General features: G+C 65.8%; 57 protein-coding genes (2 of these 57 only partly in view). 21 read left to right on the forward strand and 36 right to left on the reverse strand.

Annotated features, from left to right (window positions below; translation table 11 throughout):
• The 5 genes in view from K883_RS17120 to K883_RS17140 are tightly spaced (at most 21 nt apart) and all read right to left on the reverse strand, a layout consistent with a single transcriptional unit that may run on beyond the window.
• Nucleotides 1-46, reverse strand: partial view of an acyl-CoA dehydrogenase family protein gene (locus K883_RS17120; RefSeq protein WP_008255394.1) — the start only. The gene continues 1064 nt to the left of window position 1, outside the view; only the first 46 of its 1110 coding nucleotides appear in the window; its start codon is at nt 44-46; its stop codon lies beyond the left edge, outside the window.
• Nucleotides 47-67: 21 nt separating this feature from the next.
• A complete protein-coding gene (locus K883_RS17125) occupies nt 68-481 on the reverse strand; it encodes a Zn-ribbon domain-containing OB-fold protein (protein WP_036455041.1) in 414 nt (137 codons plus the stop codon).
• Nucleotides 481-1056 (reverse strand): FAS1-like dehydratase domain-containing protein, encoded by a 576-nt coding sequence (locus tag K883_RS17130; protein WP_008255397.1) that lies wholly within the window; start codon nt 1054-1056, stop codon nt 481-483. The genes K883_RS17125 and K883_RS17130 overlap by 1 nt, the downstream gene beginning before the upstream one ends.
• On the reverse strand, nt 1053-2252 hold the full coding sequence (locus K883_RS17135) for an acyl-CoA dehydrogenase family protein (protein ID WP_020822130.1): 1200 nt from the start codon (nt 2250-2252) through the stop codon (nt 1053-1055). Before K883_RS17135 ends, K883_RS17130 begins: the two co-directional genes overlap by 4 nt.
• A complete protein-coding gene (locus tag K883_RS17140; protein ID WP_020822131.1) occupies nt 2252-3424 on the reverse strand; it encodes a cytochrome P450 in 1173 nt (390 codons plus the stop codon). The genes K883_RS17135 and K883_RS17140 overlap by 1 nt, the downstream gene beginning before the upstream one ends.
• A gap of 256 nt (nt 3425-3680) precedes the next feature.
• On the opposite strand from K883_RS17140, the gene K883_RS17145 reads away from it, so the two are divergent.
• Both K883_RS17145 and K883_RS17150 read left to right on the forward strand, forming a co-directional pair.
• A complete protein-coding gene (locus tag K883_RS17145; protein ID WP_020822132.1) occupies nt 3681-5141 on the forward strand; it encodes an aldehyde dehydrogenase family protein in 1461 nt (486 codons plus the stop codon).
• Nucleotides 5138-7537 carry a CaiB/BaiF CoA transferase family protein gene (locus tag K883_RS17150; protein ID WP_036455042.1) on the forward strand — a complete coding sequence of 800 codons (2400 nt, stop codon included), beginning with the start codon at nt 5138-5140 and terminating at the stop codon, nt 7535-7537. The genes K883_RS17145 and K883_RS17150 overlap by 4 nt, the downstream gene beginning before the upstream one ends.
• A gap of 22 nt (nt 7538-7559) precedes the next feature.
• On the opposite strand, the gene K883_RS17155 is transcribed toward K883_RS17150, so the two are convergent.
• The 3 genes from K883_RS17155 to K883_RS17165 form a co-directional block, all read right to left on the reverse strand.
• Complete coding sequence (locus tag K883_RS17155) at nt 7560-8036, reverse strand: MaoC family dehydratase (protein ID WP_020822134.1); 477 nt, start codon at nt 8034-8036, stop codon at nt 7560-7562.
• On the reverse strand, nt 8033-9226 hold the full coding sequence (locus tag K883_RS17160; protein WP_008255403.1) for an amidohydrolase family protein: 1194 nt from the start codon (nt 9224-9226) through the stop codon (nt 8033-8035). Before K883_RS17160 ends, K883_RS17155 begins: the two co-directional genes overlap by 4 nt.
• A gap of 90 nt (nt 9227-9316) precedes the next feature.
• Nucleotides 9317-9928, reverse strand: coding sequence for an isochorismatase family protein (locus K883_RS17165; protein WP_020822135.1), 612 nt, complete (start codon nt 9926-9928; stop codon nt 9317-9319).
• Nucleotides 9929-10002: 74 nt separating this feature from the next.
• Here K883_RS17165 and K883_RS17170 point away from each other — a divergent pair, with 74 nt between their 5' ends.
• The gene (locus K883_RS17170) at nt 10003-10449 is read left to right on the forward strand and encodes a nuclear transport factor 2 family protein (RefSeq protein WP_023879877.1); all 447 of its coding nucleotides are present in this window, start codon (nt 10003-10005) and stop codon (nt 10447-10449) included.
• Nucleotides 10450-10452: 3 nt separating this feature from the next.
• Here the strand turns inward: K883_RS17170 and K883_RS17175 are convergent, their stop codons facing one another.
• Together K883_RS17175 and K883_RS17180 are read right to left on the reverse strand one after the other, a co-directional pair.
• Nucleotides 10453-11355, reverse strand: a complete 903-nt coding sequence (locus K883_RS17175; RefSeq protein WP_020822136.1) for a TIGR03619 family F420-dependent LLM class oxidoreductase — start codon at nt 11353-11355, stop codon at nt 10453-10455.
• Between the two features lie 10 nt (nt 11356-11365).
• Nucleotides 11366-12466, reverse strand: coding sequence for an acyl-CoA dehydrogenase family protein (locus tag K883_RS17180; protein ID WP_020822137.1), 1101 nt, complete (start codon nt 12464-12466; stop codon nt 11366-11368).
• Nucleotides 12467-12734: 268 nt separating this feature from the next.
• Between K883_RS17180 and K883_RS17185 the strand changes: the two genes are divergently transcribed.
• From K883_RS17185 to K883_RS17200, 4 genes are read left to right on the forward strand one after another with little or no spacing between them, the layout of a single operon-like run.
• A complete protein-coding gene (locus K883_RS17185) occupies nt 12735-13931 on the forward strand; it encodes an amidohydrolase family protein (protein WP_020822139.1) in 1197 nt (398 codons plus the stop codon).
• A 7-nt stretch (nt 13932-13938) separates the two neighbouring features.
• Nucleotides 13939-14898: an acyl-CoA dehydrogenase family protein gene (locus K883_RS17190; RefSeq protein WP_020822140.1), complete on the forward strand. Its 960-nt coding sequence runs from the start codon at nt 13939-13941 to the stop codon at nt 14896-14898.
• Nucleotides 14895-16097: an acyl-CoA dehydrogenase family protein gene (locus K883_RS17195; protein WP_008255413.1), complete on the forward strand. Its 1203-nt coding sequence runs from the start codon at nt 14895-14897 to the stop codon at nt 16095-16097. The genes K883_RS17190 and K883_RS17195 overlap by 4 nt, the downstream gene beginning before the upstream one ends.
• On the forward strand, nt 16094-17656 hold the full coding sequence (locus K883_RS17200; protein ID WP_020822141.1) for a class I adenylate-forming enzyme family protein: 1563 nt from the start codon (nt 16094-16096) through the stop codon (nt 17654-17656). The genes K883_RS17195 and K883_RS17200 overlap by 4 nt, the downstream gene beginning before the upstream one ends.
• Before the next feature lie 18 nt (nt 17657-17674).
• On the opposite strand, the gene K883_RS17205 is transcribed toward K883_RS17200, so the two are convergent.
• The 11 genes from K883_RS17205 to K883_RS17260 form a co-directional block, all read right to left on the reverse strand.
• The gene (locus K883_RS17205; RefSeq protein WP_008255418.1) at nt 17675-18859 is read right to left on the reverse strand and encodes an amidohydrolase family protein; all 1185 of its coding nucleotides are present in this window, start codon (nt 18857-18859) and stop codon (nt 17675-17677) included.
• A gap of 65 nt (nt 18860-18924) precedes the next feature.
• A complete protein-coding gene (locus K883_RS17210) occupies nt 18925-19683 on the reverse strand; it encodes an SDR family NAD(P)-dependent oxidoreductase (protein ID WP_020822142.1) in 759 nt (252 codons plus the stop codon).
• Nucleotides 19680-20285: an SDR family oxidoreductase gene (locus tag K883_RS17215; protein WP_020822143.1), complete on the reverse strand. Its 606-nt coding sequence runs from the start codon at nt 20283-20285 to the stop codon at nt 19680-19682. Before K883_RS17215 ends, K883_RS17210 begins: the two co-directional genes overlap by 4 nt.
• A 1-nt stretch (nt 20286) precedes the next feature.
• A complete protein-coding gene (locus K883_RS17220) occupies nt 20287-20691 on the reverse strand; it encodes a hypothetical protein (protein ID WP_020822144.1) in 405 nt (134 codons plus the stop codon).
• Between the two features lie 34 nt (nt 20692-20725).
• Nucleotides 20726-21355, reverse strand: a complete 630-nt coding sequence (locus tag K883_RS17225) for a hypothetical protein (protein WP_036455046.1) — start codon at nt 21353-21355, stop codon at nt 20726-20728.
• Nucleotides 21356-21751: 396 nt separating this feature from the next.
• On the reverse strand, nt 21752-23215 hold the full coding sequence (locus tag K883_RS17235; protein ID WP_020822146.1) for a class I adenylate-forming enzyme family protein: 1464 nt from the start codon (nt 23213-23215) through the stop codon (nt 21752-21754).
• Nucleotides 23212-24012, reverse strand: coding sequence for an enoyl-CoA hydratase/isomerase family protein (locus K883_RS17240; RefSeq protein ID WP_020822147.1), 801 nt, complete (start codon nt 24010-24012; stop codon nt 23212-23214). Before K883_RS17240 ends, K883_RS17235 begins: the two co-directional genes overlap by 4 nt.
• Entirely contained in the window at nt 24009-24824 is an 816-nt protein-coding gene (locus K883_RS17245; protein WP_020822148.1) for an enoyl-CoA hydratase/isomerase family protein, read from the reverse strand. Before K883_RS17245 ends, K883_RS17240 begins: the two co-directional genes overlap by 4 nt.
• Nucleotides 24821-26068, reverse strand: coding sequence for an acyl-CoA dehydrogenase family protein (locus tag K883_RS17250; RefSeq protein ID WP_036455048.1), 1248 nt, complete (start codon nt 26066-26068; stop codon nt 24821-24823). The genes K883_RS17245 and K883_RS17250 overlap by 4 nt, the downstream gene beginning before the upstream one ends.
• 13 nt (nt 26069-26081) lie before the next feature.
• The gene (locus K883_RS17255; protein ID WP_020822150.1) at nt 26082-26888 is read right to left on the reverse strand and encodes an enoyl-CoA hydratase/isomerase family protein; all 807 of its coding nucleotides are present in this window, start codon (nt 26886-26888) and stop codon (nt 26082-26084) included.
• A 4-nt stretch (nt 26889-26892) separates the two neighbouring features.
• Entirely contained in the window at nt 26893-28143 is a 1251-nt protein-coding gene (locus K883_RS17260) for a hotdog family protein (protein WP_020822151.1), read from the reverse strand.
• 92 nt (nt 28144-28235) lie between these two features.
• On the opposite strand from K883_RS17260, the gene K883_RS17265 reads away from it, so the two are divergent.
• Nucleotides 28236-29069, forward strand: coding sequence for an enoyl-CoA hydratase/isomerase family protein (locus K883_RS17265; protein ID WP_020822152.1), 834 nt, complete (start codon nt 28236-28238; stop codon nt 29067-29069).
• Nucleotides 29070-29078: 9 nt separating this feature from the next.
• On the opposite strand, the gene K883_RS17270 is transcribed toward K883_RS17265, so the two are convergent.
• On the reverse strand, nt 29079-29945 hold the full coding sequence (locus K883_RS17270; RefSeq protein ID WP_020822153.1) for an SDR family NAD(P)-dependent oxidoreductase: 867 nt from the start codon (nt 29943-29945) through the stop codon (nt 29079-29081).
• A gap of 116 nt (nt 29946-30061) precedes the next feature.
• On the opposite strand from K883_RS17270, the gene K883_RS17275 reads away from it, so the two are divergent.
• Complete coding sequence (locus K883_RS17275) at nt 30062-31585, forward strand: class I adenylate-forming enzyme family protein (RefSeq protein WP_008255440.1); 1524 nt, start codon at nt 30062-30064, stop codon at nt 31583-31585.
• 18 nt (nt 31586-31603) lie between these two features.
• On the opposite strand, the gene K883_RS17280 is transcribed toward K883_RS17275, so the two are convergent.
• Both K883_RS17280 and K883_RS17285 read right to left on the reverse strand, forming a co-directional pair.
• A complete protein-coding gene (locus K883_RS17280; protein WP_014711344.1) occupies nt 31604-32008 on the reverse strand; it encodes a Zn-ribbon domain-containing OB-fold protein in 405 nt (134 codons plus the stop codon).
• 2 nt (nt 32009-32010) lie between these two features.
• The gene (locus tag K883_RS17285) at nt 32011-33153 is read right to left on the reverse strand and encodes an acetyl-CoA acetyltransferase (protein ID WP_008255442.1); all 1143 of its coding nucleotides are present in this window, start codon (nt 33151-33153) and stop codon (nt 32011-32013) included.
• A gap of 35 nt (nt 33154-33188) precedes the next feature.
• On the opposite strand from K883_RS17285, the gene K883_RS17290 reads away from it, so the two are divergent.
• The 4 genes from K883_RS17290 to K883_RS17305 are packed head-to-tail and all read left to right on the forward strand — an operon-like array spanning nt 33189 to nt 37154.
• A complete protein-coding gene (locus tag K883_RS17290; RefSeq protein ID WP_020822155.1) occupies nt 33189-34031 on the forward strand; it encodes an HpcH/HpaI aldolase family protein in 843 nt (280 codons plus the stop codon).
• A gap of 42 nt (nt 34032-34073) precedes the next feature.
• Nucleotides 34074-35189 (forward strand): TauD/TfdA family dioxygenase, encoded by a 1116-nt coding sequence (locus K883_RS17295; RefSeq protein ID WP_008255444.1) that lies wholly within the window; start codon nt 34074-34076, stop codon nt 35187-35189.
• Between the two features lie 16 nt (nt 35190-35205).
• Nucleotides 35206-36285, forward strand: a complete 1080-nt coding sequence (locus tag K883_RS17300) for a hydroxyacid dehydrogenase (RefSeq protein WP_008255445.1) — start codon at nt 35206-35208, stop codon at nt 36283-36285.
• A gap of 41 nt (nt 36286-36326) precedes the next feature.
• The gene (locus K883_RS17305; RefSeq protein WP_020822156.1) at nt 36327-37154 is read left to right on the forward strand and encodes an enoyl-CoA hydratase/isomerase family protein; all 828 of its coding nucleotides are present in this window, start codon (nt 36327-36329) and stop codon (nt 37152-37154) included.
• Nucleotides 37155-37170: 16 nt separating this feature from the next.
• Here the strand turns inward: K883_RS17305 and K883_RS17310 are convergent, their stop codons facing one another.
• A complete protein-coding gene (locus K883_RS17310; protein ID WP_020822157.1) occupies nt 37171-38358 on the reverse strand; it encodes an amidohydrolase family protein in 1188 nt (395 codons plus the stop codon).
• A 300-nt stretch (nt 38359-38658) separates the two neighbouring features.
• Here K883_RS17310 and K883_RS17315 point away from each other — a divergent pair, with 300 nt between their 5' ends.
• A complete protein-coding gene (locus tag K883_RS17315; RefSeq protein WP_008255452.1) occupies nt 38659-39453 on the forward strand; it encodes a TetR/AcrR family transcriptional regulator in 795 nt (264 codons plus the stop codon).
• Here the strand turns inward: K883_RS17315 and K883_RS17320 are convergent.
• The gene (locus tag K883_RS17320) at nt 39442-40602 is read right to left on the reverse strand and encodes an acyl-CoA dehydrogenase family protein (protein WP_020822159.1); all 1161 of its coding nucleotides are present in this window, start codon (nt 40600-40602) and stop codon (nt 39442-39444) included. The two genes, K883_RS17315 and K883_RS17320, sit on opposite strands and share 12 nt — an antisense overlap.
• A gap of 104 nt (nt 40603-40706) precedes the next feature.
• Here K883_RS17320 and K883_RS17325 point away from each other — a divergent pair, with 104 nt between their 5' ends.
• Nucleotides 40707-41726, forward strand: coding sequence for an acyl-CoA dehydrogenase family protein (locus tag K883_RS17325; RefSeq protein ID WP_020822160.1), 1020 nt, complete (start codon nt 40707-40709; stop codon nt 41724-41726).
• Here K883_RS17325 and K883_RS17330 read toward each other — a convergent pair.
• Nucleotides 41705-42121, reverse strand: a complete 417-nt coding sequence (locus tag K883_RS17330; RefSeq protein WP_008255458.1) for a PaaI family thioesterase — start codon at nt 42119-42121, stop codon at nt 41705-41707. The two genes, K883_RS17325 and K883_RS17330, sit on opposite strands and share 22 nt — an antisense overlap.
• Nucleotides 42122-42164: 43 nt before the next feature.
• Entirely contained in the window at nt 42165-43073 is a 909-nt protein-coding gene (locus K883_RS17335; protein WP_009956460.1) for an enoyl-CoA hydratase, read from the reverse strand.
• Between the two features lie 123 nt (nt 43074-43196).
• Between K883_RS17335 and K883_RS17340 the strand changes: the two genes are divergently transcribed.
• From K883_RS17340 to K883_RS17350, 3 genes are all read left to right on the forward strand, one after another.
• A complete protein-coding gene (locus K883_RS17340) occupies nt 43197-44282 on the forward strand; it encodes an NAD(P)H-dependent amine dehydrogenase family protein (RefSeq protein ID WP_014379760.1) in 1086 nt (361 codons plus the stop codon).
• Between the two features lie 44 nt (nt 44283-44326).
• Entirely contained in the window at nt 44327-44938 is a 612-nt protein-coding gene (locus K883_RS17345; RefSeq protein WP_020822161.1) for a nitroreductase family protein, read from the forward strand.
• Nucleotides 44939-45330: 392 nt separating this feature from the next.
• Entirely contained in the window at nt 45331-46527 is a 1197-nt protein-coding gene (locus K883_RS17350; protein ID WP_020822162.1) for a cytochrome P450, read from the forward strand.
• A 10-nt stretch (nt 46528-46537) separates the two neighbouring features.
• On the opposite strand, the gene K883_RS17355 is transcribed toward K883_RS17350, so the two are convergent.
• The gene (locus tag K883_RS17355; RefSeq protein WP_020822163.1) at nt 46538-47563 is read right to left on the reverse strand and encodes an Acg family FMN-binding oxidoreductase; all 1026 of its coding nucleotides are present in this window, start codon (nt 47561-47563) and stop codon (nt 46538-46540) included.
• Between the two features lie 313 nt (nt 47564-47876).
• On the opposite strand from K883_RS17355, the gene K883_RS17360 reads away from it, so the two are divergent.
• On the forward strand, nt 47877-49286 hold the full coding sequence (locus K883_RS17360) for a WS/DGAT/MGAT family O-acyltransferase (RefSeq protein WP_008255467.1): 1410 nt from the start codon (nt 47877-47879) through the stop codon (nt 49284-49286).
• A 26-nt stretch (nt 49287-49312) separates the two neighbouring features.
• Here the strand turns inward: K883_RS17360 and K883_RS17365 are convergent, their stop codons facing one another.
• Nucleotides 49313-50011 carry a helix-turn-helix transcriptional regulator gene (locus K883_RS17365; RefSeq protein ID WP_020822165.1) on the reverse strand — a complete coding sequence of 233 codons (699 nt, stop codon included), beginning with the start codon at nt 50009-50011 and terminating at the stop codon, nt 49313-49315.
• Between the two features lie 83 nt (nt 50012-50094).
• On the opposite strand from K883_RS17365, the gene K883_RS17370 reads away from it, so the two are divergent.
• Complete coding sequence (locus K883_RS17370; RefSeq protein WP_008255476.1) at nt 50095-50862, forward strand: DUF2249 domain-containing protein; 768 nt, start codon at nt 50095-50097, stop codon at nt 50860-50862.
• Nucleotides 50863-50924: 62 nt separating this feature from the next.
• Here K883_RS17370 and K883_RS17375 read toward each other — a convergent pair whose 3' ends face one another.
• From K883_RS17375 to K883_RS17400, 6 genes are all read right to left on the reverse strand, one after another.
• Nucleotides 50925-51116 carry a ferredoxin gene (locus K883_RS17375; protein WP_036455051.1) on the reverse strand — a complete coding sequence of 64 codons (192 nt, stop codon included), beginning with the start codon at nt 51114-51116 and terminating at the stop codon, nt 50925-50927.
• 57 nt (nt 51117-51173) lie between these two features.
• Nucleotides 51174-51647, reverse strand: coding sequence for a hemerythrin domain-containing protein (locus K883_RS17380; protein ID WP_036455052.1), 474 nt, complete (start codon nt 51645-51647; stop codon nt 51174-51176).
• Nucleotides 51648-51681: 34 nt separating this feature from the next.
• Complete coding sequence (locus K883_RS17385) at nt 51682-52122, reverse strand: OsmC family peroxiredoxin (protein ID WP_020822168.1); 441 nt, start codon at nt 52120-52122, stop codon at nt 51682-51684.
• Nucleotides 52123-52223: 101 nt separating this feature from the next.
• A complete protein-coding gene (locus K883_RS17390) occupies nt 52224-53357 on the reverse strand; it encodes a mandelate racemase/muconate lactonizing enzyme family protein (protein WP_020822169.1) in 1134 nt (377 codons plus the stop codon).
• An 84-nt stretch (nt 53358-53441) separates the two neighbouring features.
• Nucleotides 53442-56237 (reverse strand): aconitate hydratase, encoded by a 2796-nt coding sequence (locus tag K883_RS17395; RefSeq protein ID WP_036455570.1) that lies wholly within the window; start codon nt 56235-56237, stop codon nt 53442-53444.
• Nucleotides 56238-56323: 86 nt separating this feature from the next.
• The gene (locus tag K883_RS17400) at nt 56324-57304 is read right to left on the reverse strand and encodes an Acg family FMN-binding oxidoreductase (RefSeq protein WP_020822171.1); all 981 of its coding nucleotides are present in this window, start codon (nt 57302-57304) and stop codon (nt 56324-56326) included.
• A 130-nt stretch (nt 57305-57434) separates the two neighbouring features.
• On the opposite strand from K883_RS17400, the gene K883_RS17405 reads away from it, so the two are divergent.
• Nucleotides 57435-57671, forward strand: partial view of a helix-turn-helix transcriptional regulator gene (locus tag K883_RS17405; RefSeq protein ID WP_008255493.1) — the 5' end (the start) only. The gene runs 498 nt beyond the window's last position; only the first 237 of its 735 coding nucleotides appear in the window; the start codon lies at nt 57435-57437; the stop codon falls past the right edge of the window.

Below are 57671 nucleotides of genomic sequence, written 5' to 3' on the forward strand. Positions count from 1 at the left end.
CCACCTTGCCGACCGTCTCTTGTTCTTCGGTGAAGGAAAAATCCATGGTCGTCTGATGCCTCGTTTGTCAGCGTGCCGGCCGGAACTGGTGCAACACCAGTTCGTCGCCGCTCGGGATTGCTTCGAACTTCTCGTAGAAGACCTCGACGGGCATACCGACCTCGATGGCCGCCGGTTCGATATCGCACAGGTTCGACACGATGCGCACGCCTTCGTCGAGCTCGATCAGTGCCACGACATAGGGGTATAGGAGGAAGGGGAGCGGCGGGTATTGCGGCATCACGAAGCTGTAAACCGCTCCGCGCCCGGTCGATTCGATGGAATCCCAGTTGAGCGACTGGCAATTTCCGCACATCGGACGGGGCGGCACCCGCAACGTCTTGCAGTCGGCGCAACGCTGGATCAACAGCTTGTGGTCCGCCAGCCCCGACCAAAAGAATTCGGTGTCCGGGCTGATCGACGGAGCAAGTCTGGTCGCCATCAGTCCCCAGCCGTTCCGGCGGGGGCCCCGCCCGTCTTGAATCGCAGCGTGCGGAACCATTGGCGGCCGATGACTTCGCCGTTCTGATCGCGGTACGTGGTCACCCACGTGACGAAGAATCCTTTGCCCATCGCGGTCGTCTTCTCGTCGGAGATCGAGTCGAACACCGTCTCACCGCTGATCTCGTCACCGACGCGGGGATAGCGTTCGATCTCAAACTCAGAGTTCGTCGCGATGATGCCCGTGTAACCCGCGTCGGAGAGGAATTGCAGCGGGTTCGTCTTGATCTCGATCGGCACGCCGCCGCGCTCATGGATGCCGGCGAGCTTGGGCGGCGGCATCGTCCAACTCTGCAGCATCACCGGCGGGGAAACCAGGCCACCGTAGCGGGAGTTCTCCGCGAACTCGGGATCAAGGTAGGCGGGATTCATGTCGTCCAACGCGTACGCCCAGTGCCGGATCATCGCGGCGTTCACCGGATCAGGGGCGCGGGAGGGTCTGCCGACTCCGTCGGTGGGCGTCCCGATCAACGCGTCGAGGCGCTCGCGCAGGTCGTCTTTGGCTAGCTCTGTCACGTGGATTTCCCCTTTCCGGAGGCCCGCACGTCTCGGGGTGCGCGGGGCATCCCAAGGCCGGCCATAGCGATGATGTCGCGTTGAAGTTCGTTGGCTCCGCCACCGAATGTGTTGATGACCGCCAGCCTGTAGGCGCTCTCCAGCTCGCCCTTGAGCGGAGCCGCCGAGTCCTTGCGGACACCCGCCTGCCCGACGACTTCGAGCAGCTCGCGGGCGACCTGTTGAGTGAGCTCGGTGCCGAAAACCTTTGCCGCCGAGGCCTCGCCCATCCCGAGGGCACCCGAGCTCATCGTCGCGTTCACGCGCAGGTTCAGCAGCCGGTAGGCGGCGACCTGCGCTTCCACCCGGGCCAGGGCCTGCTGCACCCAGGGCTGATCGATGACCATGCCGTCGTCGAGCGGTGTCGTCGACGCCCACTTGAGCGTCTTGGCGAAGAGCGGCTCCAGGGCACCGAGGTTGCCCAGGGCAGCGCGTTCGAGGTTGAGCTGGTTCGTCACCAGTGTCCACCCCTGGTTTTCGCCGAGCACGATGGCGCTCTCGGGTACCCGGACGTCATCGTAGAACGTGTAATACGTGGACACCCCCGGCATCGTGTGCAGCGGCTTCCACGAGAACCCGGGCGAGTCCGTCGGCACGATGAACAGGGTGATTCCCTTGTGTTTCTTGACGGTTGGGTCGGTGCGTGCCGCCAGCCAGATGTAGTCGGCGAACTCCGCGCCGCTGGTGAACATCTTTGAACCATTGATGACGAACTCGTCGCCGTCCCTGACCGCGGTGGTCCGCAGCGAGGCGAGGTCGCTCCCGGCGCCGGGCTCCGAGTAACCGATCGCGAAATCAACGGTTCCCTTGAGGATCGCGGGGAGGAACTTGGCCTTCTGCTCCTCGGTGCCGTACTGGATGAGCGTGGGGCCCACCGTGTTCAGGGTGACGAACGGCAACGGCGCGTTGACCCTGCGCGCTTCCTCCGAGAAAATGTACTGCTCCAACGCGGTCAGCCCGCCGCCACCATATTCGACCGGCCAGGCGACGCCGAGCAGCCCGGCGTCGCCGAGAGCGCGCCTGCATTCGGTCATCGCGGCGCCGCCCTCGGTCAGGTTGGCGACGGCAGCGCGGCGCTCCGGGGTCATCACCGCCTCGAGGCGGGTCCGATAGTCCTTGCGGAGCTGTTCCTGTTCAGGCGTGTAGTCGAAGTCCATCAGATGTCCGCTCCCAATCGCACCGGCATGCGTTTCACACCGGGCACCATGGTGGCGCGCAGCCGGGTCACGTCACCGGTGAGCTCGATCGTGGGAAAGGCGCCCAGTAGCACCTCAAACATCACCCTGGCTTCCAGGCGCGCGAGCTGGGCGCCAAGGCACGCGTGCTCACCCGCCCCGAACGCGATGTGCGGGTTGGGATTCCGAGTGATGTCGAACTCCTCGCAGGTGGGACCGAAGATCTCCTCGTCGCGGTTTGCCGCGCCGTAGAGCATGACCACGGTGTCGCCCGCCCTGATCTGCTGGCCGCGGATCTCGACGTCCTGGGTAGCGCGGCGGGCCATGTGGGTGACCGGACTGGTGTAGCGCAGCATCTCTTCGACCGCGCACGGCAGCAACGACGGATCCGAACGCAGCAGCGCGAACTGGTCGGGGTGGTCGATCAGCGCCAACGTGCCCAATGCGATGAGGTTGCGGGTGGTTTCGTTGCCCGCGACCAACAGCAGGAAGGAAAAGTTGAGCAGATCCGCATCGGACAGCCGCTCGCCATCGACCTCGGCCGCGGCCAGGATGCTCAGCAGGTCGTCCTGCCCGCTGACCTCGCCGGAGCGCCGCGCGGCGATGAGCTTCGTGAAGTATTCGTACAGCTCACCGAGGGCGGCGATCGAGTCCAGTTCGATGTCCGGGTCGGCGGTGCCGACCGCCGCGTCCGACCACGCGCGGAACTGCTCCCAGTCTTCGGGTGGGGCGCCCAGCATCTCGGCGATCATCCGGGTGGGAAGGGGCGCGGCGATCTCCTCCGCGAACTCGTACTCTCGCGATGGCTCGACACTGTCCACGATGCCCTTCACGATCTGACGCACCTTGGGCTCGAGCAGCTGCACCTGGCGGCGGCTGAAGCCGGAGTTGATGAGCTTGCGCAGCTGCCGGTGGCGCGGAGGGTCGGTGAAAATGAGGTTCCCCTCCTGAACGGGTTCAGGCTGGCTGGGATCCGGAATCGTGATGCCCTTCGTGGACGAGAAGGACAGTGGGTGGCCCGAAACGTAGCGGACGTCCTCGTACTTCAATAGCGCCCAGAAGTTGGTGACGTCGTTCCACACGACGGGCGTCGTGTTACGGAGTTCCCGGTAGGCCGGGTAGGGATCGCCGGCGTAGAAGTCCGGAGAGTGCAAGGGAACAGTAGTAGTGGGCACCGCACGCCTTCCTTGACACTGGGCTGTCCGGACAGATGACACAAGAATGTCCGTTTCCATGCTGTCTACAGGAGAGCTGGATCATCTGTCAATCACCGCATATCAGGCTAGAAATGGCTCAAATTAGCCGTTGACGGCGTTGCCGCCGGCGTGTACACACAGTTTGAGTATGTAAGTTATCTCGGTGGCGTCGCCCGCGCTGCTTCACGATCGTGCAGTCAGGAAGGCAGGCAGGATGGCTGGGTCGAGTTCGCTCCTCGAGGCCTACGGTCACTACATTGACGGCCAGTGGACCGACCCGGACAGCGGACGCTACGACGTCGTCAATCCCGCCACCGAGGCGGTGATCCAAACGGCGCCCGATGCGAGCGTGGCGCAGGTCCGGCAGGCGGTCGCAGCGGCCAGGTCCGCCTTCGACACGGGTCCGTGGCCCACGGCAGAGCCCGCGGAACGGGCCCGATGCCTGCAACAACTCAGCGATGCGCTGATGGCCAGGGGCGAGGAGGTCTACGCACTCGCGCAGGCCGAGTGGGGTTGTTCCGCCAACGAACGGCTAATCCACGTCGATGGTCCGGCATTCATGGTCGGTCATGCGGCCGAGCTCGCGACGGAGCCCGCCGAGGCGCCGATGGATGCGTGGGGGGCCGCGGGCACCACACTGCTGCGCTACGAACCGCTCGGTGTGGTGGCGGCCATGACGCCGTGGAACTTCCCGCACACCCTCAACGTCATGAAGCTGGGCGCGGCACTGGCGGCGGGAAATACGCTGGTGCTCAAGCCTTCACCGCTGACACCGCTGGCCGGGCTGGCGTTGGCGCGAATCATCGACGAGGACACGGATATTCCCCCCGGCGTCGTCAACGTGGTGACGCCGACCAGCGTCGAGGCCAGCCGGAGCCTGACCCTGGATCCCAGGGTCGACATGGTGAGCTTCACCGGTAGCTCTGTCGTCGGCCGCGATGTGATGGCGGGAGCGGCGACCACCATGAAGCGCGTTCTGCTGGAATGCGGGGGCAAGTCGGCGACCATCCTGCTGCCCGACGTGGACGTCAGCGACGACTTGTTGGATCGGCTGTTGTTCGAGGGATGCACGATGCACGCGGGTCAAGCCTGCATTCTCAACAGCAGGTTGCTGCTGCCCGAGGCGATCCACGACGACGTGGTGGACCGGCTCGCCGAGTTGTCCCGCGGGGTCGTGATCGGCGATCCCGTCGATCCGGCGGTCACCATGGGGCCGTTGATCAGCCGCGAGCAGCTCGACCGTGTCGAGGGATTCGTCAAACGCGCCGAAGCCGACGGTGCGACCGTCGTGGCCGGGGGAGGCCGTCCGAAGGATCGCAGCAGCGGTTTCTATTTCGAGCCAACGATACTCACCGATGCATCCGCCGATTCGTATATCGCGCAGGAAGAGGTGTTCGGTCCCGTGCTGACCGTGCTGCGGTATCGCGACGACGACGACGCGGTGACCATCGCCAACAATTCTTCTTATGGCCTCGGTGGCGCGGTGTGGGGGAGCGACATCGACCGTGCGGTGGCCATCGCCCGCCGGATCAGGACCGGACAGGTTTCGGTCAATGGCACGATCCCCGGAGACGCGCCGTTCGGAGGCTTCAAGCAGAGCGGCATCGGTCGGGAGGGCGGCGTGATGGGACTGCGGGCCTATATGGAGCCCAAGGCCATCGGGATACCCGCGTGAACCGACCCCTGGCGGGCTTGCGCGTCGTCGAGTTGGCCTCCGAGATCGCGGGCCCCTATTGCGCGAAGCTGCTGGTGGACCTGGGCGCCGACGTGCGCAAGGTCGAGCCCCCGTCAGGTGACCCGCTGCGCCGCTGGGGTCCCTTTCCGCCCGGTGGTCCTCATCCGGAGCGAAGTGGGCTGTTCGAGTACCTGAACGCCGGAAAGCGCGGCGCCACGGTCGATTTCGCGCATCAAGATGGCCTTGAGGTCCTGCGCGAGATGATCTCCCTGGCGGATGTCCTGGTCGAAGACTTACCGGGGGGCGCACCTGAGCGCCAGGCGTGGGGTCTGGACGCGCAAACCCTGGCCCGGGTCAACCCGGATCTCGTCGTGGTTCGGATCTCCAGCTTCGGTCAGGAGGGGCCACTGCGTGACCGGGTGACGACTCCGCTTACCCTGCAGGCGGCGGCGGGTTGGATCAACGTGCGTGAGCCCGGCCGTGCGCCGCTACAGGCCGGCGCCCGCATCCCGGAATACATCGCGGGCGGATACGCGGCCCTCGGCGCGCTGACGGCCCTACGCGTCGCCACGGCCGAAACGCACCGGCCGGTCGAGGTGGACGTGTCGATGTTCGAGTCGTTGTTGTCGACGCTGCCCTATCCCATGCTGATGGCCGCCCGCCTGAAAAGCCTTGGCTTGCCGACGAATTCCAAAGCCGCGCCGATGCTGGGTATCGTGCGTGCCTCCGACGGCTGGATCGGGATCAACTGCCTGACCGGTCAGCACTGGCTGGACGTGTGCGCGATGGTCGGTTTGCCCGAGTTCGGCGACCACCAGCTCGCGATCATGCTCGGCGGGCCCGAGCGCGACGAGTTCTTCGCCAAGGCCCAACCCTTCCTGGACTCGATGTCCGTCGCCGACCTGGTCGAATTGAGCCAGGCCATGCGCATACCCGCGGCGCCGATCACCGACGGCGACACGATCCTGGGCTGCCCGCAGTATGCGCAGCGAGGGTTTTTCGTCGACGCGGCCACCGACGGATGGCGATTCACCAGGCCAGGCGCGCCGTTCCGGCTCTCGAAGACCCCGGTACCGCCGCCATTGCCCGCTCCCGCCCTCCGAACAAACGGCGCGCAGGCCACGTGGAGCAAGCGCGACGCACCGCGCCCGACGGGTGACGTCGCCGACGTCTCTTTGCCGTTCGCCGGGTTGAAGGTCTTCGACTTGAGCACTTTCTGGGCGGGCGCGTATCTGACGTGCTACCTCGGTGCGTTCGGGGCGGACGTGATCAAGGTCGAATCCATTCAGCGGCCCGACGGACACCGCTACTCGGGCTCGCTGCTGCGCGAGGGCGACGACTGGTACGAGCGCGGGCCGCTGTGGCAGGGAACCAATCTCAACAAGCGCGACATCACGCTGGATCTCACCTCTGCCACCGGTCGAGAGTTGGCGCTGCGACTGGCCGCGGAGGCCGACGTGGTGGTGGAGAACTTCTCGCCGCGCGTCGTCGAACAATTCGGACTGGATTACGACTCCATCGCGCGGCTCAACCCCGGCGTGATCATGGTGCGGATGCCCGGGTTCGGGCTCCAGGGGCCGTGGCGCGACTACGTGGGCTGGGCGCTGAACATCGAACAGGTGTCAGGCATGTCGGCCGCGACCGGTTATGCGGACGGCCCGCCGTGCAATCTGCAGGGGCCCGCCGACCCGATCGCCGGCGTACACGCATGCGTCGCGCTGCTGGCCGCCCTCGAGCACAGGCGGTCCACCGGCGAGGGGCAGCTGATCGAGGCGGCGCAAATCGAGGTCGGCGCGGCGGTGACAGCCGAACCCGTCATCGAATACTCGTTGACGGGCGCGGTGCGGCCGCGCGAGGGAAACCGGCACCGCGACTACGCGCAGGGCGTGTACGCGACCGCCGATGTCGACGACTGGGTCGCGCTCTCGGTGCGTCATGACGATGACTGGCGAGCGGTGCTGGACGCCATTGACCGCCCCGACCTGCGCAACGACCCGAGATTCGCCTCCGCTGCGGCGCGCCGGGAAAACCACGACGAATTCGACGAGGTACTGGCGAATTGGACGTGCGAGCGAACCGCGGAGGAGGTCGTGGCAGCGTTTGGCCGGCATGGCCTGCCCGCCGAGCGACTACTGACGGCCGACCGGATGTATGACGTCGAGCAACTCGACGCGCGCGGCTTCTATCAGGACCTGGACCATTCGATCACCGGCCAACAGAGGTTTCCCGGCTGGCCTTTTCGCATCTCGCCGGGACCCGCACACCAGCACAGGGCCGCGGCGCCGACACTCGGGCAGCACAACGCCGAGGTGCTTGGAGCGCTTGGACTTTCCGCTCAGGAGATTGCCGCGTTGCGGGAGCAACGAGTGATCGGGGAACGCGTTCTCAACGCGTAGTCGATGAACTCGGCCCGTTCGGTCAGGCGTCGACCATCGCGGCGATCGTGTCGACGACGCACGCCGGGCGGTCGCTGCCCTCCACTTCGACGGTGACGCGAACCGTGGCCCGGCCGCCCTTGTCGTTGCGCTCAACCTTGAGCAGTTCGGCGCCAGCCCTGATGCGGGAATCGACCGGTACCGGGCCGGGGAAGCGCAGCTTGTCGCTACCGTAATTGACCTGCATCGCCAAGCCGGTTACCCGGTAGATCTGTTGCACGAGAATGGGTACCAGCGACAAGGTCAGATAGCCGTGGGCGATGGTCTTGCCGTAGGGACCGGCGGCCGCCTTCTCAGGGTCGACGTGGATCCATTGATGGTCACCGGTCGCCTCGGCGAACAAGTCGATTTCCTTCTGCGTGACCTGGCGCCAATCGCTGAAACCGAGGTGCTCGCCGACGTGAGCCTCGAAGTCGGCGATTCCGTCGTAAACCTTCGGGGATGTGGGCACCCGGGTCATGCCGGAACCTTGAGCCCCAACTGCTCAATAGCGTTGCCGCCCATGATCTTCGCCTTGGCGGCCTCGGAGACACCGTCGAGCCGATCGACGAAGCTCAGCGGATCACCGATGCCCTCGGGGTGCGGGAAATCGGAGCCGAACATCACGTGATCCTCGCCCATGATGTCGATAATCCCCTTGAGGTCGTCCTCGAGGAACGGATGGATGTAGATGTTTCGCTTGAACACCTCGACCGGGTGCTCGTCGAACTCCTTGGGCATGATCTTGTACGCGGTGTTGAGCTGCTCGAGCAGATTGCGGACCCACCCGCTGCCGTTCTCGACGCAGAAGATCTTCAGATCCGGGAAGCGCGACAACGCGCCGTGGCAGATCATCGCGGCCAGGGTGTCCTCGATGGCGCGGTGGCCCATCACGACTTCGCGTAACGCGCTCGGCTTGAAGGAGAGGTACTCGTCGCCGCCTTCCCACTCCATGAGGTGTTTTTGGTAGCCGCTGTCCGAGGCGTGCATGGTGACCGGCATGCCGGCGTTGACGACCTCTTCCCAGAACGGGTCGAACTCGGGGAGGCCCATGGAGCGCGAACCGCCGAAGCGGCTGGGCACGGGTGCGGGCCGCACCAGGAATGTCTTCATGCCGCGCTCGAGGCCCCAGTGGAATTCCTTGATGGCTTCGTCCACCAGGGGCAGGCAGATCACGGGGGTGGCGAAGATCCGGTCGTGGTAGTTGAACGTCCAGTGCTCGTGCATCCATTCGTTGAGCGCATGAATGATCGCGTGCGTGAGGATGACGTCGTCGGTCGTGCGTTCCTCGATGAGGCTGGCGAGCGTCGGATACATGACGCACTGATCGATGCCGAGTTCGTCCATCAGTTCCAGTCGCGGCGCGGGTGACTGGTACGCCGGGATGACATCCATTGCCTCGCCGATGAATTCGCGGAAGTTGAGGCCTTCGGGATTGTTGCCCAGGAAATAGTCCTCCGCGCTGCCCGGCCTGGCGACTCGCTCGAACGTCGGGTTGGGGATCATGTGGCTGATGTGGTCCTTGACGACGAGTTTGGGTCGGCCGTTGACCTCGACGTAGCCGACCTTTCCGCGGTGCTCCTTCGGCAGGTACTTGGTGAGCGCGTCCGTCGTCTCGTACATGTGGTTGTCGATGTCGAAAACCGGGTACGGCAGAGACCGGGGTGACATGAGGCTATCCCTCCTCCGAGCAGCGAATATGAGCGTTTACGCTAAGTGAGAACGACGTTATCACTTTGGCTTTTCAACATCCAGACGGGGTCAGGACGCCGGGATCCCTTTCCACGCGTCAATCACGGCATCGGTGGTGGTCACCGTGGCGAGCAGGGACAGCGTGTTATCGATGATGGACTCGGCATACTCCCGTGGATACCCGCTCACCGCGTCACGCGGCAACACGAACTGATAGCTGCGGTTCACCGCGTCCATCGCGAAGTTCTGGATGGCGATGTTGACCGAAACGCCCACTCCCACAATGGTCTTGATGTTCATGTTCCGCAGCACCGAGTCAAGATCGGTACCCGTCATCGGTCCGACGCCGTGGGTGCGGGTCAGCACGAGGTCGCTGGGTACCGGACCGAGTTCGGGCAGGACCGACGCGCCGGGGCTGCCGGGAGTCAGGTCGGCGGCGAACGATTTTGCGGCCATGAACAGCCGGGCATTGCTGTTCGATCCTCGGTTGTCCGGGCGTTTCTCGATCAGGCAGTGCACGACCGCGACACCGGCCGCCCTGGCGGCGCCGAGCAGCCTGGCGATGTTGGGAATGGCTTCGCGCCGGGCCTCTTCGGCGAGCAATGGCAGGCCGGCCTGCGGCCCGATCACCCCGCCCTGGCACTCCTGGGTCACCAGCGCGGTGGTTGCGGGATCGAGCATGGCTTGAAGGCTGGGTGGTGGCATGAGAATAGACGTTATCGTGTGCTGGAACTCAATTTCCACGAGGAGGACCGATGGAGGCTTGGGAGCTTGAAGTGCGGGAGTCGGTACGGCAGACGTTGGCCGACTACACCGCCGCCACCGATCGATTCGATCTTCGTGCGCTGGCGGCGTGTTTCTGCGACGAGGGAGTGCTGGAATTCACCGGCGGTGCCGAGCGCTTGACGGGGCCCGCGCAAATCGAGACCGGCCTCGGCGCCGCGGTGACACGGCCTTCGACACCGGGCCAGCCGGCACGGCGCGCTCCGACCCACGTCCGCCACCATGTCTCCAGCATTCGGTTCGGGTCGGTGGCAAACACCAGGGTCGAGGTCAGCAGTTACTTCGCGGTCCACACCGACATCGGACTCGACCACTGGGGCCGCTACCGCGACGTTCTTGTGCCCCTGAATGGTCGGTGGCTGTTCGCCCATCGCCGGATCAGTGTGGACGCGTTCGCGGCCGACAGCCTGATGGCCTAAGGGTCATGCCGTGATGAACTCCTTGGCGAAGGCGCGCGAACGTTCGATGAGTTCGTTCCGGTCGGAGCCGGACGGGGCGATGGTCAGCCAGGTGACCCCGGCGGCAGCGAGCCGCGCGATGATGGCGTGACGTTCGTCGGCCGATCTGCTGTCCTCCAAGAGGTTTCCCGCGGAGAAGCAGATGTCCAGCGGTGCGGTGCGGCCGATGTCGGCCGCGTACTGCTTGGCCCAGCCGATCGCGACCTCCAGATCCTCGATGGTCGAAATCTCCGCGGTGCGCGAGGCGGCGGCGTAGCCGAACGTGATGAACGGTGCCCACCCCTGGGCGCGCGATACCGCCCGGCGCACGGCCGGCTTGCTGTTGCCGCCGACCCATACCGGTGGGGGAGTCGTCGGCAGCGGGCGCAGCCGAACACCGCGGGCGGCGAATGACGTCCCCTGGTAGGCGATGTCCTCGCCGGTGAGCACCTTGTCCAGTACGTCCAGTGCCTCGTCGAGCAGAGTGCCGCGGCTGTCGAAATCGATTCCGAGGGCCTTGAATTCGGGCTTGAGATATCCGGCGGCAGTTCCGAGAATGAGGCGTCCTTTTGACAACGCGGCGAGGCTCTGAATCGATTTGGCGCCGAGAAAGGGATTTCGGTAAGCGGCGATGTAGACATTGGTCAGCAGCCTGATGTCGGTCGTTGCGGCGGCCGCGAAAGCCAACGCGACGAACGGATCAAGGGCGTGGTGGCCGCCGTGGTCGAGCCACTTCGCATCGGGTGCGGGGTGATCGGTGACGTGGATGGCCGCGAACCCGCTCTCCTCGGCCACTCGCGCGATTTCGGCGATCGCTTCAGCGGTTACGAACTCATCGACCGTGTCGACACGATGAGTCGGCAGTTCGAGGGAAAAGGAGACGGTCACGAGGATCCTTTCATTCAGAGACGAGCGTGGCCAGGCGCTGCGCGTGGTAGTCCGGGTCGCCGAAAATCAGCTGACTGACCTTGGCGCGGCGGACGTACAAATGGGCGTCGTGTTCCCAGGTGAAGCCGATTCCGCCGTGGATGCGCATGTTGTCGAGCGCAACCTGCAGGAAGGCTTCCGAACACACCATCTTCGCGACCGACGCGGCGGTCGGGAGATCATCGGTGCCGGCCACTGCGGCCGCATGCGATTGGGCCGATCGCGCGCCCTCCACCTGAACCAACATGTCCGCGCACCGGTGCTTCACCGCTTGGAAACTACCGATCGGCCGACCGAACTGAATTCGATTCTTGGCGTAGTCGACGGCCATATCGAGGCACCGTTGCGCCGCGCCGACCTGTTCGGCCGTCAGCGCGACGAGCGCGAGGTCCGATGTGCGGGCAAGGAACTTCGCGGCACCACCGTCTGTTCCGATCAGCTCCGCCGGTGCGCCGTCGAACTGCACCCGCGCCACCTTGCGGGTGCGGTCGAGTCCGGCCAACGGCGTGCGACAAAGCCCCTCTGGCCCGGCACGTACCGCGAACAACGACACGCCCGCGTCGGTGATGGCCGGCGCCAAGACGACGTCCGCGGTGTGACCGTCGATAACGAGCGGCGCCTCACCACGGATCCGATAACCGGCGCCCCGGCGGTCGGCCCGCAACGTCACGGCATCCGGGTCCCACGCGCCGAGTTGGCCGTTGAGGATCAGCGTCGCGGTGGTGGAACCGTCGACGAACCCAGGAACGAACCGCTCCACCGCCGCGTCGTCCTCGCTGGCGAGAATGGCCTGCGTCGCCAGCGCCACGGTGGCGAAGAAGGGGGAGCACACCAGCGGGCGTCCCATTTCCTCGAACACCACCGCAAGTTCGACCGCACCGGCACCGGCCCCGCCCCATCGTTCCGGCACGACTATGCCCTGCAGTCCCAACTCGCCCGCCATCTGGCGCCACGACGCCTCGTCGTACCCGATGTCCGTCGCCATCAGCTTGCGAACGGTCTCGCTGGGCGATGTCGCGCTCAAGTAGTCGCGGACGACGCTGCGAAGCTCGTCGACCTCACTTGACGGCACGCAGGGCCTCCCGGTTCGGCCGCACCCGGGCTGCCGCGGGATCTGTGATACGCAACGCGGCAGACCGAACGCTCAGCGGTGCCCACCCGATCATGTTGTCGTACGGCGGTTTTGATGGAGTCATGTCTTCCTTTGCGCGATCGCGGCCGACGCCGGCGTCCCTCACTCGGGCGCCTGGCCATCCCGCGCGAGATGGCCATTGTCGGATCAGGATAGTATGTTTTGTGAAAATAGAGAATAATCATTCTCGCGCTTAAGGAGCGAAGCGGTGACGACGAAACTCGACTACGGCATCTTTGACTGCGACACCCACTGCTACGAGACGCGGGACGCGTTCACCCGTTATCTGCCGGAGGAGTTTCGGGACCGGGCGATCACCACCGTGCGCGGGGCGGACGGCGTCGAGGTCATCCTTGCGGGACATCGGGTCGCCACGTTCAACAGCGAAGGGGGACTGGGCCTCGATGTCGCTTATCGGCCGGGCTCGCTCAAGGAGATGCTCAAGCAGATGGGATCGGGCAACCCCGAGGAGTCCTACGAGCCGCAACCCATGCAACCGGAATTCATCGAGCGCGGTGCACGCCTTGCCGTCATGGCGGAGCAGAACATCGAGCGTATGGTCATCTATCCCAGCGGTATGGCCCTGGCCGCCGAACACTACGTCGACGACACAGCGGCACTGTACGCCAACCTGCGCTCGTTCAACCGATGGTTCGACGAAGAGTGGGGTTTCAACTACGAAGACAAAATTTTCGCCACGGCGCTGATGTCGTTGCGCGACTTGGATTCTGCGATCGCCGAGACGGAGGCCATCATCGCGCAGGGCGCAAAATTCGTGCTGCTGCCGACCGGGCCGGCTTACGGTCGATCGCCCGGCGACCCGTACTTCGACCCGATTTATGCACGCTTGCAGGAGGCCGGCTGCATCCTGGTGTTCCACATCATGCCGTTCTGGTACTTCAATGCGATCTCGCCCGCCTGGGGACAAAACTCCGACCCGGCTTCTTGGCACATGTCGGCGTGGCAGTGGATGAATGTCTACGGCCAGCGGCCGATCGAGGAGACGTTGTCCGCTCTCATCTTCGACAACCTCTTCGGTCGCTTCCCCGGCCTGAACGTCCTCGTCGCCGAGCACGGGGCGGAATGGGTGCCGTTCTTCGTCAAACACATGGACAAGAGCAGAGGGATGGGCCGCAACGGGCCCTGGATTGGTGGGAAGCTGACGGAGCGGCCGTCGACGATCTTCCGCCGTCACGTCCGTGTCGTGCCCTACCCCGAGGACGACATCCCAGGAATCGTCGCGGGCTTGGGATACGACGACTGCTTGGTGATGGGCTCGGACTACCCGCACGCCGAAGGCCTGGCCGTGCCGGCCGAGTTTGCCAAGCTGCTCGACCCGCTCGACGACGCCGCCAAGCGGCGGATCATGCGCGACAACGCCGACCAGCTGCTGTCCCGGAGCTAGCCGCCCGATGGCAGACGTCGACGTCGACCTCGACCTGCTGCGCAGGTCGGCGCGGGAGTTTTTGGCCGAACGCGGCGAAAAGGAATCCGTCAAGGACCTTGCCGCGATGGACTGGACCGGGCTCCTCGTCGATGAGGAGGCGGGTGGCGCAGGCTGGCGCCCCGTCGAAACGTGCGTCATAGCCGAAGAACTCGGACGAGCGAACGACAGGTCGGCATGGTTCGGAACCACAATGTCGGCCGCCGCGCTTGCCTCGGCGCCCGCCGATGTGAGGGAACAGTTACTCCCGGGCCTGCTCGCCGGCACGACGGTAGCGGGCTTCGCCCCCGCGGACGCCTCCGCACGGATCATTCGCGGCAATGAAGTCGACATCGTCCTTCTTCTGGGACGCAACGGAATTCACCTGATTCGTGACCCGGATCCCGCGCGGACGCTGCTGGACGGCGACCTGCTCGACGTCACCCGAACGGTCTGGCGTATCGACCTCACCGACGCGCCCAGCACCCTGATCGGGCCGCCCGAAAGGGCCACAGAGCTGATGGCCGTGGCTCGGCTGCTCGTTTCCGCCGACTCCGTGGGCGCCGCATCGATGACCCTTGAACGCCTGACGGCATACCTGCGGGAGCGCGTGGCGTTCGGGGCACCGATCGCGAGCTTCCAAGCGATTCAGCACCGGCTCGTCGAGCTGCTGGTCTTCGAGGTCAAAGCCCGGGCCGTCATCATGAAAGCGGCGCGCGCCATCGCCTCCGGCGACGAACGGGCGACCGCCCTGGCGGCGGCCGCGCACGCGTTCGTGGCGGCGAAAGCATCGGCCGCCGTGGACGAATGCATGCAACTGTCGGGCGGCATCGGATTCACTTGGGAGTACCCGCTGCACTACGAACTGCGTCGCGTCTTCACCAACTCTCACCTGATCGGCACGGCGCGGTCGAGTCGCGCGCTGCTGGCGGAGGTGTCCGGCTGGTGAGCGCTTTCGTCGACCGGCCCACCGAGGCGCAGCTGACCGAGTTCAGGCATCGCGTCAGGGCACACATCGCCGAACACGCACCGGCGATCGAGGCGCGCGAAGGCCACCGAGCGCCCGAGACCGCCGAGCAGGAAGCCCTGTTGCGCACGTGGTTCGCCGGCTTGTTCGAGGCGGGGTTTGCCGGTGCGGACTGGCCGGTCGAATACGGCGGTCGCGACGACTACCACCCGCTGCACGACCGCATCGTGAGCGAGGAGATCCTGCGCGCCCGCGCGCCGCGCCCGGTGGACCAGGTGAACCTGGCCGCCCATGTCCTTCTGCACTTCGGGTCCGACGAGCAGAAACGAATGCTGCTGCCATCGATTCGGCGCAGCGAACATGTCTGGTGCCAGTTGCTCAGCGAGCCCGAGGCCGGCAGCGACATCGCCGGAGTGCGCAGCCGCGGTACGCGGCAAGGCGACGGCAGCTGGCGCCTCGACGGGCAGAAGACCTGGATCACCGACGGCCACTGGGCCGACATGGGCCTCGCTCTGATGCGCACCGACCCGGCGTCGTCGCGCCACCACGGCCTGTCGGTCTTCGCCGTGCCGCTCTCGGCAGACGGCGTCGAGGTTCGTCCGATCCGCACGATCGGTGATGCGATCGAGGTCAATGAGGTCTTCCTTACCGGAGTCCGCGTCGGTGCCGAGAGCCTGATCGGCGCGGCGGGCGACGGCTGGTCGATCATCATGGCGGGCCTGGACTTTGAACGATTCGGCATCGGTGGAAACGTCGTTCTGCTGGAACTGCTGATCGATGATCTGGTCGTCGTGGCCCGCCACGCGCAGGTCGACGGCGCACCCGCGCTGGAGTCCGCCGACATACGCCAGAAGGTCGCCGAGTTGGCCATGGAGGTCGAAGTGGCCAAGGCGTTCATCGACGATCACGTGGAGCGGCTGACATCGGGCGACGAACAACCGGGTGACGGCTCGATCGCGAAGTTGAGCTTCGCCGAGACATACCACCGAGTAGCGGCCTACGGCGCGGAATTGGCGGCGTCGACGGCGGTCGTCGGCGGCGAAATCCATGAACTGGGGCAGGCCAAACAACGGTTGCGCGAATGCTGGCTGTGGTCGCGCGCCTACACGATATCCGGTGGCAGCTCGGAGATGATGCGCAACATTCTTGCCAAGCGCCGACTGCACCTGCCGAGCCGATGACCTCACGTCCTGCGGCGCAGACCTACTGGTCCCTGGTGGAGACCGCCGCGCGGGCGCACCCCGACTGGGTCGTCCTCGCGGACGACTATGGGCGCAGCCTGTCGTGCGCGCAGCTGCGGGACTCCGCACTGACTTGTGCGGCGGCGCTGGCGCAGCGGGGGATCGGTGCGGGCACGGTGGTGTCCTGGCAACTGCCGACCACGCTGGAGACGATGGTCGTCATGACGGCGCTGGCGCGCCTCGGTGCGGTGCAGAACCCGGTGCTGCCGATATGGCGCGAAAGCGAACTGCGGTTTGTGACAGCACAACTCGGGACCGAAGTCATCATCGTCCCGGGATTGTGGCGCGACTTCGACCACACCGCGCTCGCGTATCAGCTCGCCTGTGAACGTGCCGGTGAGCGGCACATGACCGTCGTGGTCGTCGACCACGACGCACCCGTCACCGGCGGACTTCGGCTGCCTGTGGGGGAACCAAAAGAGCTGCCTCCACCGCCGCGCGGCGGCGAGGAACCGCGGTGGATCTACTATTCGTCGGGCACGACGGCGGCACCGAAAGGAGCGCGGCACTGCGACCGGTCGGTCATCGCCGGTTCGGCAGGGGTCATCGGGATCGTCGGGGCGTCCAGTCGCGACGTCAACCCGATCGCGTTTCCGGTTTCGCACATCGGAGGCGCCGCGATGCTCGCCGCGGCCCTGCTCACCGGGATGAAGCTGGTGCTGTTCGACGCCTTCGACCCCGTCGAGACCCCCGTCGCCATCGCGGCGCACCGCCCGACTCTGCTGGGCAGCGCGACGCCCTTCTTCGTCGCCTTCATGGCGGCGCAGGCGAAGCATGGTGACGAACCGCTCTACCCCGATCTGCGGGGCTGCGTCGGAGGGGGTGCGCCAATCACCGCCGAGCTCGGTCACCAAGTGCGACAAACGCTTTCGGTCGACGGCGTGGCCAATGCGTGGGGCTTGACCGAATTTCCGGTCGCCACCTCTCAGGCGCCGAACGGTCCGGCGGAGCTGCTGGATCACACCGTCGGCAAACCGGTGCCCGGCGTTGCGGTACGGGTCGTCGACGAAGCTGGACAGCAGGTGTCGCGTGGCACGGAGGGGGAGTTGCGGCTCAAGGGGCCGCAGTGCTTCCTCGGCTACGTCGACGCAACTCTGGATGCCCACGCGTTCGACGCCGAAGGATGGTTTCGCACAGGAGATCTGGGCCGCATCGACGACGACGGCAACGTCGTCGTCACCGGCCGGATCAAGGATGCGATCATCCGCAATGCGGAGAACATCTCGGCCTTGGAGGTCGAGGGTGTCCTGGCCAGCCACCCGGCGGTGGCCGACGTGGCCGTCATCGCGGTGCCGGATGAGCGGACCGGCGAGCGTGTTTGCGCTGTCGTCGTCGCGCGCCCGGGTGTGGCGGTGACGCTTTCGTCGGTCTTCGAACACTGTCAAGCGCGGGGACTGAGCAAGCACAAAACGCCCGAACGACTCGAAATCGTGGATGCGCTGCCCCGGAATAGCACCGGCAAGGTCCTCAAGACCGAGCTGCGGGCGCGGTTCGGCTGAAGCACTTCATCGGGCCCGCTAGACGCCGATGAGCTCCTTGAGGTTGCCGCCCATCACTCGTGCCCTGGTGTCCTCCGGAAGACCCTCGAGCTCCTTGACGAAATCCGCGGGCTCGGCCAGCCCCTCGGGGTGCGGGTAGTCCGAGCCGAACATCACCCGATCCGCACCCAGGATGTCGACGAGGTGCGACATGTCCTCCTCGTGGAACGGATTGATCCACACGTGTCTGCGGAAGACATCGCAGGGATGCTCGCTGAAGTCGTATGGCCTCTTGCGGTATACGCGGTCGAACACGTCCAACAGGCGGTGTGCCCACGAGCCGCCGTTCTCGACGACGCCGATGCGTACCCCGGGGAAGCGCTCGAACACCCCGTGCGCGATGAACGCCGCAAGAGTGTCGAAGATGTTTCGGCTCTCCTCGTAGATGAAACCCCGCAGCTTGCTCAGCGCGAATCCGTTGAACTCCGTAGCTTCCTCCCAGTCGTCGACGTAGCGCTCATAGCCGGAGTCCGAGTTGTGCATCTGCACCGAGATACCCGAATTCTCGACCAGTCGCCAGAAATCGTCGAACTCCGGCAGCGCCGGTGACCGCGACGTGCCGTCCTCGCGCGGAACGGGTGCCGGCCGGATCAATACCGTCCGGGCGCCATTGTTCAGGCACCATTCGAGTTCCTGCACGCCCAGCGCGGGATCGTTCAGCGAGATCGCAGGAACGGGGAAGATCCGGTCCTGGTAGTTGAACGTCCAGTCATCAAGCAGCCAGCGGTTGAACGCATGCGTGACCGCGTGGGTGAGCTCGGTGTCGGATTTGGTCCTTTCTTCGAGCATGCCCGCTGTCGTCGGGAACATCACGGCGCCGTAGACGCCCTGCCGGTCCATCAGCGCCAGGCGTAGGTCGGGCCGCCTGAACTCATCGGGGCAGCGGATCGGTTCGGCGAGCTCCCGCAACGTCTTGCCCTCTGGGTTTATGCCCCGGAAGTAATCGGACCAGGCGCCCGGGGTGGGAATCACCTCGTATGTCGGGTTGGGGATGCACTCCGTGACCGTGCCCAAGATCTGCAACTTCTTGCGCCCGTTGACGTCGATGAACTTCAGCGCCTCGGAGTATTTCTCCGGCAGATACCGCGTGTAGGCGTCGATGGTCTCGTACATGTGGTTGTCGGCGTCCCAGACCTCGAACGCTTTGTCGTCGCTCACCAGCACCTCCAGCAGGCGTGAGAATAGTGATTCTCAATCATAGCGAACGTGGGTATCTGTAGCGAAGGGGCTCAGAGATTCGTGAAATGGCCGCCATCGACTCCGAGGGTTTGCCCGGTGACGTAGCGAGCGGCGGGACCGATAAGGTATGCCACGGCTGAGCCGATATCGCTTTCGGGGTCTCCGATGCGTCCCAGCGGGATTCGGCGTGCCAGCCTTTCCTCCATCGCCGGATCGGCGCTTATCGCCAAGGTCATCGCGGGTGAATATGCCAGTGGTGAAACAACATTCACCGTGATGCCGTGAGGGGCCCATTCCCGCGCGAGGCTCTTGGCGAAACCGCGCAACGCGCCCTTCATGGTTGCGTAGAGCGGCAGGGTCGCGCTGCCTTCGATGCCGGCGGGTGAGGTCATGACGAGGAAGGTGCCGCCCCTCTTCTTCAAGGCGGGAAATGCTGAAACGGCGCAGAAGTGCGCTCCACGAAGTGACACCGAGTAGTGGTCGCCCCAAACGGAACGATCTACATCAGCCAGTTGGTGCGGCTGGCTCGAGGCGTTGCTCGTGGCGTTGTGCACCACGGCATCGAGCCGCCCGGTGGTCGCCAGGGACAGCTCTATCGCGCCAGTCACTGCGTCACCGTCGGACACATCGCATCGCGCCCACGTCGCATCGTGGCCCCGCGCGGTGATTTCCTCGGCGACGGCCAACCCCGTCTCGGACCGGGTGGCGACGACGACGTGCGCCCCCGCCGAGGCGAGAGCCATCGCGATGCCACGACCAACGCCGGCGCCCGAACCCGTCACCAGCGCGGTGAGACCGTGCAGGCTCATGGCAGCATCACCGCCCCTCCGTCGGCGACGATCGTCTCGCCGACGAGGTGATCGATATCCGGCCGCAAGAGGAATTTCACGGCCTCGACGACGGTGTGGAGAAGCGTCGAATCGTCGTGGACCACAGCCGCGGTGAGGTGCGCGGTAAACGAGTCCATCTCGGGCGCGAACAGTCGCAGAGGGGCCAAGACCAGGTTGACGGACACACCTTCGGGCTTCCATTGCCGCGCCGCGGATTTCGCCATCGCGCGGATGCCTTCCACCGCGGTGGTGTATGCCACCAGTTGGGCCGCACCCGCCATGCCGATTGTCGGCACGACAACGACGATTCGTCCCCCGTGCGGTGCTAACGCGGACCGTGCCCGCTGGAGCGCAGCGAGCGCGGACCACATCATCCCGTCGACGATGTGATCCCACTCCTCGCCACTGAGGCCGACCGCGTCGGACGGCCGCGGGGTCGCATCGGTACCGACGACTACGACCGCTCCGGTGATATCCGATGCCAGTCCACGCCCGGGTGCCGCGACGATGCCATCGAGTCCGTCTGCCAGCTCGCGCGCCAGACCGTCGGCCGCGCCCAAGACGACCGTGGGCGACGCCACGTCATCGACTCGGCTGGCGCGCTAGGCGGTCATCGTGAATTTTCACCAACTCCCGGAACCCGATACGCACGTACCGGGGCTTCGGTTGGATGCCCCAGTCGTCGCGGGCGGTGTGCTGGCCGGCCGCTTCGGGTGCTCCCCCGAACGGGGGCCCGCCGAGTGGATAGGGCTGTTGGCACTGGAGACTCTCGTCGGAGAAGCGCACCTTCATGAGCTCACTGCAGATCTCGGTCAGCGATAGCGTCGGCCAGCCGTACCAGACCGCCATCACAGGTACGGTCAACGAGCCCTCGATGACCAACCCGAACAGGCAGACGTACAGCCCGCGTTTGAGCCATTTGTGCATTCGCGCCCACGTCGGGGTGGTTCCGACCGGCAACGGCTCGACCGAATCCTCGGTCCCCACAGTGGAATTAGACACGGCGGTCCCTCCTTCGGTGCTAGTCGGAAAAGATCTCTCGGTTGACGGTGTGCAGGTACGGGATCGCGAGGAACGGCGTCACGTAGAAGATGTTGAATGCCCACCACCCGAGGACCGGTAGCCCGACTGCCGTATAGCGGACGTCGGCGTACATCGTCATATTGAAGATGTAGCCGGTCCACACGATCACTCCGAACCAGCACGTCACGATCGTCCACTGGTGGCCCCAGCGTTTCATCTGCAGCAGCGCGATCGCGGCCGCGATCCGCATCGGGAACACGATCAGGACGCAGACCATCACCCACGCCTTTTCCCCTGGGGCGCCTGCACCGCCGATCCAGAGTTCGTTGTAATGCCAGAAATAGCCGGCGTCGATCCAGTTGCCCCACGCGGTGAAGACGGTGCGGGTGATCAGGGCGTGGTTGGCGAACAGGTCGAGCGCCCAGCCGATGCTGTTGATCGCACCGTCGAGGATGATGACGTATCCGATGAGCGTGACCATCATTGGCCGAACCGACAACCCGTCGCGCTGCGCCTTTCTCAACAGATAGATGCCTCGGCAAAATAGGGGCAGGCCTACGACTCCGAGGACGAGGGTGCCCATGAGTGCGGTGCCGGCGATGCACCATCGATCCGCGCCCCGTTGCATCTCACGCGTTTGTGCCTCGTGCTCGTCGGTGGTGAGCGATCGGGTTGGACTCGTCACTGATCACCAATCCCTCGTGAGATACATCTGGAGTTGGATCGCGAACATCGCGATCAGCACTCCGTAGATGAAGACCTGGAACGCGATCAATCCACGTTTGCGTCGTCGATCCTGCTCGTCCACTGTGTCTCCTGCGTCTATCAGAAGGTGCCGATGTTGGCCAGCATCCAGTAGAAGAATGCGACAAGCCCGCACATCACTGCCCAGGTCACAGCCAGTCGGACCAGTTCCTGCCACATGAGACCCTCCTACCGAAGCGATGACCTGCCACCAAACGTTAACATCACTCTCACTAATGAGAACAATCGTTTCCGCCGCGGAGGCGTTCAAGAGATAGGGTCACACGTCCGCGAGCGCAGCGAGATCGCGTTTGACCACCTTGCCGACATCGTTGCGGGGCAGCTGTTCGACGAACACGATGCGTACCGGAACCCGGTAGGGCGTCAGACGCTCTCGACACCACGACACGAGGCCGGCCTCGGAGACCGACTCATCGCCTCTGACGACGAACGCCCACGGCACCTCCCCGAGCCGCTCGTCGGGAACGCCGACGACGGCGGCTTCGCGCACTCCATCGGCGGCCAGGAGGACGTCCTCTACCGTGCCGGGAAACACTTTGAGGCCACCGCGATTGATCATGTCCGACACTCGGCCGTCGAGCCACAGAAAGCCGTCGTCGTCGAACCAGCCGAGGTCGCCGGTGTGGAACCAGCCGTCGTCGGTGAGCCGGTCCAGGAAGGCTGGATCGATCTTCCGGGCGGACGTCGTGGGCGTGCGGACCATCACCTCGTCGTCGGCGATCGTGACGTCGATGCCGGGCAGCGGCCTGCCGACCGAACCCAGTTTGGTCTCGCCCCACTCGCGGGCGTCGGCGGCCGACCAACCCACCACCTCACCCCCGAGTTCGGTCTGGCCGTAGGAGTTCAGCACTATCACCCCGAACTTGTCCCGGAACCGGCGCGCCTGCACGGGCGACAGGGGAGCGGTGATCGACCGCACGATCTTCAGTGGCGAGAGGTCGGCCACCGAGTCGTCGTGCAGAACCATGGTCAGCGCCGCGGGCGGCAGCACCGTGGATCGCAGCTGGTGGCGCCGGACCAGCGCGGCGAAATCCGTCGGTGAGAACCGTTCCATCAGCACGACGCCCGAACCGGCCCGGAACGCGAACAGCACCTGGTAGATGCCGGCCCACAGCGACAAGGACAAGGGCACCAGGTTTGGCATGGGGGGCCGCTTCGGTGGGGCCGACGCGTTTTCCAAGCCAGGTTTCGTGCCGCGAAGTTTGGCCAGCAGCCGGTCGATCAGATCGAGCACCGTGCTGTGACGAAGCGGCACCGGCTTCGGCGGTCCCGTGGTGCCGGAAGTGAACTGCAGCAGCGCGACGTCGTCGTCGTAGCACGGCCCGTCGGGCGAGTGGCCTGACGACGCGACCCTCGTCCACAACAGCGCATCCCCGGTGATTACGGGCAGGTGATGAGTCGAGAAACGTTGTGCGAGAGCGGGTGTCGTGATGATGGCAACGGGGCGCAGCGTTTGCAGCTGGGCGAGGATCTCGGGATCGGCCGCCCTGGGGTTCAGCGGTGTGTACACGCCGCCGGCGCACCACGTGCCGAACAGCGCGGCGATGGTGGTGGCGTCGTTGGGCAGCATCGCCGCGACGACCTGTCCCGTCGCCAGCCCGGACTCGGCGAGCAGCTCGCCGAGTCGCTGGGCGCTGGCCGACAGCTCGTCACGGGGTACCTCGGCCCCGACCGTGTGCACCGCGACGTCGGGCAGACCGTCCAGCAGCGTTGCGAGGTTCACGAATCGGCCTCCAGGGGAGCCCAGTTCGGAGTTCGCTTGTCCGCGAAGGCCAGGGGGCCCTCGTTCTGGTCCGGATGACCCCACATCGATGTCAGGTGTTTCGCACCTTCGCGGCACGCATCGGTGAGGCCGTATTCGAGCGCGCCCCACAGCGCCCGCTTGGTGGCGCGCATCGCCGAGGGCGAATTCTTGGCGATCTTCTCGGCAAGCTCCTGGGCGGCGTCACGCAGCTTGTCGGGCGGGTCGATCACCTGGCTGATCATGCCGAGTTCGTACGCGCGCTGGGCGGTGAGCCGTTCGTGACTCCCGACGAGTGCCATCCGTAACACGGCTTCGGCGGGCATCTTTCGCATCAGTGCGATGGTCTCCAGCGCGCTGACCTGACCGATGGAGACGTGGGGGTCGACGAAGGTCGCATCCGACGACGCGATGACGATGTCGGCGTCGGCCACCCAGTGCAGCCCGCCGCCCGCGCACACCCCATTGACGGCAGTGATGACCGGCTTCTCGACATTGCAGTGCCAGGCGCTCAGCTTCAGATCCAGTGTGCGCATGGTCTCCTGGAATTGCTGCACGGCCTCGCCGTCGAGGTCCTCGACATCGGCGCCAACCTGAAACGCCCGACCGTTTCCCGTGTGCACGATGACGCGGACGTCCGGATCGGCATTCAATTCCGCCCAGGCCCTGGGGAATTCCTCGCGCATCACGGCGTCGTAGGCATTGAGACGGTCAGGGCGGTCGTTGATGATCCATCCGACGGGACCGCGCCGTTCGACGATGAGTCTGTGGTATGTCATGGAACCTCCGCTACGTCGGGCAGCGGTTGCCACTGCGGCGCACGCTTCTCGCGCCACGCGCGGACACCCTCGGCGTGATCGGGGTGATTGCGGAGCCGCCAGATCTCCTCGGCGGCGTCGCTGCGCGCCTGCGTCATGCCGACTTCCAAACTGTGCCAGAGCGCCTTCTTCGTGGTGCGTATCGCGGTCGGCGAATTCGTGGCGATCGCGGCCGCGAGACGTCCCGCCGCCGCGCGGAGCTGATCGGCCGGCACCACCTCGGACACAATGCCCAACTGGTAGGCACGCTGTGCCGAGATGCGTTCACCCTTGCCGCTCAGCGTCATTCGCAGAACGGCCTCCATCGGCGACTTGCGCAGCAGCGTGATCGCCTCGTACGCGACGGCCTGCCCGATGGAGACGTGGGGGTCGGTGAAGGACGCCTGTTCGGCGGCGATGACGATGTCGGCGTCTGCGACCAGATGCAGGCCCCCTCCCGCGCACACCCCGTTGACCGCGGCGATCACCGGTTTCCACACGTCGCAGTGCCAGGACGAGATCTTCAGCTCGGCGTCCCTGGTTCGGCGGGAGTGTCGTCGCATGGCCGCCTTGTCCCGCGCGACCTGGACCACGTCCATCCCGGTGCAGAACGCCCTGCCGTTGGCGGCGTTGACGATCACGTTGACGTCCGGATCGGTATCGAGGTCGGCCCAGGCGGCCTCGAGCTCGTCGAGCATCAGCGCGTCGAAGGCGTTGCCCGCCTCGGGCCTGTCGAGGATCAACCATCCGATCCCGTCGGCCTTGGACACGATCAAGCGTTCATAGGCGCTCACGAACGGGGAATGTCCTTCCAGGGCTTGCCCTTCCAGGGGTCCGGCTCCTTCGGCAAGCCGAGCACGCGTTCGCCGAGGATGTTCTTGTTGATGTCGGTGGTGCCGCCCTCGGTGCCGTTGGCGAGGCTGCGCATCATGCCCTGCACATCCCGCGGCAGAGCGTCCGGATCGTCGTGGGCGGGCCAGGCGATCGCATCCGTGCCCAGCAGATCGACCATGAGGTCCTGGATCTGCTGATTGATGGTGGCCTGGTGCACCTTGCCGATCGACGAGGCCGCGCCGGGGGACTGGCCGGCCGAAAGCGCGGCGCGCACGCGGTCATTGGTCCAGCCGCGTACCCGCTCTTGCGCCCACAAGCGCATCACCTTGTTCCTGATCACGGGATCTGCCCAGCGTCCGGTCTCCCTGGCGAGGATGATCAGCCGTTCGGCGCTCGACCCGCCGAGGCGGCCCATCCCACCCGAGCCCGAACCCGACACCATCTGTCGCTCGCTGGACAGCGTCGACGCACTCACGCGCCAGCCGTCGTTGACGGCGCCGACGCGGTGGACGTCGGGCACCCGCGCTCCGTCGAGGAAGACCTCGTTGAATTCGGCCTCGCCGGTGATCTGGCGAAGCGGTCGCACCTCGACGCCCGGCTGGTGCATGTCGACCAGGAAGTACGTGATGCCCTTGTGCTTGGGCTGTTCGGGATCCGTCCGCGCCAACAGGATCGCAAAATCCGCCTGATCGGCCCACGTGGTCCACACCTTCTGACCGGAGATCACCCAGGAATCACCGTCGCGCACTGCGCGGGTGGCCAACGACGCGAGGTCGGAGCCAGCGCCAGGCTCGCTGAAGAGCTGGCACCACTTCTCCTCGTTGCGCACGATCGGCGGCAGGAAGCGCAGCCGCTGATCCTCGGTACCGTGGCTGAACAATGCTGCCGCCGCATTGTTGAGCCCCAAGGGATTCAGACGCGTCAGGCGAAGCGGGCGGAGCACCTCATCGATCGCGCGCGCGACTTCATTGCCAACACCCAGGCCGCCGTGTTCACGCGCCCACGTGGGTACGACTAGGCCGGATTCGGCGAAGGTCGGATACCACTGTTGGTAATCGGCGGGGCTGCGGACCGCCCGCAGGGTCGCAGGGTCCTTGGCCGCGGCCGAGCGCCAGGCGGCCGGAACCTCGGCCTCGGTCCACTGCCGCACCGCCGCCACTGCATCGTCGACCGGCGTGTCAGGGTCGATCGCTAGTTGCGTCATAATCTCAACCTCTTCAGCGGCCCTTGAATGCTGCGCCGCGTTTGTCGCGGAAGGCCGCCAAGCCTTCCTTGAAATCCTCACTACGACTCGACAATTCGAGTGCCAATGCCTCGTTCTGGAGATGGCGGTCAAGGTCGAGGCCGTTGGCGCTGTGCAGCAACCACTTGGTGAGTCCGAGCGAAACCGTGGGCGCTTCACCCAGTTCTCTGACGAGTTGTTCGGCCACCGAGGGCAATTCGTCGGATGCGCAGGCGCCGTGGATGATGCCCCACTCGGCGGCGCACGTTCCTCCGATTTCCCGGCCGAGCATCAGCAGCTGTCGGGTGCGCACCAATCCGATGAGCCGTGGCAGCAACCAGGCTGCGCCGCTGTCGGGGGTGAAGCCGCGCGCCATGAACGGCTCCCAGAACCGGGCGTCGTCGGCGGCGACGCAGAAGTCCGATGCCAGCGCGATGTGGAACCCCAGGCCGATCGCCCAACCTCGGACCACGGCGACAATGGGCACCTGCGTCTGAAGCATCAACGGAATTAGCCGATTTGCCTTGTTCGGTAGGCGGCGCTGCGTGCTGCCCACGCGTGGTTTCCGTTCGGATTTTGCGTTGTTGGCGATCAGGTCCGCGCCCGCGCAGAAATCCGGTCCGGTGGCGTCGATCCTGATGACCCGCACCGATTCGTCGGTGCCGGCATCGACCAGATGACCGATCATCGCGTCCAGCATCGCGTCGTTGACGGCATTACGGCGTTCGGCGCGGTCGAGGGTCAGTTGCAGGGTCGGGCCCTGCTGTTCGGCCAGAAGGCCGGGAACACTGCGGTAACTCATGTGCTCAGCGCTCGGCGAACTGTTCCGTTACGGCGGTCAGCAATTCGCCGAGGTTCGTCGCGCCGCCCGGCGGGTCGGGCAGGCGCACGGGCCCTCGGTCGCGGCTGGGCAGCAGGACGGTCGCGTGTCCCGGCGCGGTGATCTGGCCGCGGTGGTTGGTCGCCGCGAGTTCGAGGTCGACGGCGGGGCGTTCACCGTCGGCGAGGTACTTGCGGACGACCGTACCGGTGACGGTGTGGACGTCGCCGACGTAATTGAACAGACGGAACTCGCAATCGAGCTTCCAAAGCCAGGCGTCATCACCCATCCAGTCCGTGCACAAGTGGATCAACCACGTCTCGCGCATGCGCCCGTAGTCGAACGTGGTGGGATTGCCCGCGTTGCGCGCGGCGTCGGGCTCCCAGTGCACGCGTTGCTGGGCATCGGGGACGCCGTACTCGTTGGGCGTGTAGAAGCGGGGGATGCGCTGCCGGTTCCGCCACGCCAGTCTCAACGGACGCACACCGTACATGCCCATACCCATGCCGACGTGCCAGCAGACCATGTCGGTGACCGTCAGCGGACCCTTTGTTAGCGACCCCAAATCGTCGCCTTCGTCGACGTCTTCCCACCACCGCGGCTCGGCGCCGCGCGGGCGTTCGCGCCCGTAGCGTTCGTCGAGCTCGGCTATCTCGTCAGCGGTCCACGTCTTGAGTTGGACGGCTTCGTATTTCTTTCGGCCGCGCGCCTTGTTGCGCTCGGTGCGAATCATGTTGCGGTACTGGCCGCCCAAGATCGTGCCCTCGTCGTCGCGGAACACCTGGGCGGACCATTCGTGGATGGCGCGGCCGGCAAACTCACTGCTCTTGTCGAGCGCGGCCACCAGGGCATTGCGCCTGAAGACGCGGTGGTTGGCGCGCAGCGGCGCCCACCATTCCCGAGCAGATGAGGCGTAAAAGGCATGCACCCCGCGCAGTGGATCGCCCTTGGTCAGTGCGCGGTCCTCGTCCGAGAGTGTCGTGACTTCGTCCTCCCCGATCAGCGTGTCGCCGCCGACGAGGGCGGGTGGGGCCACAGACTCTCCCCATACAGACTTCGCGGCGTAGTCGGGATCGGCCCACAGCGGGTTGGCGTCACCGTAGCTTTCGGCGACGTGACGAAACGTGTCCTCGTTGGGGCGGTAGTAGTGCGGCGGCTGCGTGTGCGGGACGGCAATGCCGATGGTAGCCCGCAACCTGGCCAATCCCTCGTCGGTGATCTGGCCCGTCTGCCCCATCGGATTGCCTCCTCGTTGTGGCGGCCCGTGTCGTCGCCCGGACAAGGTGGAAATTAAGATACCCGAAAAACGGAAACGCCGTTAACGCAGGGGTGAACGAGATGTCAGAAGAAGCGTCCGGAATCGTGTGTGCGATCGGCGCCGACGGCGTCGCGCGGGTGACAATAGATCGCCAGGAAACGGGAAACTCGTTGTCTCCGTTGGCGCGTGACGAACTAACTGAAGCATTCGTACGGGCCAATGACAACCCCGCCGTCCGCGCGGTGCTGTTGAGCGCCAGCGGCACCCGGCACTTCTGCGCCGGGGCCGGCCTCGCACCGCAACCGGCGGGCGCCGGGGCCGCCGTCGAGCCGGTGCAAAAGCGTCCGGGTGACATCGCGCGGATGCTTCAGCAGGGCTGGCAGCGGCTGGTCGCGTCCATTCTCGACTGTGACAAGCCGGTGGTCGCGGCGGTCAAGGGCACGGCCGCCGGGGCGGGCGCGAGCCTGGTTCTGGCTTGCGATCTGGTCGTGATGTCAACGGAGGCAAAGCTTGTCGAGGCGTTTGTGCATCGCGGAATCCTGCCGGATTCCGGCGCCATCCACCTCCTGACGAGGATCGTCGGCCTGCGCAAGGCGACCGAATTACTGATGCTCGGTGAGCCGGTCGACGCGGCCGCCTGCGAAAGGCTCGGACTGGTCAATCGGGTGACCGCGCCGGACGACACCGACGCGGTCGCCGAGGAACTCGCCGGACGGTTGGCCGCGGGCCCGACGGTGATGCTGACGCTGACCAAGCGGCTGCTGTCGGTGTCGTCGGAGTCGGATCGGCACCGCGCATTCGAGCAGGAGGCCTGGGCGCAGGAGGTGGTGTCGCGCACGGCGGACCTGCAAGAAGGCCTGGCGTCGTTCGCCGAGCGCCGGAAGCCCAAGTTCCTCGGCCGCTGACCTTCCGCGTCAGCCCGCGATGGGTCCGCCCCGAATGGTGAACGTGGCGCTGTCGTCGATCTCGTCGATAGACGACGCCACCGACTCCGCGGTCAGCGCCGTGTCCTCGATTCCCTTGGTGACTCCGATGAACACCCGTGACACTTTGCCCGCGCCCACCGAGTAGATGTGCGCGGTGCGGTCGCAGGACCGATGACACAGATAGACCACGACGGGGGTGACGAGCTCGGGATGCATGGCCTTGCCGGCGTCGCCCATGATGTTTTCCGTCATTCGGGTCCGCGCTATGGGGGCGATGGCGTTGACGGCAATGCCGTTGCGGGCGCCTTCGATGGCGAGAACGTGCATCATGCCGACCAGGCCCATCTTGGCGGCGCCGTAGTTGGCCTGACCGAAATTTCCGAAAAGGCCGGTGCCCGAAGTCGTCTGAACGATTCGGCCGTAATTCTGCGCCCGCATGATCGGCCACACCGCCCGCGTGACGTTGAATGCGCCGGAAAGGTGCACGGCAATGACGGCGTCGACCTGCTCGGCGGTCATGTTCTTGAACGCCGCGTCGCGCAGAATCCCCGCGTTGTTCACCAGCACATCGACCTGCCCGAAGGCCTCCAGCGCGGCCGCCACGATCGCCGCACCGCCCTCCTCGGTGGCCACCGAGTCGCCGTTGGCGATCGCGGTGCCCCCGGCCGCGGTGATCTCGTCGACCACGGCCTGGGCCGCCGATATCGACGCCCCGTCGCCGTCCACCGAACTGCCCAGGTCGTTGACCACGACCCGGGCGCCGCGGCGGGCGAGCTCGAGTGCATGGCATCGGCCCAGTCCGCCGCCTGCCCCCGTGACGATGGCTACCTGGTTGTCGAAAGTCATTGAATGCATGCGTGAGAGGTTACATTTACCTAACCGAGAACAACCATTTGCATCCGAGGCGCCGGAGGAGGCTCATGACTGGCCCGGCTGAGTTGCTACGACATGCGCGCCGCAGAGCCGAAGAATTGCGGCCCCGCTACCGAGCGGCCGGTTTCTGGACGGCGGAGCCGATCGACCTGGTGGGACCCCCCGCGGCGCGGCACCCTGCCCGGCTTGCCGTCGCGGATCGCGGCGCCGAATTGACCTACGGGGAACTGGACAAGCGCATCGACTCGGCCGCCCGAGCGATGGTCGACGCCGGCCTTGTTCCGGGTGGCGCGATCGTCGTGGTAGTCGGTAACGACGTGGACTCGGTGGTGTCGGTCCACGCGGCGCTGCGGGTGGACGCGGTGGTTCTGCTCGTGCCGCGCAGTGCCGGGGCGACGCAGATCGCCGACATCCTCACCCGCACCGGTGCACGATTCGGCGTAGCGCCGAACTGGGCGACGATCACCGACCCGGAGCTGTCCGGTCGCTGCGATTGGATCGAACTCGGTGACGATGGCCGAACGGGTACCACCCAGGCGCCGCGGTCGGCGCGGTCAGCCGATGAGCCGTGCCTTGTGCTTTACACCTCGGGCACAACCGCGCGGCCCAAGGGCGTGATTCATTCGCTGAGCACGCTGGCCAAGGCTTCGGCGAATTACATTGCGGCGGCGGGCCTGGGTTCCGACGACCGGATCTTCTTGATCAGCCCGCTCGCGTCGGTGACCGGCGTGTTGCAGGCGCTGTTCATCGGTCCGATGCTGGCGGCTCCGGTGATTCTGGAAGATCGCTGGGACCCGGCGGCGACCTGCGACCTCCTGGTCAGCTCGGGTGCGACCTGGTACGGGGGCCCGGACCGGCTGCTGGACCGGATGCTCGACCAGGCCGTGGCGCGCGGCGCCGTCGTCCCATTACGCGCGGTGTACCTGGGCGGCACGATGCTGGACCGGCGGATCGTCGAACGCATCGAAGACGAGTTCGGCATCGTTGTGATGCGCGCCTATGGATCCTCGGAGACCCCGGTCAGCACGTCCGGTCTGCGGACCGAACCCCGAGACATCCGCCATGCCGACGACGGTGTGGCGCTCGGCGACGTCGACGTGCGCGTCGGATCCGAGTCCGAACCCACCGAGTGCTGCATCAAGGGTCCGCACACGTTTCTCGGTTACACCGACGCCGAGGACGACGAATACGCGTTCGAGGGGGAGTGGTTCCGCACCGGTGATGTGGCGGAGGTGGTCGGCGGCCGGGTTCGGATCGTCGGCCGGATCAAGGACATCGTGATTCGTAACGGGCTGAAGATCCCGGCCGCCGAAGTGGAGGAAGCGGTCTCGAGGATCGGTGGGATACGCGAATGCGCCGCTTATTCCGTTTCCGATCCCACCACCGGTGAGCGATTGGCTATGGCGGTCGTGCTCGAACCCGGCGTCGAGATCTCGCTCGCCGAGATCACCCGGACCCTGGGCGCGGAGGGATTGCCGAAATACAAACTGCCCGAAGAACTTGTCTTCTGGGACGAGCCGCTGCCCGTCAACGCCAACGGCAAAGTCGACCGCGCCAAACTCGAAGCGCGGTCGGTCGGGCGGCAGCGGCTGCTCGCCGACCGTCTCGCCACTACCGGATGAGAGATCCCGCCGCCGAACCTAGTCGGCAGCGGGACGGAAGACCGGGACGACGAATCCGTCTTCGTCGTCGCGGAAGGCGATCACCAATTGCATGTCGGCGCGCAAATCTTCGACGCGGCAATTCTCCACGACCGTCATCAGCCGCGGTCCCTCCTCGAGGTCGACCATCGCCAGCACGTACGGCGTGCGCGTGTCAAAAGGTGCGGCGTTGTGGTGGATAACGCTCCACGTGTAGAGCCGCGCGCGACCGGTTGCCGGCGCCAACTCGACGTCCTCAGCCCAACAATGCGGGCAGAACGGCCGGGCGTACAACGATTTGCGACCGCAGGACCGGCAGGCATTCACCAACAGCCGGCGGTCCTGCGTGGCTGACCACCACGCCTGACCGTCGGCGTCGATGGTGGGGCGATCAGGAGCCGTCATCGCTACCTCCCGAGAATCATTGTGGCGCTGTGGGTGAAAAAGCCCCCCATCGCGTGGACGCAGGCCAACCTGGCGTCGGCGACCTGACGCGCTCCGCATTCACCGCGCAACTGCCGCACCGCCTCCACCATGAGGAACATTCCTCGCATACCCGGGTGACACGACGCCAGGCCTCCGCCATCGGTGTTGGTCGGCAGCGACCCGCCCGGGCGAAGCGCTCCGGACTCTATGAAGGGGCCGCCTTCTCCCTTGGCGCAGAAGCCGAGGTCCTCCACGGTCAGCAGGACGGTGGACGTGAAGGAGTCGTAGAGCTGACACACATCGATGTCGGCCGGGCTGACCCCCGCCCGCGCGAACGCGGGTGGCCCCGAGCGCGCCGCCGGCGATGTCGTGAAATCGGGCCATTGGCCCATGCTGACGTGCGACGTCGCGTCCGCCGAGCCAAGAATCCACACCGGATCCTTCGCGCAATCTCTGGCGACGCGCTCGCTGGCGAGCACGACGGCGCCGCCACCGTCGGTGCGCAGGCACACATGCTTGGAGGTGAACGGCTCCGCCAGTAGCGGCGCGGCCGCGACGTCGGCAACGGTGATGCGGTCTCGCTCAAATGCGTTGTCGTTCATGGCCGCCCACTCGTGGGCCGCGACGGCGACTTCGGCCAGTTGGTCGACGGTGGTGCCGAATTGGATCATGTGCCGGCGGGCTGCCATGGCGTACTTGGCGATGAGGGTCGCGCCGTAGGGTGCCTCGTACTGCAGGGCACCGCCGGTTGCCATCACGGCAGCCGACGCGCGCAGCTGTCGCTTGACGTCGGAGCGTGCGGTCGACCCGTAGGTCAACAGAACGACCTCGATTTCGCCGGCCGCGATCGCGGCGGCGGCATGGCCGGCCATCACTTCCCAGGAGGATCCGCCGACATTGGTCGCATCGACCCAGGTAGGACGCAGACCGAGGTACTCGCTGACTTCCACGGGGGGAAGCAACGTTCCGTGCCCGCCGAAACCGTCGATGTCCTCCTTCGTGAGCCCCGCATCGGCGACCGCCCGCCGCGAGGACTGGGCCATCAGCGCCATGGCGGTCTTGTCGGGCACCCGGCCGCAGTCGGACAAGGCTGCGCCGACGATGGCGACGCGGTTCGATGACATAGCTCATGGTTATCACATCGACGTGGCGTCCGATAATGACCGTTGACAATATTGTGGAAACGTTATTCTCGGTCGGCTACCGTGAGCCTATGACGACGGCGCTGCGGGACGCCTTGCGGGCAGAGACGCTGGTGTTGTGCCTCGCGCTGCTCCACGCGCGCACGCCCGACGTTCCGGCGATCGCTGCGGCGTGTGGATACGACGCGGTGTACGTCGATCTCGAACACACATCGACGTCCCTGGATACCGCGCAGATGCTGTGCGCGAGCGCGCTCGGCGCGGGGATCTCCGGCCTGGTGCGGGTGCCGTCTAACGATCCCAGCGTCATCGCGCGCGTCCTGGACGGCGGCGCGGTGGGAGTTATTGTGCCGCATATAAATTCGAAGAAGGAGGCCGAACGAGTCGTGCAGGCCGCGCGATTTCCACCGATCGGCAACCGGTCCATTTCGGGTCCCAACGCGGTCAGCGGATACGCACCGCGAACAGCGCCCCAATTGGTGGAGCTGCTCGAACGGCGCACGGTCGTGGCCGTGATGATCGAGACCCCGGAAGCTGTCGAAGCAGCCGACTCCATCGCCGCCGTCGACGGCGTCGACATGATTCTCATCGGACCGAGCGATCTGACCGCCGAAATGGGCGTCCATGGACAGTATGAGAATGATCATTTCCACAGTGCAGTAGAATCGGTCGCGGCGGCTTGTCGTAGGCACGGCGTGGCGCTCGGTATTGCCGGAATAAAGTCGGTTGACCTGCTGAATCGATTCGTGGGACTGGGATTGCGATTCATCTCGGCGGGGACTGATGTCGGGATGATGACCGAGGCAGCCTCAGCCCGTGCGCAAGCGCTTCGCGGACTGCAGGGCCACCGCGACCACTGACAACGATCACCGAGAGTGACGCCCACACAACAGGAGGACCGGATGCCGACAGCCATCTACACCGAACGCGTCACCGACCCAATGGCGTGGACCGGCGCGGACTTCACGAGCAAGGAAGACTTCGCCTTCGACCTGTCCGCCCGCAATGTGGCTGCGCTGGAATCGATCCTGGCCAAGACGGCGAACAAGGACCGCGATGACATCACGCCAGAGGATGCTCGGCACCCCGACCTCGACGACGATCTGGCGCGGCTCTACCACGATCTGATGTTCGGCAAGGGCCTGGCCTGCGTGCGCGGCTTTCCGGTCGAGCAGCATTCGATTGAGGACCTCGAGCGCATCTACTGGGCGTTCTGCACGCACCTCGGCTATCTGGTGTCGAACAACTCCTTCGGTCACCGCATGGTGCGCGTTCAGGAAGAGATCCTGCCCGGCGGCGTGCAACCCGCTCGCGGCACGAAGTCTCGTGCCGAACTCGCGATGCACAACGACGCCGCCGACATCCTGTCGCTGCTGTGCGTCTACCCGGCGGCCCAGGGCGGCGAAAGCCAGTTCGCCAGCGGCCCGGCCGCGCACAATCGGATCCTGGCCGAACGCCCCGATCTGCTCGACGTGCTCTACGAGGGCTTTCCGCACCACCGACGTAGCGAACAACCCGATGACCAGCCCGATGTCACGCCCTACAACGTCCCGGTCTTCTCCCAGATCAACGGGCGAATCTGCATCAACTTCACCTACAGCAGCATCCTGCCGGCCATGAAGACGCTCGGGCGCGAATTCACCCCGAAGCAAGAAGAGGCCGTCGAGCTGCTGCGCAACATACTCGTCGACCAACAGGTCGAATTCCGTTTGGAGTCCGGGGAAGCGGCGGTGGCCAACAACTTCGCGATGTGCCACTCACGGTCGGACTTCGTCAGCAGCGACGACCCCAAGAAGGCCCGCTGCTTCCTGCGCGCCTGGATGGAGGTCCCGCGCGAAGATCGTCGGCTGCCGATCGGTCGCGAGTACTTCCACATGGAGAACAAGGATCTGCGGCTCGGATACGACGTGGTGCCCGGGCGCGACGGCGCGATCGCGCGCAACGACTACCGCAACGTCGACACGGCGCTGGCCGACATGTTCAAGGCGGCACAGGCCAAACCCAAGGCACGGCCATGAAAGGCGCACGACAAAGATGACCGGCGCGCCACGACCGCGGTTGGTCGTCGAGCGGTGGACTGACCCCGCCGCAGCGGACGTCCTGGAACTGTCCGGCATCGATATCGTCAAACTCGATCTGACCGCGCCCGCCGAATCAGGCTGGGCGGCATTGGAGTCCGCGCACGGCTATCAAGTCGCCACGCGAACCGATGTTGCCTCCGTGGCCGACGGCGCACAGTGGCTGGCCGGTGAGGCATTGATCGCGCGCTGCCCGTGCCTGCTGGCCGTCTGCTCGGCAGGAGCCGGATATGACGTCATCGATGTCGACGCGTGCACCCGCGCGGGGATAGCGGTGTGCAACAACTCTGGGCCGGGAGCGGAGGCGGTGGCCGAGCACGCCCTGGGATTCATGCTCGACCTCGCCAAGAAGATCACCGTCTCCGACCGCGCGCTACGGAGCGGTCCGCTTCGCGATCGGCTGGCCCTGCGGGGAACTCAACTGTTCGGCAAGACGCTCGGTGTCGTCGGGCTCGGTGCTATCGGGGGCCGCCTCGTCGAGTTGTGTGCGCCGTTCGGCATGGAGGTGCTGGTCTTCGATCCGTACCTCGACGAGACGACCGCGCGGTCTCGCGGTGTGCAGCAGGTGACGCTCGCCGAGCTCGTCGAACGTTCGGACTTCGTGCAGGTGACGTGCCCGCTGACGAGCGAGACGCGCGGGCTCATCGGCAGAACGCAATTCGCCGCGATGAAGCCGACCGCCTTCTTCATCACCACGGCGCGCGGGCCTGTTCATGACGAGGCGGCGCTGCTCGACGCGCTCGTCAGCGGCGGAATCGCCGGCGCGGGCCTCGATGTGTTCCACGAGGAGCCGCCCCGGCAGGACAACCCGCTGCTGCAACTCGACAACGTCGTTGCGACGCCGCACACCGCGGGCATCACGGTGGAGGCCGCGCGGGACATCGCCGTCGCCACCGCGACTCAGTGGCAGACGATCTTCGAAGGCCGCATGCCGCCTCGCTTGTTGAACCCGCAAGTCTGGCCTCGCTATTGCGAACGATTCCACGACATCCTTGGTGTTCACCCGACCGCGCGCGTCCCCGCGGCGGCGGAGTGAAAACGACTACCCCCCAACGAGTGTGAGAGAAGGACCGTGACTTGGCGACACACTACGACACGATCGAGGTCGAGGTCAGGGGCCATGCCGCCTGCGTGACCCTCAACCGTCCTGAGGTGCTCAACGCGATCAACGACGAGATGATCGCCGAACTTGCCGTGGCTTATGCGGAAATCGAACGCTCGCAAGATATCTGGACCGTGATCATCACGGGTGCCGGCCGTGCGTTGTGCGTCGGAGCCGACGTCAACAAAGCCGCCGACCATGACATGGAGAACGCGGCAGGCATCGACAACCAGGGCGAACCCATCCTCAGCTCGATGCGGCAGTGGGACGCCCCGCAGGAGGCGACACCGCCGTGGCTGCAGATGACCAAGCCGATCATCTGCGCGGTGAACGGCATCGCCTGTGGGGCGGGAATGGACCTGGTGACCACGGCGGACATCACCATCGCGTCCGAGCGCGCGACGTTGATGGACCCGCATGTCAGCATCGGCGTGACATCCGGGCGCGAGGGGGTCAGGCTGGCCCGTGTGCTCCCGCTGCCCGTGGCGATGCGGCTGATCCTGATGGGCAAACACGAAAAGCTCGACGCGCAGCGCGCTTATGACTTGGGCGTCTTCACCGAAGTGGTCCCGCACGATGAGCTCATGGCGCGCGCCTGGGAGATCGCCGACATCGTGAATTCGAATGCACCGCTGGCGGTGCGTGGTTCACGTATGGCCGTGCGCAAAGGTCTGACCATGCCCATCTACGAGGCGGAACTGCTCGCCGAGAATTACCGGATGAAGGTGGCGCTGACGAAGGATGCCATCGAGGGGCCGCGCGCCTTCCTCGAGAAGCGCCAGCCGCAGTGGAAGGCGCTGTAGGGCTCGACCGGCTGCGTTACACCATCCCGAAGAAGTTCTTTGCGTTGGTGGACAGCACCTTTCGCTTGGTGTCCTCGTCCAGGCCCTCCGTCGCCTTGTTTGCGACCTCGAGGCTCCGCGGCCAGTTCGTGTCGTTGTGCGGGTAATCGGTCTCGAACATGAGTTGGTCCGGCCCGACCAGATCCAGGATGCGGAACGCGACCGGATCGCCGAAGGTGGAGAACCACACTCGTCCGGGCACCTGGCTGCTCGGCGGTTCGGTCAAGAGGGGGTGGATGCCGCCCCACGCGCGCCGGTCCTCCCAGACCTCGTCGACACGCTGCAGGTAGTAGGGGATCCAGCCCGCTTGTGCCTCGGCAAACGCGAGCTTGAGGCCGGGGAACTGCATGAGCTTGCCGGAGAACAACCAGTCGACCATGGCGATGGTGCAGTTGACGGCCATCAGTGCGCTCGTCACGACATGCGGGGAGTCGGGGGAGGACTTGGTCAGCGAAGAACTCGATCCGATGTGGAGCATGATCCCCACCTGGTTTCGCTCGCACGCGGCGAAGAACGGGTCCCAATAGCCGCTGTGAATGGACGGCAGGTCAAGGCGAGAGGGCAGCTCGGAGAAGCACACCGCGCGCATCCCCCGGGCGGCCACCCTTTCGACCTCTTTCGAGGCGAGCTCGACGTCCCAGAGCGGGATGATGCCGAGCGGGATCAGCCGGCCGTTCGAGCTGCCACCCCACTCGTCGATCTGGAAGTCGTTGTAGGCCTCGACACAGAGCCTGGCGAGCTCCTTGTCCTTGCCGTACAGGAAGCGTTGGCCGCAAAAGCGTACGAGGGTGTTGGGAAAGCAGGCCGAGGCTTCGATGCCGGCAATGTCCATGTCCGCGAGCCGATCCGCGGGACGGTAGCAGCCGGGGCGCATCTCGTCATAGGTGATGGGGTCGGTGGTGAGTTCGTCGATTTCATAGCCGGCGGCCGCGCTGATGAGCGGGATCGGGATAACCGCGTCCTCGTAGTGCCAGATGTCCGCGTCGCGGCCCTCGTCGTCCTCGACGAAAGCCACATCGGACGTGACGGATGGATCCATGCGCCCGCGCGTGCGAACGATCCGCGGGCCGATGTCGCGATAGCGCTCGGGCAGCCGGCTGGTCCACAAATCGGCCGGCTCCACCAGATGGTCGTCCGGCGAGACGATGAGGATGTCTGCGCTCAACGCTGCACTCCTTCGAGAACGGCCCATGGCTTCAGTGAGTGGCACACGGATTCGGAAATGAGAATGACCGTTTCCACGGTACCGCATGAGGCGGCCCGGTGCGCCGGGGCACCTCTGCGCTGCCGTCGGACCAAGGTACCTCGGAGGCGTACCGGCGCTGGGAGAACCGCCCCACTGCGGGCCGCCGTCGAACCTTCGGGGCCGATGCCGGCAGTAATCACTTACCCGCAGTGAGAATCAACATGCACGTGTAGGTAGATCGCACATTTTCCGCGTCGGGCGGGTAGTCTTTTTCGCATTATGCCTACGAAGAAGCCCGCCGGCCCCGATCCCGAAACCGGCTTGGAATTGGTCGACAACAACGTCGAGCTGCACGGCTCGTGGCAGCAACGCACGATCGAGCGGCGTCTGAGTTCTGCCAGAGCGCGTGCTCTCGCGCGCAGTTCGCGGTTCCTGGCCACCGCGCTGGAATTGGTAGAGGAGTCGGGCAAGGCCGATTTCACGATCCAGACCCTCATCGACAGGTCGAATCTCAGCCTGCGAGCGTTCTACCAACACTTCGCGGGTAAAGAAGAACTGATGTTGGCGCTCTACGAGAACGTCACGAGCCAGTTCACCGAGGACATTCGCCACGAGGTCGCGGCCGCCGACGGTCCGATGGAGCAACTCGAGGCTTTCTGCCGGGGCGTTCTGTCCCGCGCGGAGTCGTCGGAAGCCGTCGGGGGCCGGGTCATGACGATCTACAACCTGAGCCTGGAGATCGAGCGGCCGGACGACTTCGCAAAGGTCTGGGAGCCGCACCTGAAGCTGCTGACCAAGATCCTCACGTCGTGTGCTCGGGCCGGACTGGTACGCACGGATCTGACCCCCGCGCAGCTGACCACGTTGCTGAACACCACGCTGACGGCGCTCGCTCAAATCGGCGTTTTTCATCTGGGCGGCAAGGGTTCCAAGCTGACGGAGGACCAGTTGTGGGCGTGGTGCAAACAGGCCGTCACGCCGCCCGCGTCGGACGTCAAAGCCAAGCCGGCGCGCAAGGCGCCGCGTGCCGCAGCCGGTGGTCGGGCCGGACGGCCGAAGAAACTAACGGGGTAGGCCGAGCCCGCGCTGGGCGATGATGCTGCGCTGGATCTCGCTGGTGCCCGCATAGATCGTCGTGCCCAACGAGAATCGCAGCGAGTGGTCAAACCGCCCGCGTTCGGGAGCGGTCGGCTCGAGGTAGCTGCGTAGACCGTCCGGGCCGACGAGTTCGAACACGTCCTGGCTGGCACGCTCGAGCGCCTCGGTGCTGAACACCTTGGACATTGACCCCTCGGCCACCGGTATGTCGCCCTGCTCGACCATCCACACGCACCGGCGCTGCAGCAGCATCGACACCTCAGCCTCCATCGCGACGCGGGCGAGCCGGCGCCGGACGTCAGGATTGGCGATCGGCAGTGAGCCGTCGCCGGACGCGCTGGAGGTTGCCCAATGCTCGGCATGGTGCAGCAGCCGGATCAGGTGGGGCCCCCATCCGGACGCGTGCTCGTCTTGCAGCGACAGGCTGAGCACCTGCCAGCCGCCATCGACTTCGCCGATGCGCCACTCGTCGCCGATCCGGACGTCGCTGTAGAAGGTGATGTTGGTGCGTTCCCCGGAAAGCGTCCATACGGCTTGTGCCGCAAAGCCATCAGAGTCGCCCGGCACCAGGAACATCGTCAGGCCTTTATGTTTCGGCTTGTCCGGGTTCGTGCGCGCAAGCAGGAACACGAAGTCGGCGAGGTGACCGTTGGTGGTGAACATCTTGGAGCCGTTGATCACCCACCCGTCGCCGTCGCGCACGACGCGGGTGGCGGCCGCCGCGACGTCCGACCCGCATTCGGGTTCGGTGAAGCCAAGCGCAATGGTGATGTCGCCGTTGATGGCTCCGGTGAGGATGCGGTCTTTCAAGAAGGGGGTGCCGATCTCACGGATGATCGCTGCCACCATCCTGGTTGTCTCGGAGAGGTACACCGGCGCGTCATACCGCATCAGTTCCTCTTTGACGACCTGATCGTCCCATGCGTTGCGACCCTGTCCGCCGAACTCGACGGGCCAGGCCGGAGCGAAATAGCCCTTGTCGACGAGACTTTTGGCGAACTCGTCGTCGTGTGCGACCCCGCTGCGGTAGATGCGTTCCTCGAATTCGGGGGTCAACACGTCGTGCAAGTGGGCACGGAGTCCGTCGCGGTAGGTCTCGGTCTCCGTATCGAGCTGAAAGTGCATGTATGCACGCCAATCTGTCGTGGCACGCGGCCCAGGACGGTACGCATGGCAATGTTAATCTCAATTTTGAGAGTAACCATATCCGCACGTGACGGGGCAATAACGTGGACCTGAGCCTGACGGGCGAACAGAGACAGTTGGTGGATTCGTTCGCCGCGCTGTTTGCGCGCGAGTCGACATCCGAACGAGTCCGGGCGGCCGAGCCGTTGGGCTTCGACCTCAAGCTGTGGAAGGCCCTGCTGGAGACGGGGGCGGTGGAGATGGCGGTCGACGAGGCGGCCGGCGGATGGGGCGCGCCCGAACTGGAACTCGCGTTGATCGCCGAACAGTTCGGACGCGCGGTCGCGTCCGCTCCCGTCATCGAAGCGCAGGTTGCCGCGCGGCTGCTGGCGGCGTCCGGCGAGGCCGGTACCGGGCTTTTGAATGAGGTCCTCGCCGGTGAGCAGCTGGTCACGTTCGCGCCTCGCACCGGTCGCGGTGGGCGGTTGGGGTTGGTGCCCGGCGGGGCGGTGGCAGACCACGTCATCGCGCTGGCCCAGGGGCGGCTGCTGGTGGTGCCGATCGGCGAGAACCGCACCATAGTGGAAAACCTTGGGTCAATGCCGCTGGCGGACATCATGATTGACGATGGTCCCGTCGTCCTTGCGGATGGACCGCGGGCGCGCGGCCTATTCGATGGCGCCGTTGACCTGTGGCTCGCGCTGACCGCCGCGGCTTTGGCGGGCGCGGCCCAGAGGGCCGTGGAGATCGGCGTCGACTACGCCCAGCAACGTCATGCCTTCGGAACCGCGATCGGCTCGTTCCAGGCGGTGTCTCACCCGCTGGCCGACAGCGCCACCGCCGCCGATGGGGCGCGGCTGCTCGGGCTCAAAGCCGCGTGCGCATTCGCCGACGAGCCGGATTGCGTTCGCGAACTGGCTGCGATGGCGTTCGCATTCGCCTATGAGACGGCGCGCGACGCCACGCGGCGCAGCTTGCACATTCAGGGCGGATACGGGTTCGGCATGGAGGGCGACATCCAGCTTTACTATCGCCGGGTTCGGGGATGGGCAATGGTTTTCGGCGAACCCGCGGTCGCATTGGACCGGGTGGCCGATGCGCGCTATGGCGCCGCCGCGGAGTGACCAGAATCGCGACGCGCAAGGATCGCGAAGCTCAGCGTCGCACGCGCCGCGAGTCGGTCGCGGCCAACGTCGAAGACGTCGACGGCAACAACGATCATCCGTTTTCCCGCGCGCACCAACGTGGCGACCGCACGCGCGGGGCCATCGACGATCGGTGCCAGGAAATGGATGGACATGTCCGCGGTTCCCGCGCCGTCGCCGTCGCCGGCATATTTGACCGCAAGGCGCCCTGCGGCGACATCGATGAGAGTGGCTACCAGCCCACCCTGCAGCGCGCCGCGAATGTTCCTCAGGTCTCCTCGGTTGTGCAGGTCAACGACGACCGAGTCATCGGTGTCGACGACGTCGTAGAACGGCAGCTGGGCGAAAAGATGTCCCGGAACGGTGACGTCCATAGGGCGTGGCGCCGCGGGCGAGTTATTGGTCACCGGCACAACGTTAGACGCTGGACCGGACCTGATCTTTCACGGCCAAGACAACCGGGGGAGCGCTCCGCCAGTTCGGCACCCCTTGCGCCTCGCCGGCGGTGGGGAGCTTGTCCTCCCGGATCTGGGCCCAGTGCGAGTGATTCAATTGGTGCAACGCGAAACACGACTGCAGCGCGTTGTAAAAACCCATGTTGTCGACTGATTGGTTTACCGACTCTTTGATGAGCAGGGCCGCCATCGTGGGCACCTCCGCGATGCGTCGCGCCAACTCGAGAGTGCGCTCGGCCAGTTCGTCGCGCCGGAAGATCTTGCTCACCATTCCGAGCCGGTAGGCCTCTTCGATCCCGATCGCGTCACCGGTGAGCATGAGCTCCTTCGTGCGCCGCGGTCCGAATTCCCAGGGATGGCCGAAGTATTCCATGCCGCACATGCCCAGCCGCGTGCCTACCACATCGGCGAAGCGCACCTCTTCGCTGCCCACGATGAGGTCACAGGCCCAGATCAGCATGAGTCCCGCCGAGAACACGTCGCCGTGCACCTGGGCGATGGTGATCTTTCGTAGGTTGCGCCAGCGCAGGTTGTTTTGAAAGAAATAGTGCCATTCCTGCAGCATGGTCCGCTCCGCTCCATCGCGCGTACCGCCGTTGATGGTCACGGTGGGGTGCTGGCCGGGCCCGGGGCCGAACTCGGCACGCGCCTGCTTGGAGCCGATATCGTGGCCCGACGAAAACATCGGGCCCTCGCCGGCCAAGACGACGACGCGGACGTTGTCATCGGATTCGGCGCGGGCAAACGCCTCGTCGAGTTCGACCAGCATGCCGCGGTTTTGGGCGTTGCGCTGGTCGGGGCGGTTCAGCGAGATCCGGACGATCATGCCGTCGTCGAAGGTCTCCCACTTCAAGAATTCGTAATCGCTCACCGTTCGCCCCTTCTTCCCGCATCCGGTAATGGTGTTATCTCAATATGAGAAGATATGTTCTCACAGGTCGGCGGGCGACGATCGGAAGGGGTGCCGATGGCGGACGGTCGAGGTAAGCCACGAGTGATCCTGTGGGGTCCTGGTCAGGTCGGCATCGGCGCGTTGCGTGCCCTGATCGCCCATCCCGGCCTGGAGCTGGCCGGCGTCGTGGTGCACGCGGAAGCCAAGGACGGCAAGGACGCCGGCGACCTGTGCGGGATGCCCGCGACCGGCGTCATCGCCACGCGGGACATCGGTGCCGCACTATCGGTGGACGCCGACGTGGTGGCGTACTTCGCGTCGGGTGACTATCGCTACCACGACGCGGCGGTGGACATCGCGCGCTGCCTGCGCGCTGGCAAGCACGTGGTGTGTACCTCGTTGGTGCCCATGTGTTATCCGCCCGCTGCCGACCAGGAAACCGTCGAACTGCTCGAGGCGGCCTGCGCGGAGGGCGGCACCAGCTTTTTCAACAGCGGTGTCGATCCGGGGTGGGCGAACGATGTGATCGCGCTGACGATGACGGGCTTCAGCAGCCGTGTCGACGGCATCACCATGCTCGAGATGCTCGATTACGGCCCGATCCGTCAACCCGACATCATGTTCGACTTCATGGGGTTTGGGCATACCCCCGACCATCCGGCGCCGCTCTTCGACCCCGACCGCCTCGCCGCGTTGTGGGGACCCACCGTGCATCTGGTCGCGGATGGTGTTGGCCTGCCACTCGATCGCGTTGAGACGACGATCGAGAAATGGTTGGCGACAGAGCGTTACGAAGTGGCGTCGGGGTGGATCGAACCGGGAACCATGGGAGGAATGCGATTCAAGCTCGCCGGAATGGTCGGCGGAGAGGAACGCGTTGTGCTGGAACACATCACCCGAATGGGCGACGGTGCCGCACCGGATTGGCCGCGGCATCCATCACCGCTCGGTGGCTACCGGGTCATCGTGGACGGCCTGCCCACCTACACCGTCGACATCGAGATGCACGGCCGCGGGGACAACATGCGCGGCCTGACCTACGCGACGGTCATGCGCGAACTCAATGCCATCCCCGCGGTGATGGCCGCACCAGTTGGTTTGCTGTCCACCCTCGATCTGCCGTTGGTCACCGGCCCCGTGCGCGGCGGAACCTGGCGGGGCGTGCTGCCCGCAAAGGCGAAGCTGTGAGCGAACAACCGGTCCCGCCCGCATCGGTGGACCTATGGGAGGTCATGCGGACCGCGTCGGCGGTGCGGCGCTATCGCGACGAACCCGTCTCCGACGAGGTCATCGACGCTTGTCTGCGCGCGGCGAGTTGGGCTCCGTCCGGCGGCAACCAGCAGCCGTGGAAGTTTGTGGTGCTGAGATCGAGCGCTCTGCGCGACGTGGTCACGGCGGCGGCGCACAAGACATGGGACGTCATGACCGAGTTCTATCGGCTTTCGATGCCCGAGGACGAGGCTGACGACCCCAAGTCGCGCGTGCTGCGCGCGATGGCTGAGCACATGAGCGTCGGTGGCGCGGCGCCCGTGCTGGTGCTGTTCTGTGTCCAGCCGCAGCGGGGAACCACCGAACTACAGCAGGGAGGGTCGATCTTTCCCGCCGTCCAGAACTTCCTGCTGGCGGCCCGCGCGCAAGGCCTGGGCGCGGCGATCACCCTGTGGCACGGGTCCTGCGAGGATCAGCTGCGGTCCATGGTCGCAATCCCTGACGACTGGAAGATCGCGACCTTGCTCACGGTGGGCTGGCCCAAGGGCGGGCACCACGCGGTGCGGCGCAAACCTCTTGAAGAGGTGGCGGCGATCGATCGTTGGGATCAATCCTGGAGCAAGAGGATGGCGTAAGGGACCCAGCGGTCGAAATCGTGCTGCTTCAATAGCATTCCTGTCGCCAATGTGCGGGCGGCCGCGTGGTCTGACGCGCCTCACCCGGTCGACGGGACGGGAGATGAGCCGCCCCACCTGCTGCTCAGCGGGGGGGGGGGGGTGAGTGAGCACGGCTGGCGTTACATTTGCCTGTGCTAGTGTAACTGCGTTGTCGCAACGGGCCGACGGGAAACTGATGACCGCTGAGCAAGTCATGCCTGCGGAGATCGCCGCAGGGACCCGCACCGACGTCGGCGAAGTCATGAGCACTTCGCTTACGCCGCGACATTCGACATCGAAATCGTGCAGCCCGGCGCCGACGGCGTCGGCCCCATTCAGCTGAACAGCCCTGCAGCCCCGATGGAGTTCTGATGACCGTGCCCACCGCCCCCACCGAATCCGACCTGTACTACGACCCCTACAACATCGACCTCAACATGAACCCCTATCCGGTGTTCGCCCGGATTCGGGAAGAGGCCCCGCTGTACTACAACGAACAGCACGACTTCTACGCGCTGAGCCGCTACGACGACGTCAACAAGGCGGTTATCGACCACGAGACGTTCATCTCCGGGCGCGGAGCCCTGCTCGAGATCATCAAGTCGGGCATGGAAATACCGCCGGGCACACTGATTTTCGAGGATCCGCCGATCCACAACATTCACCGCAACCTGCTGTCGCGGGTGTTCACTCCGCGCAAGGTGCTCGCACTCGAGCCGCAGATCCGCGAGTTCACCGCGCGGTGCCTGGATCCGCTGGTCGGGTCGGGTCGGTTCGACTTCGTCAACGACCTCGGCGAGCAGATGCCCATGCGCGTCATCGGCATGCTGCTGGGGCTCCCGGAAGACCGGCAGCGGCAGATCACCGACCACGGCGAGGAGACCCTGCAGGGGAAGACCGTCGACGCGCTGGCTACCGGCGAGGTGTTCGCGGAGTTCGTCGACTGGCGCGCCGAACACCCGTCCGACGACATCATGACCGACCTTCTCAACGCCGAGTTCGAGGACGAGACCGGCACGGTGCGCAAGCTGCGCCGCGACGAGCTGTTGATGTACTTGACGGTCATCGCCACGGCCGGTTCCGAGACCACCACCCGTCTGATCGGCTGGGCCGGTAAGACGCTGGCCGACTACCCGGATCAGCGCCGTGATCTGGTGGAGAACCCGGGACTGATTCCTCAGGCGATCGAGGAGATTCTGCGATGGGAGCCGCCGGCGCTCCAGATCGCCCGCTACGTCACCCGCGATGTCGAGTACTACGGCCAGACTGTGCCGGAGGGTTCGGCGATGCTGATGCTCGTCGGCGCGGCCAACCGCGACCACCGCCGGTTCCCGCCGGACGGTGACGTCTTCGACATCTACCGGGAAGAGCGTTCGCACATGACCTTTGGCGCGGGCACGCATTTCTGCATGGGCAACGCGCTGGCCCGCCTGGAGGGTCGGATTGCGTTGGAGGAGATCCTCAAGCGTTTCCCGGCGTGGGAGGTCGACTGGGCCAACGCGGTGCCCTCGGAGACCGCCGCGGTCCGCGGCTGGGCCGCCATGCCCACGTTGGTGTCCCGGTCATAGCGAACGTCGGCTACGGGCCCGCCCACTCCACGACGTCGGAGAGCGCGCGCCGCGGCGTGGGCGGCAAGGCGGCCGCGCTGTCCGCGGCCCAGCCCACCCGCAGCAGCATCTGCGGATAGCCCTGCGCGCCCCACACGTCGTCGCGGACGGCGTCGCGTGTTTCCGGGATTTCCAGGGGCTCGGTGATCGGGCAAGACGCCAGTCCCATCACCGTCGCCGTCAACAGCAGCGCGCTGGTGGCCTCGCCGGCGCGGAGTTGAGCCAGGCGGTCCTCGGCTTCGCTGCCGAGCACCAGAATGATGGCATTGTCCTGCGCGGGTGAGGTGCCGGGCGGCTGCGCGAGCCCCGGTCCGGCGAAGATGCGGCCGGGGATCGGTGCGCCGCAATCGTGTTCGGGGATGTTGCGGGCCGGCACCCCGGCCCGCGACCCGTATCGACCGCTCCATCGGGCGAGCTCGACAAGGTAATCGCGGTCGGTCGCGTGGGCCAGCGCGGCTCGCTTGACGATGTCGTGCAGCCTTTCCCGCGCGTCGACGACGCGCAGCGTCACTCCCATCTGAGCGGCCACGGCCGCCATCGCGGCGATTTCAGTTGCCGCCACCGGGCGCGCGCTGTAGGTCCGCCGATCCGTTCGGCGCCGCGGGATTGCCTCCGCCAGGACGGTCTCGGCGCGATCGGGGGAGTGCGGGGATACCTCGATGGCGGCAAGGTGGCCGGGATCGGCTGGATCGGGTAGGCGGTGCACGTCGGCGCGCCAACCCATCGCCGCCAATGCGACGGCGCAATGGTGAAGCGCTGCACCGCAACTCAAGATCAGATCCCGGCCGTCTGGGTCGGTGCTGGGTAATTGCATGCCCGGATCGGTGTAGAGGTGCAGGCTCGTGCGGTCCACGCGCCACCGCCACGGCTGCGTGTTGTCGATGGAAGGGGCCCGCGTGGCCAGCGTGAGGACCGCCTCGATGTCCCGAGCGTCGGGGAAAGGCCGAAGGGCTCCGCCGCTGTGCCGATGATCTTGCTTTGTGACCGTGTCCAACACGACTGCCTCCGGGTTTTCGGCGACCGATCCCTCTTGCGTCCAGGGATATATAAATGAATAATATCCTCTAAATAGGCAGTGGGCAACCAGGCGAAGGGATGCTCGGCGCAGATGGTCCCCGAGACGGCAACAACGTCCGAGCGAAGGGCGCTGAGTGTTAATGCACGGCGCCAAAACATCTTTGGCCCGCAGGCCGCCGCCTATTCGGGGTGTTACCGCCTCGGCTTGGGACTTTTGGCCCTGCCGCCGCGGCCGCGCCGGGAAGAGAATGGTGTTAACGACTAGTTGCAGATAAAGTTGGGAGGTGGCGGCCGTGGATCAACTGACAACCCTTGACGCCGGCTTTCTGAAGGCGGAAGACGCCGACCGGCACGTGAGTTTGGCGATCGGCGGTCTGGCGGTCATCGAGGGACCGATCCCGGAGCGTGATGCGCTGATGGCGACCCTCGCCGAGCGGATTCGCTTGTGCCCGCGGTTCGGACAGCGCCTGCGAACGCGCCCCTTCGACCTCGGTGCACCCGTGTGGGTGGACGATCCGGACTTCGATCTCGGCCGTCACGTGCGGCACATCGCCCTACCGCGACCGGGCAACGACCGAGAGTTGTACCAGTTGGCCGCCGACGTGATCTCCCGCCGCCTCGACCGGGATCGCCCGCTGTGGGAAATCTGGCTCATCGAGGGCCTCAGCGACAACCGGTGGGCGATGCTCACCAAGATCCACCACTGCATGGCCGACGGCATCGCCGCTACCCACATGCTTGCCGGCCTATGCGATGACGGCATCGGCGAGAGCTTCGCAAGCCATATCCATGCCGCCAAAGGATCTGAACGACAAGGAGTCTCATCCGGTCGACCGGCAATCAATCCGTGGAAAATCCTCGGCGGGCTGTGGAACACCTCGGTCGCGATCACGGCCGCCACCGCCCGCACCGCGTTGGGCGCCGCGGAGATTACCGCCGGTTTATTGCGTCCCACGACGACGTCGCTGAACGGGCCGATAACCACGTTGCGCCGCTACGGCGTCGCGCGGGTTCCCCTGGCCGACATCGCGCAGGTGTGCCAAACCTTCGATGTCACCATCAATGACGTTGCGCTGGCCGCCATTACGGAGAGTTACCGCAACATCCTCGTTCAGCGGGGTGAAGCACCGTTGCCGGACGCGCTGCGGGCGCTGGTGCCGGTGTCGATGCGATCGGTCGATGCGTTGGACAGGACGGACAACCGCGTGTCGGTGATGCTGCCGTACCTGCCGGTCGACGAGGAACACCCGATAGAGCGGCTGCGGACCGTCCATTCTCGCTTGGGCCGCACCAAGTCTCACGGGCAGAGCCAGGCAGGCCACGCATTCGTGTCGATGGCCAACCGCATTCCCTTTCCGCTGACGGCGTGGGCGGTCCGGTTGTTGACCCAGCTGCCGCAGCGCGGTGTCACCACCTTGGCGACGAATGTCCCCGGGCCGCGCCGGCCGCTGCGGCTCATGGGCCGACGGGTGCTCAGCGTGTTCCCCGTCCCGCCGATCGCCATGCAATTGCGGACCGGGGTCGCGATGCTGAGCTATGCCGAGGACCTGTTCTTCGGGGTCCTGGCCGACTATGAGGCCGTCGCCGACATCGATGCGCTGGCCCGCGGGATCGAGCTGGCCGTGGCACGGCTGGTCGCGATCAGCAAGCAACGCAAACGAACACGCGGTCGCCGGGGGCTATCGCTGGTGGTCAACGTCTAGCCATCACCGCGGACGGAAAGACGCGGTCAGTCATGATGCAGCACAACGGGTTCGGGCAAGAACAGTCGGCAGGCACCGGGTTCGGCGAACGGAATGAGGTCCAGGCCCGGTGTGTCGGTGACGCCGAGCCGCTCCAGCATTCCCTCGACGATCCCGAGGTGGACCTGACAGACGATGGCCGGGTAGCGACGGGCGGCGTCCAGCAGCGGGCAGCGGCGCAGGGCGATGCCTCGGTGTGCGCCCGCTACGTCGGGCGCGAAACCGAGGCGGGCCAGCGCCTCGAGCACGGACCGCCGCGCATCGCCGCCGGCGTGGCTGCGCTCGTCGAGGAGTTCGCGTCCCCACTCGACGCCTGCGGCGCGCGCGTCGCGCTCGGGCTGCGCGCTGGTGCGAGCCAGCTGTCCGGCCAGCGCGGTCGCCAAACCCGCGTAGTCCCGCATCGCCACCGCGGGGTCGGCGGCCGAAGCCCGATACAGCGTTGCCGGACGCCCGCGCCCGGGTGTCCTGGCGGTGGATCGCTCGACGAGCCCGAGCTCGACGACGGCGTCCAGATGCTCGCGAACGGTGTTGGCGTGCAGGTCAAGAGCCGCTGCCACGTCGATGACCCGGACGGGGGAGTGCGCGCGCACGTGGTCGAGCACCCGCAGCCGCTGCCCGGACAGCGCGACGGGCGCCTCAAGCACCGGCGTCGGTCGGGGGCCCAGGACGACCGGCTCTTTTTTCACGGAATTTATTGTAGTAAATTATTGGACGTCGCACACTGCAATGAGCTCAGCGTGGCGATCGGGCTCGACGAAAGGAACCGAACATGCCGGCCAACGATGTGATCGTGGCGTCCACAGCTGCCGATGCCGGCGCGGTCGAAGCCATCACGAACCACCACGCGCAGCTGGCCGGGCAGCTCGCGGTGCTCACCGACGCGATGGTCACGGCGGTCGAGCGCGGCGCGGACTTCGAGCCGGCGCGTGCCGCGGCCCTGGTCTTCCTGGCCGGTGAATTGCTGCCGCACGCGGCCGCCGAGGAGGACCGCCTGTACCCGGCCGCCACGCGCACCCCGCGGGCGCGGCCCCTGATCGAATCGATGATCGCGGCGCACCGCATCATCGGCTCCCTCGTCGACGGCATCCGCACGGAACCGCCGGTGCGCGCGGCCGGTTCCGCCCAAGCCCTGCGGGTGCTGTTCGACGCACACCTGGTCGACGAGAACGAGCGGATCCTGCCGATCGTCGCCGCCGACCCGGATGTCTCCCTGGTGGAGGTGACCGAGGGCATGCACGAACTCCTCGGCCGCACGCATGCCGTCAACGGCGCGGAGCCATCGCACAATTGCGGCTGCGGCGAAACCGATTCCGATGATCCCGTGCTCGACGTCCGTGAGGTGCCGCATTCGATCCGGCACGCGACGGTGTTCGGCGCGTTCGACGCGGTTCCGGCTGGTGGTGCCCTGGTGCTGGTGGCTCCCCATGACCCGATTCCGCTGCTGCGCCAGCTCGACCACCGCGTCTCGGGCCGACTCGAGATCCGCTACGAGCAGCGCGGTCCGGAGGCGTGGCGGTTGCGGCTGATCAAGCGATGAGGGTCGGTACGGCCCAGGCCTAGCCCGGAAACCGTTTGCTGTCAGGGTGATTCGCCGAGCATCTAGTCTTCGCGCGAGAGCGCCGCGCGCGGGCACGCGGCGACGGCCTGCTCGGCGAGCGCTTCCTGCTCTGGGGGAACCGGGTCGGTGCGGACCACGGCGTACTCGTCATCGTCGAGCTCGAACACGTCGGGCGCGATGTTCACGCAGAAGGCGTTGCCCTCGCAGCGATCACGGTCCACTACGACGCGCATTGAGAATCCTCCTTCGATACCCCGGCCGGTTGCGCTCTAGGCCAGGAGACTAACGCCTCACGCGTTGGCCTGCTGGCACATCCACCCCTGCGGGGTGTGTCCGGTCTCGATGAACCGGGTCAGCTCCGCGCTTGTTTGTGGCGGCAGGCCGGTATCGGCGTTCGGATAGATGACCGGCTCCTCCTTGGAGTTGTGCTGGTGAAGCTGATCCAGCAGCTGCGTGCACGTATCCCTCAGGCGCTGAAAGTCGTTCCCGTCGGCGAGCAGCTTCTCCAGCGCGGCCATGGTGTGCCAGAGCTCACCGTGCTCGCGCATCATCACAAAGATCGGCATCACGATCCCGGCCTCCCGCAGCGGAGGGAACAGGATGACCTCCTCGAGGTAGATGTGCCGACGCAGCGCTTCCAGCGTGTCGGTCAGTAGTTCGCCCTGCATGCTGCCACCGTCCAGCTTTTCGCTGAAAGCCAATATCGCGTGATCGATTTCGCGGTGTTCTCGTGTCAGCTCGGCAGATACCGTCATACTGGTCATCCGTATCTCCTCCGCGTCAGGGTCAGGTGCTGTTCTAGTCGAGCTCGGCGTCGACGCTGATCGTGGCGCCGGCGAAGAGTCGCGACACCGGACACAGGGCTGCGGCCTGATCGACCACGGCCGCAAAGGATTCGGCATCCACACCGGCGACGCTCGCCCTGACCTTCAGCCGCGACGTGGTGATGGTCGGAACTCCGTCGACCGCATCGAGGGTTACGGTGGCGGTGACCTCGAGTCGCTGCGGCGGAGTGTGGTTCTCACCCAATTTCAGGGCCAAGGCCATCGAAAAGCACGACGAGTGCGCCGCCGCCGCGAGTTCTTCCGGGCTCGTCTTGCCGTCGGGCTGCTCGGTGCGAGACGCCCAGGTCAGAGGCAGGCCGTCGAGGGCTCCACTGCTATCCTGCGACAGCTTGCCCTCGCCCGACGCCAGCGGGCCTTCCCAGGTGGTTCGCGCCGCACGTTCCGCGATGCTCATAGTCCCCGATCCCTTTCTCCGCTGTTCTCGGCATTTATACAAGCTCTATTTGTGTAAACTCTAGAGGTCGCCGCGCGGGTTGGCCAGAGCGATCGGCATCGTCATGGTGTTGTGGGCCGGCGGTATGCGGTGATGACGTCGGGATCGGGGTCGATGCCCAGGCCCGGCCCCTGCGGGACCGTAATCCGGCCCGCCTTCGGGGCCAGGGCATCGCCGTAGATGAACGCTTCCAGCTCGAACCAGCGCCACTCGATCATGGCGTCGGCGCCGCCGAGCGCAGCGGTCGCATGAAGTGCCGCGAGCAGTCCGGGACCGTCGTAAAAGGAGTGCGTCATCACCGGGCTGTTGTGAACCGACGCGAGAGGAAAAACCTCGCTCAACTCGCTGATGCCTCCCATCTTGGCCGGGCTGGGCTGAACAAAGTCCACCGCTCCCGCGGCGAGCATCCGCTCGAATTCCAGTAGGGTAGAAGCGTTCTCGCCGGACGAGATCGGGATGCCGGTGGTTCGTCGCAGTGCGGCCAGGCCCTCGAAATTCTCCGGCGGCCACAGCGGCTCCTCGAGAAATTTGAGCCGAACCGCCCTGAGTTCGTCGGCGACGGCAGCGGCTTCGGTCAGCGTCCAAGGGCAGCCGGCGTCCACGATCAGCTCGACGTCGGGGCCGGCTTCCTCGCGGGCCGCGCGGATCGCCGGCATGCCCGCCTCGTGCAGCTTGAGCGCCGCAAAGCCGGCGTCGAGGGTTTTCCGGACGACGACCCGGACCAGCGACGGGTCGGAATAGCAGGCGAGGCTTGCGTAGCACGGCATGGCGGCGGCCCCGCCACCGAGAAGCTGGGACACCGGAGCGTTGGCGATTTTGCCGGCGATGTCCCACAGGGCGATGTCGACCGCCGAGAGGCCATAGGTCAACGCACCGCCGCGCCCGAACACGTGCAGCTTCTTTTGAATCTCCTGCATCAGCGGGCCGATTCGCGTGGCGTCCCTGCCGATGCACAGCGGTGCGATGAGTTGATCAACAGCAAGTTGGGCCGAATCGACGGCTTTGAAACCGAAGGCTTCCCCCCAACCTTCCACTCCGTCATCGGTGGTCACCTTGACGAGCAGCGAGTCCGCCGCGGACAGCGGGTCACCCCACAGCGACGCTCCAGGTGTGCTGCCCGCCTTGAGCGGGATTCGCAGGGGAATCGTCTCGATCGTGGCGATGACTGCGGCGCGGTCAGCGGTGATGGGCGTCATTCCGCTCCTGTGTGGCCCGCGGGTGTAGGCCGTCTTTCATGAGCGTCTCCTTCTCGAGTTATTGTGTCCGGCAAGCGGTTTGCGTTATTTTTTGCTGAGCAATTTGCGCAGCACGTACTGCATGATGCCGCCGTGCCGGTAGTAGTCGGCTTCGCCGGGAGTGTCGATGCGCACCTTCGCGTCGAACTCCACGTCACCGGCTTTGACGTGCAAGGTGTCGGGCAGCTCGTCGTTGAATGCGCTCACCCCGGTGATGTCGAAGGTTTCCTCACCGGTCAGTCCCAACGACTCGGCATCCTGTCCGTCCGGGAACTGCAGCGGCAACACTCCCATCCCGATCAGGTTGGAGCGGTGGATGCGCTCATAGGAAACCGCCAATACGGCGTGCACGCCCAGCAGCAGGGTCCCCTTGGCCGCCCAGTCTCGCGACGAGCCCGAGCCATATTCCTTACCCGCCAGGATCACCAGCGGCGTGCCGGCTGCGATGTAGTTCACCGAGGCGTCGTAAATGGTGGTAACCGGCCCGTCGGACTGGGTGAAGTCGCGGGTGAAACCGCCTTCGGTGTCCGGGGCAAGTTCGTTGCGCAGCCGGATGTTGGCGAACGTACCGCGGATCATCACCTCGTGGTTGCCGCGCCGGGATCCGTAGGAGTTGAAGTCTTTGCGCTCAATGCCGTTCTCGGACAGATACTTTCCAGCCGGCGAGTCGGCTCTGATCGATCCTGCCGGACTGATGTGGTCGGTGGTGACCGAGTCGCCCAACTTGGCCAGCACGCGCGCGTCGGTGATGTCATCGATCGGTCGGGGTTCGCGTGTCATGCCGTCGAAGTAGGGCGGCTGACGCACGTAGGTGGAGTCGTCGTCCCACTGGAAGGTGTCGCTATCGGGCACCGGAAGCGAACGCCAGTTCTCGTCGCCCGTGAAGACATTGGCGTAGCTCGCGGCGAACATCTCGGCCTGCAGATGGTCCTTGACGACCGCGTCGACCTCTTCGGCTGACGGCCAGATGTCCCGGAGGTATACCGGCCCGCCGTCGCTGCCGGTGCCGATCGGATCACTCAGCAGATTGGTGTGCAAGGTACCGGCCAGCGCGTAGGCGACCACCAGCGGTGGGGAGGCCAAAAAATTCATCTTGGTCTCGGGGTGAATGCGGCCCTCGAAGTTGCGGTTGCCCGATAGCACCGAAGACACCGTCAGGTCATTGTCGGTCACCGCTGTGCTCACCTCGGGGATCAGCGGGCCAGAGTTCCCGATGCACGTGGTGCAGCCATAGCCCACTAGGTTGAAGCCGAGCTTGTCCAAATACGGTGTCAGTCCCGACTTTTCGTAGTAGTCGGTGACCACCCGTGAACCGGGGGCCAGTGAGGTCTTGACCCAGGGTTTGCGGCTGAGACCCTTCTCCACCGCCTTCTTGGCCAGCAGTGCGGCGCCTACCATCACCGACGGGTTGGAGGTGTTCGTGCACGACGTGATCGCTGCGATCACCACGTGACCGTTGTCGACTTCGGTGCGGGTGCCGTCGGACAATTCGACGACCACGGCGGTCGATAGCCACTCACCCTCGACGCAGTCGGTGTCCGGCGTACGCGGTCTGCCCGCAGGGCTGCTGGTGTTGCCGAACGCGATCGGGTCGCTGGCCGGGAACGAGTCTGCCGAAGCCTCATCGAGTTCGGACAAGGCCTCCTCGGTTGTCTTCGCCCCGCCGAGCAGCGCGCACACGGTCTGCGGCGCCAACCGCAGCGGGATGCGATCTTGCGGCCGTTTCGGCCCGGCGATCGACGGCTCGATGCTGCCCAGGTCCAACTCGAGGACTTGCGAGTACGTCGGCTCGCGGTCGGGGTCGTGCCACATGCCCTGCTCTTTGGTGTAAGCCTCGACCAGCTTGATCTGGTGTTCGGAGCGGCCGGTCAGCCGCAAGTAGTCGCACGTGACGGCGTCGACGGGGAAGATCGCGCAGGTGGCCCCGTACTCCGGACTCATATTGCCGATGGTGGCCCGGTTGGCCAGCGGCACGTTGGCCACCCCGGGACCGAAGAATTCGACGAATTTGCCGACCACGCCGGTACGACGCAGCAGCTCGGCCACGGTCAACACCAGGTCGGTGGCCGTGGTGCCGGCCGGTAGTTCGCCGCTGAGTTTGAGGCCGACGACCGGCGGGAGCAGCATGCTCATCGGTTGGCCCAGCATCGCCGCCTCGGCCTCGATGCCGCCCACGCCCCAGCCCAATACACCCAGGCCGTTGACCATCGGGGTATGCGAGTCGGTGCCGACCAGGGTGTCGGGGTAGGCCAGCGGGCCGTCCGCGCTGTCGCGGGTGAACACCACTCGGGCCAGGTATTCAAGGTTGACCTGGTGGCAGATGCCGGTGTCTGGAGGCACTACCGAAAAGTCGTCGAATGCCTGCTGCGCCCAGCGCAGCAATTGGTAGCGCTCAGCGTTCCGCTGAAACTCCAGCTCCGCGTTGATCTTGAACGCGTCCGCGCGTCCGAAGACATCGGCGATCACCGAGTGGTCGATCACCAACTCGGTCGGGCACAGCGGGTTGATCCTCTTGGTGTCGCCGCCCAGATCGGTGATGGCGTCGCGCATCGCGACCAGGTCGACCACACATGGCACGCCCGTGAAGTCCTGCATCAAGACACGGGCGGGGGTGTAGGCGATCTCCCGGCCATGTTCGGCGGCCGGATCCCAATCTGCCAGTGCCTGGACTTGCTCGGCCGTCACCAGATGGCCGTCTTCGTTGCGCAGCAGATCTTCCAGCAGAACCTTCAGGCTGTACGGCAGCCGGGCCGAACCGTCGATTCGATCAAGGCGGTGGATGAGGTATGACTGCTCGTCGACCGTAAGCCGGTCCAGGGTTCCAAAGCTGTTCGATGCCATCGCATTCACCTCACCGGTTGTGGGCGACCCCTTCACCACCGTAGTCAAAGAAGCGGATCAAAGGGCAGTGGTCGCGGGGGCGAGACTCAACTCGTCAGCCGCAAGACATCGGCGAGCGCGCGCCGCGGCGTGGGTGGTGGTGCCGCGTCGAGTGCCGGTGCGACACCCACTCGGATCAACACCTGGGGGAGATCGGTATGGCCCGTCAGTGCCGCGAGTAGTTCACGGCTGACCGATAGCTCGGTCAGTTGCGATACGGGGCAGGTGGCCAAACCGGCCATCGTGCATTCCAGAAGGACGCTCGAGAGCACCTCGCCGCACGCCAGCGCGTTGGCGTGACTGTCATCTTCGGTGGACAGCATCAGGATCTTCGAGAAATCTCGCGTCACGCCGGCGCGCCTGTCCAGATCGCGGGTGAAGGGAAAGTGGCGGTTGACGCCAACCCGCTTTGACTCGGCCGCCGAAATCAACGAGCTATAGGGGATCCCCTCTGATGCCTCGAACGGCCCTGTCCACCAGTCGAGTTCGAGATGGTACGAGGAGTCATAGAGGCGCAGCGACTCGGTGAACGCGGCAGCTTCGGCCAGCCGTGGGCGCATCTCCTCCGGCAGTACATCCAATCGCACCGCGCCGGCGCCGAGTCGACCGCGCAGCGCGGCCTCCAACGATTCCCAGTCCACCGGCGCGAGGAACGGCAGACGATCGGTTCGACGTCGCAGGATCGCGTCGGCGCGCCGCCGCTGCTCGTCCGTCACTGCGTCCGTGGGGGCGATGGTCACCCTGGCCAGGTGCGCGGGATTGTCCGGATCGGGAAACCGGTCGACCTCGGCGCTCCAGCCCGCGGCGGCCATCGCCACCCGAAGGTGTTCGAGCGCACCGCCGCAGCCGATGTGGGCCTCGCGCATCGATCGATCCGCGTGTACGACACGGGCCACATCGAGAAACAGGTCCAGCCGGGGGCCGTCGGCCACCCACCGCCAGGGCTGGGTGTTGTACAGCGACGGAGCGCGGCAGGCCAACCGGACCGCGTTCTCGATGACCTGGGTCTCTACCATGGTGTCCAACACGGCGCACCTCCGGTTTCTGTGCTGCCCCAATGTCGTTCGCTACCGGAGACATCTGGGGAGTGCGGTGCTATTATTAATGAATAATATCCTCGAAATAGCCAGAAGGCAACCGGACGAGAGGACGGACGGGGTGGGCGAGCAGCACGGAGACGAGGCCGGACGGCCGCACCGCGCGGCGCAGAACCGGCAGCGCCAACGAGTTTTTGAACTGGTGCGCGAGCATGGCGAACCGGTCGATGCGGCCGAACTCGCCGCGCGGCTTGCGCTGCACACGACGACGGTGCGTTTTCATCTCGACGCGTTGTGCGCCGAGGGACTGGTCAAGCGGACCCGGATCACGAGGACCGGTGTGGGCCGGCCCCGCACC

It is taken from the genome of Mycobacterium sp. TKK-01-0059, from assembly GCF_000709305.1.
Classification (GTDB): Bacteria; Actinomycetota; Actinomycetes; order Mycobacteriales; family Mycobacteriaceae; genus Mycobacterium; species Mycobacterium intracellulare.

Bases quoted from the DNA above. Each gene is read 5' to 3' on its own strand.
- K883_RS17125 (WP_036455041.1), bottom strand. From the start codon at position 481: ATGGCGACCAGACTTGCTCCGTCGATCAGCCCGGACACCGAATTCTTT.
- K883_RS17135 (WP_020822130.1), bottom strand. From the start codon at position 2,252: ATGGACTTCGACTACACGCCTGAACAGGAACAGCTCCGCAAGGACTAT.
- K883_RS17145 (WP_020822132.1), top strand. From the start codon at position 3,681: ATGGCTGGGTCGAGTTCGCTCCTCGAGGCCTACGGTCACTACATTGAC.
- K883_RS17155 (WP_020822134.1), bottom strand. From the start codon at position 8,036: ATGACCCGGGTGCCCACATCCCCGAAGGTTTACGACGGAATCGCCGAC.
- K883_RS17160 (WP_008255403.1), bottom strand. From the start codon at position 9,226: ATGTCACCCCGGTCTCTGCCGTACCCGGTTTTCGACATCGACAACCAC.
- K883_RS17165 (WP_020822135.1), bottom strand. From the start codon at position 9,928: ATGCTCGATCCCGCAACCACCGCGCTGGTGACCCAGGAGTGCCAGGGC.
- K883_RS17170 (WP_023879877.1), top strand. From the start codon at position 10,003: ATGGAGGCTTGGGAGCTTGAAGTGCGGGAGTCGGTACGGCAGACGTTG.
- K883_RS17190 (WP_020822140.1), top strand. From the start codon at position 13,939: ATGGCAGACGTCGACGTCGACCTCGACCTGCTGCGCAGGTCGGCGCGG.
- K883_RS17200 (WP_020822141.1), top strand. From the start codon at position 16,094: ATGACCTCACGTCCTGCGGCGCAGACCTACTGGTCCCTGGTGGAGACC.
- K883_RS17210 (WP_020822142.1), bottom strand. From the start codon at position 19,683: ATGAGCCTGCACGGTCTCACCGCGCTGGTGACGGGTTCGGGCGCCGGC.
- K883_RS17225 (WP_036455046.1), bottom strand. From the start codon at position 21,355: ATGCAACGGGGCGCGGATCGATGGTGCATCGCCGGCACCGCACTCATG.
- K883_RS17240 (WP_020822147.1), bottom strand. From the start codon at position 24,012: ATGACATACCACAGACTCATCGTCGAACGGCGCGGTCCCGTCGGATGG.
- K883_RS17250 (WP_036455048.1), bottom strand. From the start codon at position 26,068: ATGACGCAACTAGCGATCGACCCTGACACGCCGGTCGACGATGCAGTG.
- K883_RS17255 (WP_020822150.1), bottom strand. From the start codon at position 26,888: ATGAGTTACCGCAGTGTTCCCGGCCTTCTGGCCGAACAGCAGGGCCCG.
- K883_RS17260 (WP_020822151.1), bottom strand. From the start codon at position 28,143: ATGGGGCAGACGGGCCAGATCACCGACGAGGGATTGGCCAGGTTGCGG.
- K883_RS17270 (WP_020822153.1), bottom strand. From the start codon at position 29,945: ATGCATTCAATGACTTTCGACAACCAGGTAGCCATCGTCACGGGGGCA.
- K883_RS17280 (WP_014711344.1), bottom strand. From the start codon at position 32,008: ATGACGGCTCCTGATCGCCCCACCATCGACGCCGACGGTCAGGCGTGG.
- K883_RS17285 (WP_008255442.1), bottom strand. From the start codon at position 33,153: ATGTCATCGAACCGCGTCGCCATCGTCGGCGCAGCCTTGTCCGACTGC.
- K883_RS17290 (WP_020822155.1), top strand. From the start codon at position 33,189: ATGACCGTTGACAATATTGTGGAAACGTTATTCTCGGTCGGCTACCGT.
- K883_RS17295 (WP_008255444.1), top strand. From the start codon at position 34,074: ATGCCGACAGCCATCTACACCGAACGCGTCACCGACCCAATGGCGTGG.
- K883_RS17300 (WP_008255445.1), top strand. From the start codon at position 35,206: ATGACCGGCGCGCCACGACCGCGGTTGGTCGTCGAGCGGTGGACTGAC.
- K883_RS17315 (WP_008255452.1), top strand. From the start codon at position 38,659: ATGCCTACGAAGAAGCCCGCCGGCCCCGATCCCGAAACCGGCTTGGAA.
- K883_RS17320 (WP_020822159.1), bottom strand. From the start codon at position 40,602: ATGCACTTTCAGCTCGATACGGAGACCGAGACCTACCGCGACGGACTC.
- K883_RS17330 (WP_008255458.1), bottom strand. From the start codon at position 42,121: ATGGACGTCACCGTTCCGGGACATCTTTTCGCCCAGCTGCCGTTCTAC.
- K883_RS17345 (WP_020822161.1), top strand. From the start codon at position 44,327: ATGCGGACCGCGTCGGCGGTGCGGCGCTATCGCGACGAACCCGTCTCC.
- K883_RS17350 (WP_020822162.1), top strand. From the start codon at position 45,331: ATGACCGTGCCCACCGCCCCCACCGAATCCGACCTGTACTACGACCCC.
- K883_RS17370 (WP_008255476.1), top strand. From the start codon at position 50,095: ATGCCGGCCAACGATGTGATCGTGGCGTCCACAGCTGCCGATGCCGGC.
- K883_RS17375 (WP_036455051.1), bottom strand. From the start codon at position 51,116: ATGCGCGTCGTAGTGGACCGTGATCGCTGCGAGGGCAACGCCTTCTGC.
- K883_RS17380 (WP_036455052.1), bottom strand. From the start codon at position 51,647: ATGACCAGTATGACGGTATCTGCCGAGCTGACACGAGAACACCGCGAA.
- K883_RS17385 (WP_020822168.1), bottom strand. From the start codon at position 52,122: ATGAGCATCGCGGAACGTGCGGCGCGAACCACCTGGGAAGGCCCGCTG.
- K883_RS17390 (WP_020822169.1), bottom strand. From the start codon at position 53,357: ATGACGCCCATCACCGCTGACCGCGCCGCAGTCATCGCCACGATCGAG.
- K883_RS17395 (WP_036455570.1), bottom strand. From the start codon at position 56,237: ATGGCATCGAACAGCTTTGGAACCCTGGACCGGCTTACGGTCGACGAG.